At 68.4% G+C, this 57024-nt stretch carries 49 protein-coding genes and 1 tRNA gene (2 of these 50 running past the window's edge); 12 read left to right on the top strand and 38 right to left on the bottom strand.

The window, feature by feature from the left end; translation table 11 throughout:
- The 4 genes from ABD648_RS16310 to uxaC all read right to left on the bottom strand — a co-directional run.
- Positions 1-281, bottom strand: the 5' end (the start) of a protein-coding gene (locus ABD648_RS16310; RefSeq protein ID WP_282216012.1) for an ABC transporter permease. 661 nt of this gene lie to the left of the window's left edge; 281 of the gene's 942 nt are visible here — the first part of the coding sequence; it begins with the start codon at positions 279-281; its stop codon lies beyond the left edge, outside the window.
- Between the two features lie 55 nt (positions 282-336).
- Positions 337-1899, bottom strand: a complete 1563-nt coding sequence (locus ABD648_RS16305; protein ID WP_282216011.1) for an ABC transporter substrate-binding protein — start codon at positions 1897-1899, stop codon at positions 337-339.
- 131 nt (positions 1900-2030) lie between these two features.
- On the bottom strand, positions 2031-3341 hold the full coding sequence (locus ABD648_RS16300) for a mannitol dehydrogenase family protein (RefSeq protein WP_282216010.1): 1311 nt from the start codon (positions 3339-3341) through the stop codon (positions 2031-2033).
- Positions 3338-4735 (bottom strand): glucuronate isomerase, encoded by a 1398-nt coding sequence (uxaC, locus tag ABD648_RS16295; RefSeq protein ID WP_282216009.1) that lies wholly within the window; start codon positions 4733-4735, stop codon positions 3338-3340. The genes ABD648_RS16300 and uxaC overlap by 4 nt, the downstream gene beginning before the upstream one ends.
- A 140-nt stretch (positions 4736-4875) precedes the next feature.
- Between uxaC and ABD648_RS16290 the strand changes: the two genes are divergently transcribed.
- Entirely contained in the window at positions 4876-5910 is a 1035-nt protein-coding gene (locus tag ABD648_RS16290) for a LacI family DNA-binding transcriptional regulator (RefSeq protein WP_282216008.1), read from the top strand.
- A gap of 25 nt (positions 5911-5935) precedes the next feature.
- On the opposite strand, the gene ABD648_RS16285 is transcribed toward ABD648_RS16290, so the two are convergent.
- The 4 genes from ABD648_RS16285 to ABD648_RS16270 form a co-directional block, all read right to left on the bottom strand.
- Positions 5936-6829, bottom strand: a complete 894-nt coding sequence (locus ABD648_RS16285) for a carbohydrate ABC transporter permease (RefSeq protein ID WP_282216007.1) — start codon at positions 6827-6829, stop codon at positions 5936-5938.
- On the bottom strand, positions 6826-7761 hold the full coding sequence (locus tag ABD648_RS16280; RefSeq protein ID WP_282216006.1) for a carbohydrate ABC transporter permease: 936 nt from the start codon (positions 7759-7761) through the stop codon (positions 6826-6828). Before ABD648_RS16280 ends, ABD648_RS16285 begins: the two co-directional genes overlap by 4 nt.
- On the bottom strand, positions 7758-9068 hold the full coding sequence (locus ABD648_RS16275; protein WP_282216005.1) for an ABC transporter substrate-binding protein: 1311 nt from the start codon (positions 9066-9068) through the stop codon (positions 7758-7760). Before ABD648_RS16275 ends, ABD648_RS16280 begins: the two co-directional genes overlap by 4 nt.
- A gap of 148 nt (positions 9069-9216) precedes the next feature.
- Entirely contained in the window at positions 9217-11385 is a 2169-nt protein-coding gene (locus ABD648_RS16270) for a hypothetical protein (protein WP_282216004.1), read from the bottom strand.
- A gap of 102 nt (positions 11386-11487) precedes the next feature.
- On the opposite strand from ABD648_RS16270, the gene ABD648_RS16265 reads away from it, so the two are divergent.
- A complete protein-coding gene (locus ABD648_RS16265) occupies positions 11488-12075 on the top strand; it encodes a TetR/AcrR family transcriptional regulator (protein WP_282216003.1) in 588 nt (195 codons plus the stop codon).
- 25 nt (positions 12076-12100) lie between these two features.
- Here the strand turns inward: ABD648_RS16265 and ABD648_RS16260 are convergent, their stop codons facing one another.
- The 3 genes from ABD648_RS16260 to ABD648_RS16250 are packed head-to-tail and all read right to left on the bottom strand — an operon-like array spanning position 12101 to position 17408.
- A complete protein-coding gene (locus tag ABD648_RS16260; protein WP_282216002.1) occupies positions 12101-13321 on the bottom strand; it encodes a glycoside hydrolase family 1 protein in 1221 nt (406 codons plus the stop codon).
- A gap of 54 nt (positions 13322-13375) precedes the next feature.
- A complete protein-coding gene (locus ABD648_RS16255) occupies positions 13376-16054 on the bottom strand; it encodes a family 78 glycoside hydrolase catalytic domain (RefSeq protein WP_282216001.1) in 2679 nt (892 codons plus the stop codon).
- A 1-nt stretch (position 16055) separates the two neighbouring features.
- On the bottom strand, positions 16056-17408 hold the full coding sequence (locus ABD648_RS16250; RefSeq protein ID WP_282216000.1) for an MFS transporter: 1353 nt from the start codon (positions 17406-17408) through the stop codon (positions 16056-16058).
- A 147-nt stretch (positions 17409-17555) separates the two neighbouring features.
- Here ABD648_RS16250 and ABD648_RS16245 point away from each other — a divergent pair, with 147 nt between their 5' ends.
- A complete protein-coding gene (locus ABD648_RS16245; protein WP_282215999.1) occupies positions 17556-18182 on the top strand; it encodes a TetR/AcrR family transcriptional regulator in 627 nt (208 codons plus the stop codon).
- A gap of 19 nt (positions 18183-18201) precedes the next feature.
- On the opposite strand, the gene ABD648_RS16240 is transcribed toward ABD648_RS16245, so the two are convergent.
- On the bottom strand, positions 18202-19407 hold the full coding sequence (locus ABD648_RS16240; protein WP_282215998.1) for a trans-sulfuration enzyme family protein: 1206 nt from the start codon (positions 19405-19407) through the stop codon (positions 18202-18204).
- Positions 19408-19519: 112 nt separating this feature from the next.
- Between ABD648_RS16240 and ABD648_RS16235 the strand changes: the two genes are divergently transcribed.
- Entirely contained in the window at positions 19520-19963 is a 444-nt protein-coding gene (locus tag ABD648_RS16235) for an Lrp/AsnC family transcriptional regulator (RefSeq protein WP_282215997.1), read from the top strand.
- 55 nt (positions 19964-20018) lie between these two features.
- On the opposite strand, the gene ABD648_RS16230 is transcribed toward ABD648_RS16235, so the two are convergent.
- Positions 20019-21428 (bottom strand): aldehyde dehydrogenase family protein, encoded by a 1410-nt coding sequence (locus tag ABD648_RS16230; RefSeq protein ID WP_282215996.1) that lies wholly within the window; start codon positions 21426-21428, stop codon positions 20019-20021.
- The gene (locus ABD648_RS16225; RefSeq protein ID WP_282215995.1) at positions 21425-22480 is read right to left on the bottom strand and encodes a homoserine dehydrogenase; all 1056 of its coding nucleotides are present in this window, start codon (positions 22478-22480) and stop codon (positions 21425-21427) included. Before ABD648_RS16225 ends, ABD648_RS16230 begins: the two co-directional genes overlap by 4 nt.
- Before the next feature lie 289 nt (positions 22481-22769).
- On the opposite strand from ABD648_RS16225, the gene ABD648_RS16220 reads away from it, so the two are divergent.
- Complete coding sequence (locus ABD648_RS16220) at positions 22770-24218, top strand: amino acid permease (RefSeq protein WP_282215994.1); 1449 nt, start codon at positions 22770-22772, stop codon at positions 24216-24218.
- Positions 24219-24254: 36 nt separating this feature from the next.
- Positions 24255-25004: an IclR family transcriptional regulator gene (locus ABD648_RS16215; protein WP_282215993.1), complete on the top strand. Its 750-nt coding sequence runs from the start codon at positions 24255-24257 to the stop codon at positions 25002-25004.
- On the opposite strand, the gene ABD648_RS16210 is transcribed toward ABD648_RS16215, so the two are convergent.
- The 3 genes from ABD648_RS16210 to ABD648_RS16200 are packed head-to-tail and all read right to left on the bottom strand — an operon-like array spanning position 25001 to position 27895.
- The gene (locus tag ABD648_RS16210) at positions 25001-25798 is read right to left on the bottom strand and encodes an IclR family transcriptional regulator (protein WP_282215992.1); all 798 of its coding nucleotides are present in this window, start codon (positions 25796-25798) and stop codon (positions 25001-25003) included. The genes ABD648_RS16215 and ABD648_RS16210 overlap by 4 nt on opposite strands.
- A 46-nt stretch (positions 25799-25844) precedes the next feature.
- Positions 25845-26882, bottom strand: coding sequence for a methionine synthase (locus tag ABD648_RS16205; protein WP_282215991.1), 1038 nt, complete (start codon positions 26880-26882; stop codon positions 25845-25847).
- Positions 26883-26902: 20 nt separating this feature from the next.
- The gene (locus tag ABD648_RS16200; protein WP_282215990.1) at positions 26903-27895 is read right to left on the bottom strand and encodes a DUF1852 domain-containing protein; all 993 of its coding nucleotides are present in this window, start codon (positions 27893-27895) and stop codon (positions 26903-26905) included.
- A 124-nt stretch (positions 27896-28019) separates the two neighbouring features.
- On the opposite strand from ABD648_RS16200, the gene ABD648_RS16195 reads away from it, so the two are divergent.
- Positions 28020-28961 carry a LysR family transcriptional regulator gene (locus ABD648_RS16195; protein ID WP_282215989.1) on the top strand — a complete coding sequence of 314 codons (942 nt, stop codon included), beginning with the start codon at positions 28020-28022 and terminating at the stop codon, positions 28959-28961.
- 63 nt (positions 28962-29024) lie between these two features.
- Here ABD648_RS16195 and ABD648_RS16190 read toward each other — a convergent pair whose 3' ends face one another.
- The gene (locus tag ABD648_RS16190) at positions 29025-29537 is read right to left on the bottom strand and encodes a hypothetical protein (protein ID WP_282215988.1); all 513 of its coding nucleotides are present in this window, start codon (positions 29535-29537) and stop codon (positions 29025-29027) included.
- Positions 29538-29710: 173 nt separating this feature from the next.
- Here ABD648_RS16190 and ABD648_RS16185 point away from each other — a divergent pair, with 173 nt between their 5' ends.
- Positions 29711-29908 carry a hypothetical protein gene (locus ABD648_RS16185; RefSeq protein WP_282215987.1) on the top strand — a complete coding sequence of 66 codons (198 nt, stop codon included), beginning with the start codon at positions 29711-29713 and terminating at the stop codon, positions 29906-29908.
- An 82-nt stretch (positions 29909-29990) separates the two neighbouring features.
- Here the strand turns inward: ABD648_RS16185 and ABD648_RS16180 are convergent.
- Together ABD648_RS16180 and ABD648_RS16175 are read right to left on the bottom strand one after the other, a co-directional pair.
- Positions 29991-30081: transfer RNA gene (locus ABD648_RS16180), tRNA-Ser, on the bottom strand.
- Positions 30082-30138: 57 nt separating this feature from the next.
- Complete coding sequence (locus ABD648_RS16175) at positions 30139-31185, bottom strand: hypothetical protein (protein ID WP_282215986.1); 1047 nt, start codon at positions 31183-31185, stop codon at positions 30139-30141.
- 112 nt (positions 31186-31297) lie between these two features.
- Between ABD648_RS16175 and ABD648_RS16170 the strand changes: the two genes are divergently transcribed.
- Entirely contained in the window at positions 31298-32074 is a 777-nt protein-coding gene (locus ABD648_RS16170; RefSeq protein WP_282215985.1) for a hypothetical protein, read from the top strand.
- A 29-nt stretch (positions 32075-32103) separates the two neighbouring features.
- On the opposite strand, the gene cydC is transcribed toward ABD648_RS16170, so the two are convergent.
- From cydC to ABD648_RS16145, 5 genes are read right to left on the bottom strand one after another with little or no spacing between them, the layout of a single operon-like run.
- Positions 32104-33825 (bottom strand): thiol reductant ABC exporter subunit CydC, encoded by a 1722-nt coding sequence (gene cydC / locus ABD648_RS16165; RefSeq protein ID WP_282215984.1) that lies wholly within the window; start codon positions 33823-33825, stop codon positions 32104-32106.
- Positions 33822-35510 (bottom strand): thiol reductant ABC exporter subunit CydD, encoded by a 1689-nt coding sequence (gene cydD / locus ABD648_RS16160; protein WP_282215983.1) that lies wholly within the window; start codon positions 35508-35510, stop codon positions 33822-33824. The genes cydC and cydD overlap by 4 nt, the downstream gene beginning before the upstream one ends.
- Positions 35507-36535 carry a cytochrome d ubiquinol oxidase subunit II gene (gene cydB, locus ABD648_RS16155; RefSeq protein ID WP_282215982.1) on the bottom strand — a complete coding sequence of 343 codons (1029 nt, stop codon included), beginning with the start codon at positions 36533-36535 and terminating at the stop codon, positions 35507-35509. The genes cydD and cydB overlap by 4 nt, the downstream gene beginning before the upstream one ends.
- A 14-nt stretch (positions 36536-36549) precedes the next feature.
- Positions 36550-37965, bottom strand: a complete 1416-nt coding sequence (locus ABD648_RS16150) for a cytochrome ubiquinol oxidase subunit I (protein ID WP_282215981.1) — start codon at positions 37963-37965, stop codon at positions 36550-36552.
- On the bottom strand, positions 37952-38659 hold the full coding sequence (locus ABD648_RS16145; RefSeq protein WP_282215980.1) for a helix-turn-helix transcriptional regulator: 708 nt from the start codon (positions 38657-38659) through the stop codon (positions 37952-37954). The genes ABD648_RS16150 and ABD648_RS16145 overlap by 14 nt, the downstream gene beginning before the upstream one ends.
- A 100-nt stretch (positions 38660-38759) precedes the next feature.
- On the opposite strand from ABD648_RS16145, the gene radA reads away from it, so the two are divergent.
- Positions 38760-40124, top strand: a complete 1365-nt coding sequence (radA, locus tag ABD648_RS16140) for a DNA repair protein RadA (protein WP_282215979.1) — start codon at positions 38760-38762, stop codon at positions 40122-40124.
- A 20-nt stretch (positions 40125-40144) separates the two neighbouring features.
- Here radA and ABD648_RS16135 read toward each other — a convergent pair whose 3' ends face one another.
- Positions 40145-40555: a dehydrogenase gene (locus tag ABD648_RS16135; RefSeq protein ID WP_282215978.1), complete on the bottom strand. Its 411-nt coding sequence runs from the start codon at positions 40553-40555 to the stop codon at positions 40145-40147.
- A 443-nt stretch (positions 40556-40998) separates the two neighbouring features.
- On the opposite strand from ABD648_RS16135, the gene ABD648_RS16130 reads away from it, so the two are divergent.
- Entirely contained in the window at positions 40999-42864 is a 1866-nt protein-coding gene (locus ABD648_RS16130; protein ID WP_282217444.1) for a vWA domain-containing protein, read from the top strand.
- Positions 42865-42890: 26 nt separating this feature from the next.
- Here ABD648_RS16130 and ABD648_RS16125 read toward each other — a convergent pair whose 3' ends face one another.
- Positions 42891-43538: a hypothetical protein gene (locus ABD648_RS16125; RefSeq protein WP_282215977.1), complete on the bottom strand. Its 648-nt coding sequence runs from the start codon at positions 43536-43538 to the stop codon at positions 42891-42893.
- Between the two features lie 287 nt (positions 43539-43825).
- Between ABD648_RS16125 and ABD648_RS16120 the strand changes: the two genes are divergently transcribed.
- The gene (locus tag ABD648_RS16120; RefSeq protein WP_344709507.1) at positions 43826-44626 is read left to right on the top strand and encodes a helix-turn-helix domain-containing protein; all 801 of its coding nucleotides are present in this window, start codon (positions 43826-43828) and stop codon (positions 44624-44626) included.
- 23 nt (positions 44627-44649) lie between these two features.
- On the opposite strand, the gene ABD648_RS16115 is transcribed toward ABD648_RS16120, so the two are convergent.
- From ABD648_RS16115 to ABD648_RS16065, 11 genes are all read right to left on the bottom strand, one after another.
- Positions 44650-47622 carry a DUF5107 domain-containing protein gene (locus ABD648_RS16115; RefSeq protein WP_282215975.1) on the bottom strand — a complete coding sequence of 991 codons (2973 nt, stop codon included), beginning with the start codon at positions 47620-47622 and terminating at the stop codon, positions 44650-44652.
- 164 nt (positions 47623-47786) lie between these two features.
- Positions 47787-48287 (bottom strand): amino-acid N-acetyltransferase, encoded by a 501-nt coding sequence (locus tag ABD648_RS16110; RefSeq protein WP_282215974.1) that lies wholly within the window; start codon positions 48285-48287, stop codon positions 47787-47789.
- A 198-nt stretch (positions 48288-48485) separates the two neighbouring features.
- A complete protein-coding gene (locus tag ABD648_RS16105) occupies positions 48486-48875 on the bottom strand; it encodes a Rieske (2Fe-2S) protein (protein ID WP_282215973.1) in 390 nt (129 codons plus the stop codon).
- Positions 48872-49192, bottom strand: a complete 321-nt coding sequence (locus ABD648_RS16100) for a hypothetical protein (RefSeq protein WP_282215972.1) — start codon at positions 49190-49192, stop codon at positions 48872-48874. Before ABD648_RS16100 ends, ABD648_RS16105 begins: the two co-directional genes overlap by 4 nt.
- A 1-nt stretch (position 49193) precedes the next feature.
- Positions 49194-50459 carry an amidohydrolase family protein gene (locus ABD648_RS16095; protein WP_282215971.1) on the bottom strand — a complete coding sequence of 422 codons (1266 nt, stop codon included), beginning with the start codon at positions 50457-50459 and terminating at the stop codon, positions 49194-49196.
- Positions 50460-50493: 34 nt separating this feature from the next.
- Positions 50494-51663 carry an ABC transporter ATP-binding protein gene (locus ABD648_RS16090; RefSeq protein ID WP_282215970.1) on the bottom strand — a complete coding sequence of 390 codons (1170 nt, stop codon included), beginning with the start codon at positions 51661-51663 and terminating at the stop codon, positions 50494-50496.
- A gap of 44 nt (positions 51664-51707) precedes the next feature.
- The gene (locus tag ABD648_RS16085) at positions 51708-52826 is read right to left on the bottom strand and encodes an ABC transporter substrate-binding protein (protein ID WP_282215969.1); all 1119 of its coding nucleotides are present in this window, start codon (positions 52824-52826) and stop codon (positions 51708-51710) included.
- Positions 52827-52846: 20 nt separating this feature from the next.
- Positions 52847-54613 carry an ABC transporter permease gene (locus tag ABD648_RS16080; protein WP_282215968.1) on the bottom strand — a complete coding sequence of 589 codons (1767 nt, stop codon included), beginning with the start codon at positions 54611-54613 and terminating at the stop codon, positions 52847-52849.
- 169 nt (positions 54614-54782) lie between these two features.
- Positions 54783-55832, bottom strand: a complete 1050-nt coding sequence (locus ABD648_RS16075) for a pyridoxal phosphate-dependent aminotransferase (protein WP_282215967.1) — start codon at positions 55830-55832, stop codon at positions 54783-54785.
- A gap of 105 nt (positions 55833-55937) precedes the next feature.
- Positions 55938-56618, bottom strand: coding sequence for a FadR/GntR family transcriptional regulator (locus ABD648_RS16070; protein WP_282215966.1), 681 nt, complete (start codon positions 56616-56618; stop codon positions 55938-55940).
- Between the two features lie 141 nt (positions 56619-56759).
- Positions 56760-57024 carry the 3' end of a thiamine pyrophosphate-binding protein gene (locus tag ABD648_RS16065; RefSeq protein ID WP_282215965.1) on the bottom strand. It continues 1349 nt past the right edge of the window, so the window shows 265 of its 1614 coding nt (coding positions 1350-1614); the start codon falls outside the window, past its right edge; its stop codon occupies positions 56760-56762.

Genomic DNA, 57024 nt, shown 5'->3' with positions numbered 1-57024 from the left:
CGCTGGAGGACGGAAGGTCCGACCGGCAGCGAGGTGTACACCGAGACGCCGAAGTCGCCCTGCACGGCATGGAACAGCCAGTCGAAGTACTGGACGATCACCGGGCGATCCCAGCCCTTGGCGGCGATCAGGTCGGCGACGACCTCGGGTGTCGCCGAGGTGCCGAGGATCGACTGGGCGACGTCGTTGAACGAGGTGCTGAGAAGAAGGAAGGTGATGAGGGTCACCAGTATCGCGAGCACGACGCCGGCGCCGAGCCTGCGGAGGATGTAGCTGAGCATCAAGAGACTCCCGGTGTGAGGTGGGGATGCGGCGAACCGCACCCCCACCCGTCACTCACTCGGTGACGTCGAACAGTCGGATCGTGGAGAGGGTGTTGGCCTTGCCGACGTAGGTGATCCCGTCGGCCGTCGCCCAGGTGGCGCCGATGTAGGCGATGGGGGCGACGAGGGCCTGGTCCACCACGTACTCGTTCAGCTCCTTGTAGACCGGCAGCGCGTCGGCGAAGTCGACGGTGTTGTTGATCTCGTCGAAGTATCCGTCGAGGGTGGAATCGGTGTACCCGGTCGGGTTGCCGAAGCCGGCGGCGCCGATCGTCGTCGCGAGGTCCGCGGAGTCGGAGTTGAATCCGAGGATCTGGTAGTAGAGCCCATACTCGCCCGAACGCGCGGCGGCCTGCGCCTGCTGCGGCGGCACCGTCACCCACTCGAGCGTCAGGCCGATGTCGGCGAACGCCTGCGTCAGGACGGGCTCGATCGTGGTGCTGAGGAACGTGCTGGGGATCTGGAAGGTCTCACCGGCGTACCCGGCTTCCTCGACGAGCTTCTTGCCCTTCTCGGGGTCGTACTCGTACGTGTCGTTGAGCTTCTCGTCGTAGACCTCGCCGAACGGGCTGACCAGCTGGGTGGTCGCGATGCCCACACCGCTGAAGATCCCCTTGAGGACGCCCTCGCGGTCGATGGCCATGTTGATCGCCTGACGGACCTTCACGTCGCCGAGCGCCGGGAACTTCGCCCCGGCACGATCGAGGATGTTGAGGTAGCCCACGGCCACCGCATCGTTGACGGTGATGGTGAACTTGCTCGCGTCGAGCTGCGAGACGACCTGCGACTGCACCGTCGCCGCGTTGAGCTCGCCGGCCTGCAGCGCGTTGAGAGATGCTGTCGGGTCCTGGAGCACCTTCACCGTGAGCGTCTTGAACGGCACGTTCTCGGCATCCCAGTAGTCGTCGCGCTTGACCAGCACGTAGCTGCTGCCGGGAACGGTCTTCTCGACGTCGAGCGTGAACGGGCCGGATCCGACAGGGTCGGTGGCTGTGCGCTCCTCATCCATGGTCGCCGGATCGCCGATGGCACCAGGACCCTGGGCGAGGTTGTCGAGGAACTGCGGGTCGAACGCCGAGAAGCTGATGACGACGGTCTTGTCGTCCTTCGCCACGACATCCGCGACCGCGGCGAGACGGCTCTGCACTGCACCCGGTGTGGCCTTGGAACGCAGCAGCGTCGCGGCGACGGCGGCCGCATCCACGGGTTCGCCGGAGCTGAACGTCATTCCGTCGCGCAGCGTGAGCGTGAGTTCGGTGCCGTCCTCGTTGTACTCCCACTTCTCGGCTGCTCCTGGAAGCAGCTCCCCGGTCTCCGGGTCCTTGCGCAGCACGGTGTCGAGGATCGAGGACCAGACGAACATCTGCTGGCCGTCGACGATCTGCGCGGGGTCGAGCGAGTTGGGGGCGGACACCGCCGCGACGGCGAGATCCTTCTCCTCGACGGTCGCCGTCGTGTCGCCGTCGGTCTCAGGTGCGCTGGCGGCGCATCCGCTGACCGCGAGAGCGGCGATCAGCATCGCGGCGGGCAGCGCCGCGCGGCGCCCGACTCGGGTGTGCTTACGGGTGTTCCACATTGCTCATACTCCTTTGGATGAAACGACTTGGTGCGCAACCGCTTGTCAGCAGAGGTGAGGCGGACAAGGAAAGCGGCTTCTGGTGTCAGTAAAGCAGGGATCGAGAGTTTTGACAACCGATTGCCAACTTGTTACCGAAGCGTGAGATCTCCGACCTGTCGCCTGTTCCGGTGCACAGCTTCCACGAAGTCGGCGTCAGCCCCGAGCACGGCGCTGAGATCGGCGACGGCGAGGCGTACAGCGGGGAGATCCGAGCCCTGCCCCTCGACCGCCAGCCACGCGGCGACGACCGCCGCACAGGCAGCGGCGGATCGCCCTGCACGGCGTTCGCGCTCGGCGACCGGCGCGATGCGGACACGCATCTTGGTGTCGGCATCGAGCCCGATCTGCGCGAGCAGATGCCGGATCCGGGGGTTCCGGAACCGGTCGAGCAGCGCCGCGCGATACTCCGCCAGACCGAGTGCGACCGGAAGGTGCCGACAGGCCTCGTCCCAGTAAGCATCGACGGCGCGGAGGCACTCGGTGTCGACGATGGCCTCGGCCACAGTGAGGTGCCCTCGAAGCCGGCCGAGCGAGGCGAGCAGCGTATGGGCGCCGTTCAGCAACCAGAGCTTTCGCGCCTCCCAGGGGTCGAGATCGTCCGTGAACCGCGCACCAGCCGTCTCCCACTGCGGCCGGCCCGCGGGGAAGGCGCCGGCGATCACCCAGTCGGAGAAGGGCTCGGCGACGACCGGCGCGCGATCGCCGTAGCGATCCACGAGTTCAGCCGTCTCGTCGTCGGAGAGTCGAGGGGTGATCCGATCGACCGAGCTCGAGACGAACGACACGTGCTCCTCGACCCAGTCGCCGAGGCCGGGCACCGCGTCGGCGAGCGAGCCGACAGCGGCGCGCAGGACCCCTCCGTTGTCCGGGAGGTTGTCGCAGGAGACGAGAGCCAGAGAGCCGCCCCCGCCGCGTCGCCGACCCTCCAGCGCGACGACCAGGCGCCCGAGCGCGGTGCGCGGCTCTGCGTCCGTCGGCTCGACGCCCTCACCGAGAGAGCGCAGCACGGGAACATCGACGTCCGTCTCCGCGGAGGAGTAGGCGGCTTCGGTGATCGTGAGCGACACGATCGCCGTCGTCGGCGCCGCGACGTCGGCGAGGAACCGATCGAGCTCGGACCCGCCATGCGCGCGGACGATGCTGCCGATGCGCTCGGCCCGATCGTCGTCCGGCGACCGCACGACCAGTGTGTACAGGCCCTGCTGGGCGCTCAGCGCCTCGGCCAGTGCGGCCCTTCGTCCGCTGTAGGCGGCGATCCCCCACTGCTCGGCGTCCGCGGCGCGGGCGGTGTACCAGGCCTGATGCGATCGGTGGAAGGCGCCGAGCCCGAGGTGCACGATCCGGACCGGCGGTGCTGCCGCAGTCCGTTCCCCGAGAAGCGATGAGGAAGAGGTCGTCACAGCTTGAACACCCGCTTCGGCTGAGGACCGACGATGTCGTCGATCACGGCGCTCGCCGTCTCCTCGTCCACTCTGCCCTCGATGACGAGCCGGGCGAGGAAGGCGGCATCCGCGCGGCGCGACGTGTCGTGGCGCGCAGGAATCGACAGGAAGGCGCGGGTGTCGTCGATGAAACCGGAGCCGCGCGAGAACCCGGCGGTCTCGGTCACCGCCGAGCGGAATCGCGCCATGGCGTCGGGAGCGTCCAGGAACCACCACGGTGCGCCGATGTAGACGCTCGGATAGAACCCGGCGAGAGGCGCGATCTCCCGCGAGTACACCGTCTCGTCGACCGCGAAGAGCACCAGGTGGAGGTCGCGGTCGAGTCCAAACCGCTCGAGCAGGGGACGCAGTCCGCCGACGAAGTCGGTGCGGCGCGGGATGTCGTGACCGGTGTCCGCTCCGAACCGTCGGAACGTCGTCGAGCTGTGGTTGCGCACGACGCCGGCGTGGACGGTCATGACCAGACCGTCCTCCACGCTCATCCGCGCCATCTGCAGCAGCATGTGCGCCCGGAACGCCTGCCGGTCTGCGGCATCCGCATCGCCGGCGATCACCCGGGCGAAGAGCGCTTCGCCCGCCGCGGCATCGAGGTCGAGGGTTTCGGGGATCTCGACGCCGTGATCGGCCGAGACGGCTCCGTGATCGATGAAGTATCGCCTCCGCTGTTCGAGAGCGGCGAGGTATCCGGCGAACGTGCTCTGATTCTCCGTCGCGCTCAGAAGCTGCCGGACGCGGGGCGCGAACCCCACGGCATCCGGATCGAGGTACCGATCGGGTCGGAACGTCGGGAGCACCCGGCCGACCTTCCCCTCGGCGGCGAGCGCCGCGTGCCCGGCGAGGTCGTCGAGCGGGTCGTCGGTCGTGGCGAGGACCTCGATGCCGAACCGCTCGAACAGCGCCCGTGGCCGCAGGGCCGACGTGGCGAGCTGCGCTGCGATGAGGTCGTAGGTCTCAGCCGCCGTGGCTGCGGAGAGCGGCACCGTCACATCGAGGACGTTCTCCAGCGACTCGGCGATCCAGTACCCCGATGCGGTGCCGGCGAAGAGCGGCCAGCGCTCGGCGAATCGACGCCAGATGTCGCGCGGATCCGCTGCGCTTCCCCCCAGACCGAGCTCGTCGAGTGCGACTCCGGATGCATGGAGCAGCCGGGTGACGTAGTGGTCGTGCGTGATGAGCAGAGACGCGGGATCGGCGAAGGCGCGGTCGTCGACGAGCCACTCCACCGGAACATGCCCGTGCGGCGAGATGATCGGCGCGTCGGCGACCCTCTCGTACAGGGTGCGCGCGAGGGAGCGGGTGGAGGGATCGGCGGGGAACAGGCGGTCTCGGTCGCGTCGGAGCGGCTGGGGCATCCCCCCATTTGAGCGGTTCCGTTCCGAATTGTCAACCGGTTGCCATTCGGGTTCGGCACGCCCAACCTGCCTGAGGCGAGCCGCTGTCGTACGATCGGTGGAACCGGATGCCAGCAGCCGCGACAGAGGAAGACACGTCGATGTCGAAAGACGAACCCGAGACCACGGACTCAGCGGGAGCGCCCGAGGCGCGCGCCGGTCGACGCCCGACGATCTACGACATCGCCCAGAGGGTCGGCCTCAATCCGTCCACCGTGTCGCGAGCGCTCAACAAGCCCGGTCGCACCAACGCCGCCACCGAGGAGAAGATCCGTGCCGCCGCCGCGGAGCTCGGCTATCGGGCGAACCCCATGGCCAGAGCGCTGCCCACGGGGTTCTCCGGCACGTACGCGATCGTCCTTCCGGACATCACCAATCCCGTGCACTTCGAACTGATCCGCGGTGCCGAGCAGGTCGCGCGCGCCAACGGCTTCACCCTGATCATCTCGGAGACCGAGGGGTCGGCAGAGATCGAGCGGGAGACCATCGAGACTCTGCAACCCTCCGTGGACGGCCTCCTCGTGGTGGCCTCCCGGCTGGACGATGCCGAACTCGCCGCCCTGGCCACGGTCAAGCCGATCGTCGGCGCCAACCACTCCACTCCCTCGCTGCCGAGTGTCGCTCCGGATCTTCCGATGGGCCTCGTCGCCGCCCTCGACCATCTCGATGATCTCGGGCATCGATCGGTCGCGTACCTCGGTCTCGGCGGCGCCCAGATCAACAGGTCCCGCTGGGACCTCACCCTGGATCTCGCCGACGCCCGCGGCATCGCGGTGGTCGAGATCGCCGTCGACGCCCCCACCGTCGAGGGCGGCGCCGACGCACTGCGGCGGGTGCGAGCGAGCGGCGTCACCGCCGTCCTGGCCTACAACGACCTCGTCGCACACGGCCTCCTCCGCGCCGCCCGCAGCGCGGGCCTCTCGCTCCCCGAGGCCTTCAGCGTGATCGGCTTCGACGACATCTTCAGCGCCGAGCTCGCCGTGCCCGCGCTCACGACGCTGCGTTCACCGCTCCGCGAGATCGGCACGCGGGCGATGGAGACGCTCATCGATCCCGAGCACAACCGTGCGCCGTCGAAGGTCGTCCTGCCCCTCGAACTGATCGTCCGGGAGTCGACGGCAGCACCGACGAGGTGAGGAGCGGGTCGCGCTCCCACCCCGCCTACTTGATCGCGCCGGCGCCGATCCCCTTCACGATGTGCCGCTGCGCCATCAGGTAGAAGATCACCACGGGCACGATGGAGATCGTGGTCGCCGCCAGCAGGATCTGCTGCTGCGGGGTCTCCGCCGACGTGAACGCCGTGAGCCCTCGCTGGATCGGCATCAGAGCGTTGTCGTCGAACAGCACGAGGGCCATCAGGTACTCGTTCCAGGCGCCGAGTCCCTGGATCACCGCGACCGCTGCGAGCCCCGGCCGTGCGAGCGGGAGGATGACGCTCCAGAAGATCCGCAGCGGGCCCGCACCGTCGAGTGCCGCAGCCTCCTCCAGGTCGCGCGGCTGACTGACGAAGAAGCTGCGCATGATGAGCGTCGACATCGGGATGCCCGACGTGATCAGGATCAGGATGTAGCCCACCGGATTGTTGGTCAGTCCGAGCGAGATCAGAAGCTTGTACTGTGCGAGGAACATGGCCGGGGCCGGGATGATCATCACGGCGAGGATGATGAAGGTGAACACCCCCTTGCCCGCGAAATCGAGACGGGCGAGCGCGTAGCCCGCCAGGCTCGAGACGATCAGGATGCCGGCGACGGCGCATCCCGTGTATACGACGCTGTTGCGGAGATAGGTGCCGAGGTCGCCCTGGACCCAGGCTGTGACGTAGTTCTGCCACTGCGGCTCGGAGGGCAGGAAGGTGTCGTTCGACAGCAGCTCGGTCAGGCTCTGCAGCGAGCCGGAGAGCATCCAGAGGAGCGGCAGCAGTGCCGTGAGCGCCGCGATGACGAGGAGCCCGTAGAGCCCGACCTTGTCGGCACGGAAACGACGACGCGTCCGGGGCCGGAGGGGCTCGGTGGCGACAGGCGCCTCGTCGACGAGCGGCTGAGTGATGAGCGTCATGCGCGGGACCTCCGCCCGGTGATGGCGAGTTGCAGCACGGAGAGCAGCACGAGCGCACCGCCGAAGACGACGGACATCGCTGCGGCGGTGCCGTAGCGCCAGTTGACGAACGCCTCGTTGAAGATCGCGAGCGTCGGCACCATCGTGTGGTACCCCGGTCCGCCGTTCGTGAGCACCTGGACCGTGCCGAAGATCTGCAGCGCCGCCAGCAGAGTGAGCAGGCTCACGATGGACGTCACGGGCGCGAGGTGCGGCCACGTGATGTAGCGGAACTGGGTCCACGGACGCGCACCGTCGAGCTCGGCGGCCTCGTAGAGCTCCTTCGGGACATCCTGCAGACCGGCGAGGAACAGGAGGAAGCCGAAGCCCCAGTGGAACCAGACGAACACGGCGGCCACAGCGGGAAGCGCGACGGAGGGATCGCCGAGCCAGTTCTGCTGCAGGGCTCCCAGACCGACCAGCTCGAGCACGCGATTGAGCACACCCGACCCCGGGGCGAGGATGAACGAGAACAGCAGCCCGACGACGACGACCGAGAGCACGCCCGGCAGATAGAACACCGTGCGGAAGAACGTCTTGCCGCGGGTGACGCGGTTCACGGCGAGGGCCATGCCGAGCGCGACGCCGTTCCCCACGAAGAAGCCGACCACCCCGAAGAAGAGCACGTTCCTCATCGAGGCCCAGAAGATCGGATCGCTCGCGATGAACTCGTAGTTCGCGAGCCCCACCCACGGGGTGTCGGGGCTCACGCCGTCCCACGACTGGAAGCTGAGCAGGATGGCCTGTCCGAACGGCACGATCGTGAAGATCCCGATGAGCGCGATGGCAGGGACGAGGAAGAGCCAGCCCAACAGGTTGGCGCGGAGCGAGCGCTTCCTGCGCGGCGCCCGAACGGGGCGCCGCGCAGAGAGCTCGAGGGACGACGTCGTCATGACACTCGGTCTTGAGCGGCCTGGATGTTCGCCAGCGCCTCGTCGATGGTCGCCTCGCCGAGAACGACCCGCTGCGCCTCGGCCACGATGGCGGTGCGGACGTCGGTCGCGAACGTCGCGGACATGACCTGGACGGTCTCAACACCCGATGCGAACCCGGCGAGCTGGGTCGGCACGTCGCCGCTCGCGAGAAGCTCGGGGTTCGTCGGCAGGATGCGGCCGACCTCGGCGAACACCGCCTGCTGCTCGGGCTCCGTCAGCCACTTCACGAAGGCCAGGGCCTCCTCGGGGTGCTCGCCCTTGGGGTTGATGACGGCACCCTTTCCGGGGACGCCCGGGGAACGCGGGTCTTCCGTACCGCCGTCGACGGCCGGGATGCCCACCGAGAAGTAGTCCTCGAACTCGGGGTTCGTGCGGAGCCCCACGGAGACGCCGGGCGACGCGTCGAAGATCGAGCCCATCGCCTGCGTGAAGAACGACGTCTCGACGTTGGGGTTGTCATCCTGTCCGCCGACCAGCGCGCCGTTGGCGATCACACCCGCGTCCTTCATGTCGACCAGGACCTGGAAGGCATCGTGCCAGGCATCCTGCTCCCAGCTCTCCTCGCCGTTGAACGTCGCCGCGATCTCGTCGTCGGTCAGCCAGTTGGAGACGATGGCCTGCAGGAACTGCGGCGTCAGCGATGCCGCGACCGAGAAGCCGCCGGTGGCCTCGTCCGCGGAGGCAAGAGCGTCGATGAAGTCCTCGGTCGTCGCCGGAGCGTCGTCCAGGGTCATCCCGGTGAGCGTCGGGTTCACGAGGAAGCCGTACGTCTGGGTCTCCCAGTGAACGGTATAGATCCCCGCCGGGACGTCGAGGTTGTTGCCGTCTTCGAAGGTCGACATCTCGATGATCGCGGGGCTGAAGTCATCGCTCCAGTCGCCCTCGAGCTCGGACGTGAGATCCATCGCCCAACCGGCCTTGTAGAACGGCGCCATGTCGGTGGCCTGGAACGAGGAGTAGATGTCGGGCATCGAGTTCGACTGCGCTCGCGCCTGCAGCTTCGGCAGATAGTCGGCAGGTCCGGGCGAGTCGATCGTGACCGTGACTCCGGTCTCTTCGCCATACTGCTCGGCGAGCTGCGTGAGCGCCGCCTCCTGGCCGCGCGACTGATTCATGAACGTCAGCTCGACGTCGCCTGTCTCCGCAGCGGGTTCCTTCGGCTCGGGCGCAGAGCAGCCCGAGAGGGTGACCGCCGTCGCGACGACGAGCCCGCCGGCGACAGCCGCCAGACGTCGGGTGCCGCGGGCAGGGTGGGGGAAACGCATGGTCCTCATCATTGAAAATCCTTCGAACGACGAACCGCCTCGCGGTTCGATATCGGTTGCTGCTGTGTCGGTACAGGGGGTCGCGCTTCGCGCGTGTCAACCGGTTGCCTTTGACGGGTTCAGAATCCTCTCTCCTCGTTCCAGTGGGTCAGACGGCGGCGGAAGCCGCGCGATGCTCCGACACGGACGGCGCGGATGCACCGTCGTAGGTCACTCGCCATCCGTCCGGCAGCGCAGCGCCGTCCTCGATCGCCGTCACGATGTGCGCGATCGCGGCGAGAAGTCCCCCGTTGGCCGGGAGATACAGCGACAGGAAGCCCGGGATCTGCGGGTTGTGGCCGTTCGGGAGGAACTCGTTCTTCGGCGACGGCAGCAACAGTGCATCGAAGGCGAGTGAGAGGTCCCCGAGCCGAGCCGCGGTCATGGCCATCACCGGGTAGTCCCACCCCCAACTCGACTGCAGATCCCACCGAGCCCACACCGCGTCGAGCGTCGCCCGCATGGCATCCGCGTCGACGGTGTCGTTGGGGGGAAGCCAGCCGAGCGCCATGAGCATCGACGGGTGGTCCTTGCGGATCAGGTGCGGCGGGGTGCTCAGCGCCGCATAGGTCCCGTCATCGAGGACGGCGGGCTTCGCCATGTTGCGGGCGACCCGCTCCCACTCTTCGCGTACCTCGAGTCCGAGCAGCGACCGCCATTCGTTGGCGACATCGAGCGCCCACGACCAGTAGGCGAGCTCGAACGTCGGATTCGCGTTCGTCCTGCGGTCCGCGAGATAGCTCTCCTGGGCGGGGATGATCGGCGGCGGCAGGACGAAGGCGCCATCCTGCTCCTCTACGAAGTCCACCATGAACTCGGCGGTCTCCTGCACCAGCGGATAGTGCGCGCGCAGGAACTCCATGCCCCTGCCCTCCTGCCGGAGAAGCTCCAGCAGGTGGATGATGTGCGGCTGCTGCCACACCAGGAAAACGCCGATGTTGCTCGGCGACTCGGCGGCGGAGGGATCGGTCTGCTTCGGCCAGCGCACGCCACGGTACCCCTGCCAGGATGCCGTGGCTCGCGCCGCGTCGAGCGCACCGTGATACCAATCGAGACTTCGTTCGATCAGATGACCCCGACCCCACAGCGCGAAGTGCGCGGCATGCCACCAGTGCATCTCGAGGTGGAACTTGCCCGTCCAGGTGTTGTACGTCAGGCCGGTCTCCGCGGGCGGGGTCGATCCTGCGCTGTTGACGGCCGTCAGATACTGCGACAGCACGACGCGGCGCTCGAGCTCGCCCGCGCGCTCGTCATCGCTGCCCGCGAACGACACGGCGATTCCGTTCGACCAGTGATCCTCCCACCACGCCTCCGCCGCCCGCACGACCTGTCCATACGACGGCGGGAGATGCTCCGCACCCCGGTCTTCGGCATGCAGGCTGACGACGACTTCCAGCGACTCCGCCGCCGCCGTGGCGACGACGGAATGCTCTCCCTGACGACCCAGCTCACCGCTCGTGGAGATCTCGACGCCGTACGACATGGTCTCCACGCGTCGGCGAGCCGTCCATCGAGCCGGATCGAGACGGGTCCACGTCGTCGACTCCGCCAGCGGCAGCTCGAACGGGGCGAGGTCGTCGGGCTGGGTGTCGAAGGTCCACGCGATTCCCCACCCGCTCAGGAGCAGAGGCGATTCGAGCTTCACGGCGAAGGCGTCCTGCTCGGGGTGCGCGACCGTCGTCACGGTGACGGCCTCCCCGCCGATCGAGTACTCCGCACGCACCCGGCCCGACCAGAGGTCGAGTTCCGCCCTCGGGTCCGTCATCGCCGCGATGTCGATGAGCTGCGGCGCACCGGCCGGGGGCGTGAGCACCAAGCGCCCGAGGTGTGCGCGACGCGGGTTGTAGTGGAACCAGGCGCCGGCGGCGAACTCCTCGGCGATCTCGTCCCCCGCGCGCTGCAGGCCCATCCTGTCGTAGTAGGGGACCGGGCCTCGCGCCGTGTCGTACCGGGTGACGGTCTCATCGCGGTCGAACTCGCGCGTCGTCCTGGTGCGGTACCAAGCCCAGGACGACTGCGTGCGCAGCGGAATCTGGAAGTCGTCGACGTCGAAGACACGCACGCGCTGCTCGGGCAGGCCGTCGATGCCGGTGCCTGCGACGCGATGCGGATCGGGCTCGAGCTCGTGGAACGCGGGGAAGGTCTGCAGGCCCGTGATGTCGACCGTCAGCGCGACGTCGCCGTTGCCGACGGTGAGCACCCCGGTGGGATGCGCTGCCGTGAGCACAGGGTTGTGCCGTCGCACGAGGCGACGGCGATCGACAGTCGACGCAGGCATCTTCACCTTTCCCTCGACTCAATTCTGAGTCGACTATTACTTTGGCCGGATGAGCATAACATTGCCTGAGCGCCACACTCAAGAGCAATCGGAAGGACCCGGATGGCCCAGAAGAGAGGTCCGTACGCGAAGTCGGATCAGCGACGCCAGGCACTCAGCAAGGCCGCACTCGACCTCGTCCGCCGGCACGGCCACCGCAACGTGTCGGTGTCGGACATCGCCGAACTCGCCGAGACGAGCGAGGCGACAGTGTTCTACCACTTCCCGACCAAGGAGGCCCTGTTCATCGCCGCGCTCGCACAGCACGACGACGAGAACATCCGCGCGCGCGGCGCGGAAGCGGGGGCGATCGCCGACATGGGATCTCGCGCGGAGGCCGGCGTGCAGCGCACGAACTATGCACGCCTCTACAACGAGCTCGCCGGCGCTGCCGCCGACCCCGCCCACCCCGCGAACGACTTCTTCCAGGCGCGCTGGGCACGTTCGACGGAGGTCGTGGCGACCGACATCCGCCGCCTGCAGCAGGACGGGCGGGTCGACGCCTCGATCGACCCCGACTCCGCGGCCCATCTCCTCCTGGCCGCCTGGGAGGGCCTGCAGCTCCAATGGATGCAGGGCCCGCCGTTCGACATCCGTGCGCAGGTCGAGTGGCACATTCGCGCGCTGCTCGGGGCCGATGCCCTGAGCTGACGCGGCCGCCCTGCGGGAGTCGGCCTCACATCCCGTCGCCGCCCTCCCCACGCTGCGCACGGGCGACGTTCCCGAGCCACGCCAGGCTGGGCTTCGGGCGGCGCTCGAAAGTCTCCCGATCGACGGCCACGAGTCCGAACGTGGGCGACCAATGCCCCCACTCGTAGTTGTCGAGAAGGCTCCAGTGGATGTATCCGCGGACGTCGACCCCCTCAGCCATCGCCTCGGCGAGCGACCCCAGGGCGGCCTCCGTGTAGGCGATCCGTCGAGCGTCATCCGCCGTGGCGATGCCGTTCTCCGTGACGACCACCGGCACGCGCGGCAGCACCTCGGCGGTGTGACGGACGGCGATGCCGAGCGCATCCGGACGGTACGCCGTCCGCACCAGCGTGTTGTCGGGATGCACGGGGTGCGGTTCGATGCCGTCGAGCCCGACCCACTGCGCCGAGTACGCCTGCACGCCGATGTAGTCGTCATCCGCGGCGGCCTCGAGATACAGGTCCTCCCAGATGTACTCGAGCCGCCGTCGCACCTCCTCGGCACCCGGCCGGGTCTCGAACGCACGGTTCGCGACCGACCAGCCGACGCGCGCGTCGGTGCGCTCCCGAAGGATCTCGCGGGCTGCATGGTGCGCCTCGATCAGGCGTCGTCCGATCTCCTCGGACGGCGCCGGCTTGATCGGGCGGGGCGTGTCCGCCTCGAGCGTCGGGCTCAGCCACTCGACGTCGGAGTCCGGATCCAGAGCAGCCTCGGCCTCGCCGACCATTATCGCGAGCATGTTCGGCTCGTTGATCGTGCAGACCCACTCGACACCGTCGAGGATCGTCGTCGCGACCTCGACATAGGCGCGGAATCTGGCGATGGCCTGCGGCGAGCGCCATCCGCCCTCCTCGGCGAACCACCGGGGTGAGGTGAAGTGATGGAGGGTGACGAAGGGCGTCACCCCCGCCTCCAGCGCGGTGTCGATCATGCGCCGGTAGTGGGCGAGCTGCACGCGCGAGAACTGCCCGGGAGCCGGCTCGATGCGGGCCCATTCGATCCCGAACCGGTAGGTGTCCAGACCCGATTCCGCGATGAGGGCGATGTCCTCGGGGTAGCGGTTGTAGCTGTCGAGCGCGTCGCCGCTGCGATCGGCGCCCGTCATGTGGGGCTCCTGCATCCAGAAGTCGCTGTTGACGTTGTTGCCCTCCACCTGGTGCGGCGCACTGGCGGCGCCCCAGAGGAAGTCGGACGGGAACGCGGGCATCGGTGCTCCAATTCTGAGTCAACTAGTAGTTTCACTCAGACTACCGGATCGCCGTCAGCCCGCGGCGACCCGCCCCCGTCCGGAGAAGAAGCCGGGGATGGCGGTGCGCGTCGAACCGTCGGGGAACACCACCGTCGCGGTGGACCCGGCCGGGATATCGGCATCGAGGTGGAACTCGTCGCCCTCGGTCCGCCACTCCACGCGCACCCGGCCCTGCGGGGTGTCGAGATGGCCCTTCGCCCAGGTGAGTCCGCCGCCCGGGAGCGGCGCGATCGTGAACGACTCCCAGGCGACCGAGTCGGCGTCCTGACGGAGCCCCAGCGTGTGGGTGTGGAGGAAGCGGATCACCGCACCCTTGCTGTAGTGGTTCAGCGACTCGTGAGCCACACCCTCGTCGTCGATCCCCTCCCAGTCCTCCCAGATGGTCGTCGCTCCCCTGTCGATCATGTACATCCACGACGGCGCACTTCGCTGGAAGAGCAGCTCGTAGGCGAGGTCGGCGTGCCCGTTGTCGGCGAGCACCGGCAGCAGGTCTCCCGTCGAGAGGAAGCCGGTGCCGAGGTGCGTCCCGGCCTCGTGGACGAGCTCGACCAGCCGCTCCCCCGCCCCTGCACGCTGCGCCTCGGGGATGAGCCCGAACGAGAGCGCCCGGACGTACGCGGCCTGCGTGTCCTGCGCCGTCCGCCCGCCCTCGCGCAGGTACTCGGTGCGCCAGGCCTCGAGGATGCGATCGGCATCGTCGGCGTAGCGAGCGGCATCCTCGGGGCGACCCAGCACGACCGCTGCGTCCGCGAGGATGCGCGTCGAGCGGTGGAGGTAGGCCGTGCCGACCTCCCCCTTGTCGGCCATGAACCAGGCCATCGGGTTTGTCTTGATCGGATCGAGTCGTGAGCCGTCCTCCGCCTTCGGAACAGGTTCGGTCCACTCCCCCCAGTGGAACGTGCCGTCCCACAGGTACTCCTCGTGTGGCAGCGGTTCGGCAGAACGCTCGACCCGGGAGTGGTGCCGCGCGGTGCGCGCGGCACCCCGAGCCCAGTCGACCCAGCGCACCATGGCATCCCAGTTCTCGGCGAGCACTCCCGCGTCGCCGTACGCGGTGTACATCTCCCATGGCACGAACGTGATCGCGTCACCCCACCCCGACGACCCGGTCATCATGGCGAACTGATCGTCGAGATGGCGCTTGATCCGGCGCCCGTCCGGCGAGAAGTTCGCGATACGCCCGTCGTCCAGCTGATCGTCGCGGACGGACTGCAGCCACTTCCGGGTGAACCCGAGCACGTCGTACAGTCGCGCCGCGGTCGGGGCGAAGACCTGGTAATCCCCGGTCCAGGCCAGGCGCTCGCGTGTCGGGCAATCGGTGGGGACATCCACCGCGTTGCCGCGGAAGCTCCAGTCCGCGACCTCGTGGAGTCGGTTGAGTGCAGCATCGCTCGACTCGAACGCCGCCGTCCGACGGAGGTCCGTCTGCACGATGCGCATCTGCGCCGAGGACACGTCGAACGGAGCGCCTTCCCGACGCACCCGGGCGAATTGGAAGCCGTGCACCGTGTGGCGCGGCTCGAAGACCTCATCGCCGCCGGCGGAGACGACCTCGTCGTGCTGCACGAAGACGACGTCGGGCTCTCCGGGCTTTGTCGAATCCAGGTGCGAGGTGTCGAGGTCGCCGTCCGGGCCGACGTGCTCGCCGTAGTCGATCACGGTGCGGGTGCCGACCGGGCCGAGATCGGTCAGGCGGATCCATCCGGACGCGTTCTGTCCGAAGTCGAGCACCCAGACGTCATCCGCGATGCGGGCGGCGTTCACTGCGTCGCGCGTCTCGACGACGCGGACCGGCGGAGCGGGCGACCACGAGACGGGCGGTCCGTCGACCGCCCCGACGATCACCGGCTCGGGGGATCCGGTGTCGGCGAGGAAGTCCGTCGTCTGCCCGTCCATCAGATCGGCGCGGATGACGGTCGACGGTGCGCTGGTCCACGCGCCGTCGGTGCGGATGATGCTCCGCGTCCCATCGGACAGCACGAGGTGCAGCTCCGCCCGTGCCGCCGGCGTCGTCCCCCAGCCGGCCGGCAGGCGGAACGCGCCGACCTGACCGCGGTACCAGCCGTCCGAGAGCTCGAGTTCGAGCGTGTTCCCGCCGTCCCGGAGGAGCGCGGTCACATCAGCGGCCTGGGCATGGAGGGTGCGGTCGTACGACGTGGAGCCGGGCGAGAGCTCGGCGGTGCCGACCCGGTGCCCGTTGATCGTCGCCTGGTAGACCCCGAGCGCCGTCGAGTACAACCGGGCCGACACGATCTCCGATGCGTCGAACGACCGGGCGAGGGTGTGGGCGCCGCGGGCACCGTAGCCGGGGTCCTCGTGCTCGACGGGGCTGATCCATTCCGCCGACCAGTCCGCATCGAGCAGTCCGCACTCGAACCGCGCCCACTCCGACCAGGCCGAGCGCCCGTCTGCCGTCTGCACCCGGACACGCCACTGCACGCGCCGCCCGCTCGAGAGCGGGGTCCACGGCCACGCGAGGAAGAGGTGCTCTGCCGAATCCACCGTGGCGATGAGAGATTTCCCGTCGACGGTCGCCTCGAGCTCGACACCACTCCAGTCCCCTGCCTCGACGGGAACGACGAAGGACATCCGCGGGGCGGCTCCGGAGACGACGAAGCCGTCGCCGCCGCTGTCGATCCGCAGGTCGTAGGGAGCGGAGGCGAGCGACTCGAGGTTCCTTGCGATGGTCATGTCAGCGCACCGCCTTGACCTTGAACATGATGATGAGGCCGCCGACGAGGGCGAAGGCCGCACCGATCAGGTACAGCAGCGTGTAGTTCTTCTCGGCTCCGACAGCGCCGATCGTGATGATCAGCGGCGCGATCAGCGGGGCGATCGCACTCGGGATCTTCTGCGCGAAGGCGACGACGGCCATGTAGCGCCCGGACTCGGCGCGGTCGGGGATGATCGCGTAGACGATCGCCTGGTCGACCGTGGCGAAGACGGCGATCGCGAGCTGCATGAGGACGGCGCCGATGATGAGCTGCGGCAGCGACCAGGCGAAGGCCTCCGCGAACGCGCCGCCGATGAAGATGAACGCCGCGATGAGCACGAAGAGGCGCCGCCGCTTGAGCTTGTCCGAGAGGAACCCGCCGAGGAGCGCGCCGCCCGCGGCTGCCACGACGCCCAGCATCCCCACGGTCGCGACCACGCCGGCCACCTCGCGGACGGGCAGGTCGAGCCGCTGGGCGTAGAAGAACGTCCCGAAGGTGGTGTTGAAGTACAGACCGATGAAGAAGACCATGCGGCCCACCCAGTTCCAGGCGAAGTCGGGGTACTTGCGGGCGTTGAAGCCGTACCCCGCGACGACCTTCCTGAGGGTGACGGTCGAGTCGACGACGAGATCCTTCGAGCTCCCCTCCTTGTTGAAGGTCGGAAGCAGCACGAGGAGCACGACGCCGATGACAGCGGGGACGAAGAACACGAGGAAAGTGCTCGACGACACGGCGTAGGCGATGCCGATGCCGAGCACGGGGGCGATCTGGGTCATCAGACCGGTGAGCGCCGACACCTTGCCGCGCTGCTCCTCGGGGAGCTTGTCGGCCTGGAGGGTCTGGATCGCGGCTCCCGCCGTCGACCATCCGGTCATGGCGACGACCCAGCCGGCCCCGACGAGCAGAAGGCTCGGCGCGAACCCGATGATGACGGCACCGGTGATGCCGAGCGCAGCGCCGAGGAACAGGAATGGCGTGCGCCGCCCGAACCGCGAACGCGTGCGGTCGCTCCAGATGCCGATCATCGGGCTCAGGACGAGGAAGATGAGCTGCGCGGTTCCGGTGACGTAGCCGAGCACCTCCTCATGACCGGGGACGAGCTCGGTGATGCGCAGGGCCAGGCCGTAGGCGAGCGGGACCATCATCGCGATGGACGCTCCGAAGTTCGCGAGCATCAGCCAGAAGATGTAGCCGCCGCTGACCCTGGCGGTGGGCTCGGATACGGCTGCCGCCCCCTCGAGCGGGGTCTCATCCGGCGCGTTGCCGGCAACCGGCTGGGTCGCGACGATCGAATCGATCGTTTCGCCGCGATCGGACTCGTTGCTGGTCACCTGGACTCCTTCATCGTTCAGTGATCCGCGGCGCCCTCCACTGGGCGTACTCGCGTGATGCGATCGGAGTTCTTATGGCAACCGATTGCGATCCAGAGCGATAGTAACCACTTTGGTTACAGAAGGCAAAAGTGAGAGGGTGGGAGCATGACGTCGACGTTGCCCGCCGAGCCCTCCCCCCGCCGCCGAGGCCCGAGTGCGACCACGCCAGCGCGACGTGCGGAGATCGTCGAAGCCGCACTCGCCAGCTTCGCCGAGCACGGCTACGAGCGGGCCTCGCTCCGCGACATCGCCGCCCGAGCCGGGCTCACCCACGCCGCACTGCTGCGCCACTTCTCCGGCAAGGACGAGCTCCTGCCCGCGGCGCTCGCCCAGCGCGAGGCCCACGAGGAGGACCTCGCCTCCCGGATCATGACGGCCCATGTCCCGGGAGAGCAGATCCTCAGCGCCGTCCTGGCCGATGAGTTCGCCGAATCGGACTTCCAGCGCAACTGGCTGGCGCTCACGGTCGCCGCGACCAATCCCGAGCATCCGGCCCACGAGTTCTTCCTCGGACGCCGGGAGCGCATGCGGTCGCGATTCACGGACGGGCCTCTTCCCACGAAGGAGGACGAGCTCCTGACGGCGGACGAGAAGATCACCCTGGTGCTCGCGATGGTCGACGGCCTGCGGATTCAGGCGCTGCTCGACCCGTCCCGCGACGCTCTCGGCCTGCTCACCACCTTCATGAAGCTCATCGCCGCACAGCCCCCGGCAGCCGAGCCCGAGCACTGACACTCGATCGTGAGGACCGTCAGCTCCCGAAGGTGGCGTCCAGCGCCGCTCGCAGGTCGGCGAGAAGGTCGTCCGCGTCCTCGAGCCCGACGGACAGCCGCAGGTGCCCGAACTTCCGGAACGGCTCGGGGTACGTGGCGACGCGCCCCCCTTCGGTCCCCGTGTGGACGATCAGCGAGTCGTCGTGCCCGAGGGAGAATCCGGACGTGATCAGTCGCAGGTTCGCCACGAACTGATTCTGCACGTCAGGAGACCCCTTCACGGCGAACGCCATCATGCCGCCGAAGCCGCGCCCGCCGAACTGACGCAGGGCGAGGTCGTGGTCCGGATGGGATTCGAGGCCGGGGTAGGCCACGTACTCCACACGCGGGTCGCCGTCGAGCATCTCGGCGATGCGCATCGCCGAAGAGAAGTGCTGGCGCAGCCGAAGGGGCAGCGTCACCGTTCCGCGCTGTATCTGCCAGGCGTTGAACGGCGAGATGATCCCTCCGACATCGACCATCGCATCGGCCTTGATGGATTCGATGAGATCGTGGCGACCGGCCACCGATCCGCCCATCGCATCCCCGTGGCCGTTGAGGTACTTCGTCAGAGAGTGCACGACCAGATCCGCGCCGTCCTGGATCGGCCGGTAGAACGGCGGTGGCGAGAACGTGGAGTCGACCATCAGGATGGCGCCCGCGGCGTGCGCGATCTCGGCGACCGCGCTCACGTCGGCGACCTTCGTGGTCGGATTCGCGATGGCCTCGATGCAGACGAGTCTCGTCTCGGGCCGGATGGCGGCGCGCACCGCGTCGAGGTCGCCGATGTCGACGAAGGTGGCTTCCAGCCCGTAGCGCTGGGGCAGCAGCTCGGTCCACAGGCGCCAGGTGGCCTCGTACACCACATCGCTCACGATGACATGGTCGCCGACGCGCACGTGGGTGAAGAAGACGGCGTGCAGGGCGGCCACTCCGGAGGCAAGGGCGACCGCGTCCTCTGCGCCGTCGAGGGCGGCGAGCTTGTGTTCGAGTGCGGCCTGGTTGACGCCGGTGTTGCGGGTGTACAGCCCCGGCGCGGTCGCCGACCAGCTGATCTCGCTCGGGTCGTCGGGCAGCTGGTACGAGTTCGCCATGACGAGGGGCGTGCGCAGCGCCAGGGTCGAGTCGAGCTGGTTGCCCGCATGCACGGCCAGGCTGAGATCGGACAGCGTGTGCAGATCCTTGCGGTCGGGTCGAGCGCCCATCGTGTCTCCTTCGTTCCGCGCCGACGTCGACGCCACATCCACTCTAAGGTGCATAATAGACACACGCAATTGCGAATAATGCACAGTACGTGCACTGTCTCAGGAGGTCTCGATGGAGCGGCTTCATCTCGATCAGATCGATCGCCAGATCCTCGCGGCGCTCACCGAGGACGCCCGCGTCCCTCTGGTATCCCTCGCCTCCCAGGTGCATCTGTCGCGGAACGCCGTGAAACAGCGGATGGAGCGCATGGAGAGGCAGGGCGTGATCGGCGGCTACAGCGTCGTCCCCGGACGCGCAGGCGCTTCCCCCGTGTCCGCCATCGTGCTGGTCTACCGCAGCGATCGGATGCGCGGCGGCGGCGTGGTCACCGAGATCGCCCGGATTCCCGAGGTGCGCAGGTGCGACGTCCTCTCGGGCGACTTCGATCTGCTCGTGACGCTGGAGGCCGAGTCGATGGACCGGATCGGCGAGATCTGGGAGCTGCTCGCCGCCGTGCCCGGCGTCGCGAACACCGTGACGGCGGTTTCGCTGACGCGGGTGATCGACCGGGCATGACCTCACGGAGGGGCGGGGCATCCCCCACGGACCCCCGCCCCGCCGTGAGGAGACTTCATGTGGTGATGCAGGTGACCTTGGGCTGCGTCATCTCCTCGTAGGCGAAGCGCACTCCCTCGCGCCCCATGCTCCCGTACTTCGATCCGCCGAACGGCATGCTGTCGATGCGGTAGTCGGAGGAGTCGTTGATCATCACGCCGCCGGCGTCGAGCGCCTCGGCCACTCGCAGCGCACGGGTGATGTCCGATGTGAACGCTGCGGCGTGGAGGGCGTAGTCGATGCTGTTGGCCTCGGCCACCGCCTGCTCCTCGGTGTCGAACGGGCTCAGCACGACGACAGGCGCGAACGCCTCCTCGCTCCAGACCTCGCAGGTGAGCGCGACGTTCTCGAGAGCCGTCGGCCAGTACACCGCACCCTCTCGCCGATGCCCGGCGAGCACCCGCGCACCCGACTGCACCGCGTCGTCGACCACCCGCTCCGCCTGCGTCGCCGCCGCGACCGAGATCATCGGGCCGACATCGGTCGCCGGGTTGACGGGATCCCCGGCGCGAAGCGTGGAGGTGCGAGCCGCGAAGCGGTCGCGGAACTCGGCGTACACGGCGCGCTCGATGAGGATGCGCTGCGCACCGACGCAGTTCTGACCTGCCGCCCAGAAGGCACCGGACACGCACGCCTCCACCGCCGCGGCGATGTCGGCATCCGCGAAGACCAGCACCGGGGCGTTGCCTCCGAGCTCCATCGCGAGCTTCTTGAGGCCCGCCGTGCGGGCGATCGCCTCACCGGTCGCGAAACCTCCGGTGAACGACACCATGCGGATGTCGCGCACCGCCACGAGAGCCTGCGCGACGTGCCGATCCCCGTGGACGATCGTGATGATCTCATCGGGCAGGCCCGCCTCGAGCAGCACGTCGACGAGGAATCGCGCCGTGAGCGGAGTGAACTGCGACGGCTTGAGGATCACTCCGTTTCCCCCGGCGATCGCCGGGCCGAGCTTGTGCGCCACGAGGTTGAGCGCATCGTTGTACGGCGTGATCGCGAGGATCACTCCGAGCGGCTCCCGCGTGTACCAGCCACGTCGGTTCGCGGACCCTTCGTACGCGTCGAAGGGGATGACCTCGCCGTCGTACGCCCGCGCGGTCTCGGCCGACAGCGAGATCGTCGTCACCGCCCGCCGCACCTCCTTGCGCGCCTGGGTGATGGTCTTCCCCGCCTCGCGAACGATGAGTGTCGCAGCCTCTTCCGCTCGACCCTCGAGGATCCGAGCCGCGCGGTCCAGGATCCGGTGCCGCTCGAAACGGGACAGATCGCGGGAGAGCGTCGCGCCGAGCCGTGCGCGCGACATGATGGCGTCGACGTCGTCGACCGAGTGTTGTTCGAGGCGGGCGATGACCTCCCCGTTGTACGGGTCGAGCACATCGAGAAGGGATGCCGGCGCCACCGGGGCCTCCACAGCGGGCGCGCTCACCGGAGCGCCCCGGCGAGCGTCGCCTGGTGGTCGTCGATCGCGATGATGTCCGAGAGCAGTGCATAGGCGGTCTCGAGGCGTCCAGCACCGGGGCCCGACATCGTGACGGTGCCGAGCAGATCGGTCGTGAAGGCGATCGCGTTGGTCGCGCCGGAGATGCCCGCGAGCGGGTGATCGGCGGCCAGCGACAGCGGCTGGACGGATGCCGTCACCGCTCCGGCCTCGTCGCGTTCGACCGTGCCGATGAGCTTCCAGTGCTCGCCGGCCGCCGCTGCCGCGATCACGTCGGTGGCAGTGATCCCGCTGATGCCGACGCGGGACACGTCGGCGGTCGTGATCTCCGCGCCGAGCAGTTCGTTGGCGAGGATCACGACCTTCAGCTGCACGTCGGACCCCTCGATGTCGGCCGTGGGGTCGGCCTCGGCGTAGCCGAGTGCCTGCGCCTCGGCGACGGCCTCCTCGAGCGACTTGCCGGATTCCATCTGACCGAGGACGAAGTTGCTCGTGCCGTTGAGGATCCCCTGGATGCCGGTGATGCGGAGCCCCCGGAGAGTCTGCTGCGCGAGTCGCAGCACCGGAGTGCCGCTCATCACGGATCCCTCGTATTCGAACCGGGCTCCGTTCGCCGCGGCGAGGCGGTTGAGCTCGGCGCTCGCGAGTGCGACAGGTCCCTTGTTCGTGGTGGTGACGCTCTTGCCGCTCTCGAGGGCTGCGCGGACGTGCGAGATCGCGGGTTCGCCGTCGACCGGGTTCGTGAAAGTGGCCTCGACCACGACATCGGCGGTGGTGTGGCGGATGACGTACTCGTTGCGAGGCTGCGCATCGCCGCCGGGCATCCCGGCGAAGGTGTCCGCGCCGGTCATGGCGAGCACGGCGTCGAGGTCGATGCCGTCGCTCTGCATGAGCGATCCGAGTCGGAGGTCGGTGATCGCGACGACCCGCAGGCCGAAGCCGAGGTCGGCGGCGAGGTCATCGCCCCGATCGCGGATGATCTCGGCGAGGGCGCGATTGACGCCTCCGAAGCCGATGAGGGCGAGGTCGTGGTGAGTCACCGGGGTTCTCCTTCTTCCGTGGGCTGTCGCCGGCATCGCCGCGCTGACACCTGTCCATCCTCGGCACGGTCGGTGTCCGTGTGCGCCTGGCAGAACGGCAGCGAGAGCTGACGGATTGTCAGTGCCTCGGCCGGATCGTCCGCAGTCCGGACTGCGTGGCCTCTTCCGACGATGCCCTCTTGCGGTCCTGATCCCGGAGGGGATAGTGTCCCCGGCAGATCACTCCAGAATGCGTCATTGGCACATAGATGTGAATATGATGCACATACACACCCGATTGAGAGTTCCGATGACGCCTCTTCCCGGCGCGAAGCCCCTCCCCAACGTCCTGCCGAACACCACGGCCACCCAGGTGCCGCTGCGTCGACTCCAGCGCACCATGGACGCTCGCCACCTGATCATGATCGCGCTCGGCGGGGTGATCGGATCGGGCCTCTTCCTGAGCTCCGGGTACACGATCTCGCAGGCGGGTCCGCTCGGCGCGATCGTCGCGTACCTGATCGGCGCGTTCGTCGTCTACCTCGTCATGGCATGCCTGGGTGAGCTGGCCGTCGCCTACCCCGTCTCGGGGGCCTTCCACATCTATGCGTCGCGGTCGATCGGCCCCGCGACGGGCTTCACCACCGCCTGGCTCTACTGGCTCTGCTGGGTCGTCGCCCTGGGGTCGGAGTTCACGGCATCCGGCATCCTCATGCAGCGCTGGTTCCCCGGGGTGCCGGTGTGGGCCTGGTGCCTGATCTTCGCCTCGGTGCTGTTCATGCTCAACGCGATCTCGGCTCGCGTGTTCGGTGAGGCGGAGTTCTGGTTCTCGCTGGTCAAGGTCGTCGCGATCGTCGGGCTCATCGTGCTCGGCGGCGCGGCGATCTTCGGCTTCACGCCGCTGTCGGCCGAGCATCCGCCCGCCGTCCTGCTCTCCAACTTCGATACTCCCGGCGGCCTGTTCCCGAACGGCTTCAGCGGTGTGATCGTCACGGCTCTCGCCGTCTTCTACGCGTTCAGCGGGTCCGAGCTGATCGGCGTCGCCGCTGGCGAGACGAAGGACCCGGCGAAGAACATCCCGCGGGCTCTGCGCTCGACGGTGCTGCGTCTCGTCGTGCTCTTCGTCGGCGCGATCGCGGTCATCGCGGCGATCCTCCCGTACGAGAAGGCCAGCGTCACCAGCAGCCCGTTCGTGGATGTCTTCCAGTACGTGGGGGTGCCGTTCGCCGCCGACATCATGAACTTCGTGATCATCACCGCTCTCCTCTCGGCGGGCAACAGCGGACTCTTCTCGTGCGCGCGCATGCTGTTCTCTCTCGCCGAGGAAGGTCATGCACCGAAGGCGTTCACGCGCCTCACGCGCCGCGGTGTGCCGCTCATCGCCCTCAGCGTCAGCATCCTGATCGGACTCGTCTCACTGCTCACCAGCGTGATCGCCGCCGGCACCGTCTACCTGGTGCTCGTGTCGATCGCCGGATTCGCCGTGGTGGCCGTGTGGATGTCGATCGTCGCCTCGCAGTTCTTCCATCGCCGGAAGTTCCTCCGCGAAGGCGGTCGCGTGCAGGACCTCGCCTACCGGACGCCGCTCTACCCGGCGCTGCCGATCGTCGCGTTCTCGCTTCTGCTCATCTCGATCGTCGCGATCGCGTTCGACCCGAATCAGGTGGCCGCGCTCTACTTCGGCATCCCCTTCGTCGGAGCGTGCTACCTCTACTTCTGGTGGCGCCACGGACGCAAGGGCGTGCGGGCCGCCGGATAGGATGAGCGTGATCGCGTACCCAGGGGAGGTCGGCCGGTGGCGTCATCCTCGCTCGCACAGGGACTGAGCCTTCTCGACGCGGCGATCGAACAGGAACGCCGCGCACGACCCGGGCTGAACGCGTCTCGTCTCGCCGAGCACACCGACATCGAGCGCAGCAGGGTGTCCCGGCTCACCCAGGAACTGCGGGCGCGAGACTTCCTCCGCAGAGACGATGACGCCCGCTTCTCGGCCGGACCCGAGTTCTTCCACACGGCTGCCGCGCTCAACGTGGCATGGCTGCGCGCATCTCGGACCGCCCTGCGCGCCCTCGCCTCCCAGCTCGGGGTGAACGCGCTGGTCACGGTCGCCGACGGCCCACGAGGTGTCCTGCTGCGCTTCGAGCGGTCGGCCGACGGATCGGACAGATCGGTCCGCGAAGGACTGGTGACGCCGATCTGGTGCACCGGCGCGGGACGGGCGCTGCTCTGGGACCACAGCGCCGAACAGCTCGAGGCCCTTCTCGAGAACGTCCAGTTCATCGGCGTCGGCGGGCCGACAGCGGGGCGTTCGATCGAGGATGTGCGCGGGCTACTGGCACGCGATCGCGCCGACGGTCTGATCTCGGCATCCGAGGAGTATGACGAGGGCATCGACGAGTTCGCTCTGCCGATCCGGCGCGGAGGCGAGGTGATCGCGTCGCTCGCGGTGCGCGGTCGGCATCGCCCGAAGGGCGCGACGCGCGAGACCCGCGCTCTGCTCACGCACTTCGCTCGAGAGCTGACGACTGCCGCCGACGCCCTCTAACCCGAGATCGTCGGGGAAGCCGGAGCTCCGAGCTGTCGCGACAGGTCCGCTGCCGCGGCCGCACACGCGGCTCCGCACTCGGCGGTCCGCGGGTGGAGCGAATCGCGGGTTCCCACGACCTGCACGGCACCGACGACCTCGCCCCGGAAGTCCCACACGGGCGCGGCCACCGAGTAGAGGCCCGGCTCGGCTTCCTGATCCACGACGGCGAATCCTCGCCGCCTGTCCGCGTCGAGCCGGTCGAGGAAGTCGTCGACCGAGCTCGGCGTGTTCGGCCCCTGTCGGGAGAAGTCCGTCGCGGCGAAGATCGCACGCACCTCTTCCGCCGAGGCGTCCCACAGCGCGGCGCGTCCGGCGTCGCTGCAGTACGCCGGATACGCGCGGCCGATCCAGGAGCCGATCATGCGCGATCCGGAAGGCAGGCTCTCGAGCGTCGTGAGGGTCGCGTCCCCCTGGAGCACGCTGAGGAACGTCGCTTCGCCGAGAAGAGAGGAGAGATCCTCCAGCACGGCGAGACCGTGTGCGGCGATGCGCTTGGACACGAGATCCTGAGCCGCCGCGTACCACCCCCAGGCGAGCGTGAACGAGCGGTCCTCCGCTCTGACCACGAGCCCTGACGCTTCGTAGGCCGCGAGCGAGCGCGACACCTGGGAACGCTCGCGATCGAGCGATCGTGCGATCTCGACGACCGTTGCCTTGCGCCCCTCGCGAAGGCAGGTCGTGAGTGCGGCGAGCACGTCCAGACCGCGACCCATGCTGCTCGACTTCGCAGTCGGCAGCGGCGTCGGGGTCATAAGAGGAGGTTACCGCGGAGGTGTGCGGACGGTTCGCGAACGCAGGTCAGAGCTGCGCGGCGGCGAGCTCGTCGCGAAGCAGGGCGGCACCGGCGCTGAGCGCTCGCAGCTTCCCGCGCGCGACGTCGCGTGGCAACGGCGCCAAGCCGCAGTTCGTGCTCGGGATGAGCTTGTCGGCGTCGACGAAACGGAGCGCGTCCCGGAGGGTGTCGGCGACCTCCTCCGGGGTCTCGATCGTCTGGCTGGCCACGTCTATGGCCCCGAGCATCACCTTCTTGCCTCGGATGAGCTCGATGAGATCCAGGGGCACGTGCGAGTGGTGGCTCTCCAGCGAGATGGTGTCGATGCTCGAGCTCTGGAGCAGCGGGAAGGACTTCTCGTACTGGCGCCACTCCGCCCCGAGGGTCGCCTTCCAATCGGTGTTCGCCTTGATGCCGTAGCCGTAACAGATGTGCACCACGGTTTCCGCGCGCAGCCCTTCGGCAGCCCGCTCCAGCACCGCCACCCCCCAGTCCTGCACATCGTCGAAGAAGACGTTGAAGGCGGGTTCATCGAACTGGATGATGTCGACCCCGGCGGCCTCGAGCTCCTTCGCCTCCTGATTGAGGATCGTCGCGAACTCCCAGGCCAGCTTCTCGCGGCTCTTGTAGTGGCGGTCATAGAGCGTGTCGATCATCGTCATCGGACCGGGCAGCGCCCATTTGATGGGCTGATCGGTCTGCTGGCGGAGGAACTTCGCGTCTTCGACGAACACGGGCTTCTCGCGGCTCACGGCGCCGACGACCGTCGGCACGCTGGCGTCGTACCGGTCGCGGATCCGGACGGTCTCGCGCTGGTCGAAATCGACTCCGGAGAGATGCTCGATGAAGGTGGTGACGAAGTGCTGCCGCGACTGCTCGCCGTCGCTGATGATGTCGAGGCCCGCCTGACGCTGCTCCTCGACGGTGAGACGCAGCGCATCCTGGGTGCCCTCGACCAGGGCATCACCCTCCAGTTTCCACGGAGCCCAGAGGGTCTCGGGCGAAGCCAGCCAGGACGGTTTGGGCAGGCTGCCGACGATCGACGTGGGAAGAAGCGTGTTCATGATCGGTGATTCTCCGTTGGTCATCCGACAGGAACGAGGGAGCCGGCGGCCCACCGCTCGAGGAGGTCGCCGTGCGGCTTCATGAGGTGCTCGTCGGCATACTTCCCCTGCTCGGCCGCGAGCCGGCTGCGCTCGTCGCGGTCGTAAGCGATCTTCGTCACCGAGTAGTCCTGCTGGTCGAGGGTCGGCTGGTAGACGCTCGCGGCGGCCGAGTTCGCGTTGTAGATCTCCGGTCGGTAGATCTTCTGGAACGTCTCCATCGTGCTGATCGTGCCGATGAGCTGGAGGTTCGTGTAGTCGCCGAGCAGATCGCCGCGGAAGTAGAACGCCAGCGGCGCGACGCTGCCGCGCGGCATGAAGTAGCGAACCGAGAGCCCCATCTTCCCGAAGTACTCGTCGGTCAGCGAGGGATCCTTCTGCTCGTACTCGACACCGAGGATCGGGTGGTGATTCTCGGTGCGACGGTAGACCTTGCTCGTCGAGACGCTGATGCAGATCACCGGCGACACCGAGAAGCGCTCCTGGTAGGTGTCCGAGTCGAGGAAGTGCTGGAAGAGCTTGCCGTGCAGGTCGCCGAAGTCCGCGGGAACGGTGAACCCGCCCGCGGCTTCACTGGCTGCCGGCAGCCGGACGCTGAAATCGAAGTCGCGGACGTAGGACGAGAAGTTGTTCCCGACGATCCCCTGGCTGCGCTTTCCGGTGAGACGGTCGACGATGCGGATGTCCAGAACCTCGAGCAGAGGGAACTCCTGGTCCTCGCCCTCTGCGGCGAACTGCACCGCGACGGAGATGATCTCGAGTTCGAGGGTGTAGCGGTTCCGGTTCGGGTTGTCCCAGTCCGCCAGATCGTTGAACCGCCGGTCGATCATCGTCAGCGCGTTGCGGAGGTTCTCCTGACGATGCTCGCCCCGCGCCAGATTGGCGAAGTTCGTCGTGATCCGGGAACTGTCGGACGGCGAATAGTCCTCGTCGAAGCGGGTCGTCGTGATGCGGAAGAGGAAGTCGTGTGCCATGAGGTGCCAATCGGGGAGCTGATCGGCCGGGCTCGGCCTTGCGAAGTGGGTTCCCTCCATGGTGCGGCCTGAGTGCTCCTATCGAGAAATGTCCTGTGACTATGGCATGCCATAGTCTTCAGCTATGGCAAAGCGGTCCAGCGGCATCACCCTCCAGCAGCTCACCTACTACATCGAGGTCGCGGCGGAGGGTTCGATCAGTGCCGCCGCCGACCTGCTCTACGTCGCCCAGCCCACCATGTCCGCGGCGATGAAAGACCTCGAGAGCCGGGTGGGGCGCGTCCTCCTCCTCCGCTCCGCCCGAGGCGTGACCCTCACCACGGACGGCGTGGAGTTCCTCGGATACGCGAGGCAGGTCGTCGAGCAGGTCGCGCTCCTCGAACAGCGCTACCTCGACCGACCGCCGTCACGACGCCTGCTCGGGGTGTCGACGCAGCACTACTCGTTCGCTGTCGACGCACTGGTCCGGATGGTGAAGGCGAGCTCGGCGACCGAGTACGAGTTCTCCCTGCGCGAGACGCGCACGTGGGACATCATCGAAGACGTCCGCACTCTGCGCAGCGAGCTGGGGATCCTCTACCGCAACGACTTCAACCGGAACGTCATCGACAAGCTGCTCCGGGACTCCGGGCTCGCGTTCCGCCCACTCTTCGTCGCCGAGCCGCACATCTTCATCTCCCGCAAGAACCCCCTCGCCGCCCGAGACCGCGTGACCCTCGACGACCTCGCCGACGTGCCGCGACTCACCTTCGACCAGGGCGCGAACAACTCCTTCTACTTCGCCGAGGAGATCCTCTCCACCCTCTCCAGCCCGCAGGAGATCCGGGTCTCCGACCGCGCGACCATCTTCAACCTCATGATCGGGCTCGACGGCTACACCATCTCGACAGGCATCATCAGCGACGACCTCGACCCCGAGATCGTCGCGATCCCGCTCGACGTCGACGAACGCATCGAGATCGGCTGGATCGCCCACTCCGCGATACCGCTCACCGAGCAGGCGCAGCGCTATCTGTCCGAGCTGAGAGCGGTCGTCGCAGGATTCGGTGTGACGCTGCTCGGGTGAGAAGACGTGGCCCTCGCTGCCTGGGCGATCTCCGGTGCGTCGAGCAGGGGCAGGGATCGAGGATCAGGGCTGGACGACGCGCACCCATGCCCGGTCGGCGTCATCAGCATCCACGAGGTTCACCTGGACGACGCCTGCGTACGGCAAACGGTACGAGAACTGGCCGGTCGGCGGATCGTCGCAGCGGAAGCCACCGTCGACGAGTACCCGCTTCTCGGCATCGGCGGTGACCACTTCGAATCCGACGCGGTTCCCCTCGCACTGCCCCTCGACCGTGAACTGTCGATCCGCGACGAGCACAGCGGGCCCGCCGATGATCTCGCCCGACGGATCGCTGCCCTCTCCGTACTTGAGATGGATGGCGACCTGAGCGGGGTCTGCCGTATCGGGATAGGCGAATCCCCCCGCCGGAGAGGATGATGTCGCCGACGGCGTCGGTGCGGATGTCGACGGTGCGGATGTCGATTCCGATGCCACGGGTTCGGGCGCTTCGCTCGAAGCGCAGCCGGTGATCACGCAGGCGAGAACGACCAAGCCGGCAGGAACGACGGTGAGGGCGTGATGGCGTGTGTCCATCGATCCACACTATGAATTCCCGAATGGAGACCACAGGGCCTTGCGGACCGCTGCAGATCTGCTAGCCACAGCCCATCGTGATCTGCGCCTCCTCCGGAGCTCTCGTCGACGTCATCACAGAGATCCCTTCGGCGCCCGTGGTGCGCTGAGGAGCGGTCGTGCACACTGGGGGCATGAGCGAACCAGGGGCGGCTGATGCGGGCATGACGAAGTACATCGTGATCGGTGTGCTGGCCGGCATGTTCGTCGGGGTGGTGGTCGGGATGTTCGTCGAACCCATAGGGGTCGGCTTCGGCATCAGCGGCGGGCTGTTCCTCGGCATCCTCGTGGCGACGATCGCGTGGATGATCAGGCGGCGGGCGAAGGAGTGACCGGCCCGGGCTCGAAGACCCCGGATTCGCCGCGCCCGGAGCCCCGGCGCGGAAAAACCCCCTCACGAGGAGGGGGTTTCCATGGCGGTGACGGTGGGATTTGAACCCACGGTAGGGGGTTACCCTACACAACTTTTCGAGAGTTGCACCTTCGGCCGCTCGGACACGTCACCGCAGAACAGCTTACGCGAGACCGGCCCGGCGCGCGAATCCGCGCATGCGCGCGTGCATCACCAGGCCGCGGCGACCTCGGCATGGGTGCGGAGGATGCCCTCGGTCGACCCGGCCGGCGCCCGGCCGATGCCGCATTCGGTCGCGACGCCGAACTCCGGCGCGAACGGCGCAGCGGCGGCGATCCGTCGCGCTGCGCCCTCGGCTCCGTCCTCGCGGTGCACGAGTCCCAGATAAAGCTCTGAGACGGGCACGAGCGAAGTGAGCGGCGCGAAGTAGCCCTCGTCGTCACGCGCGATCGGCACCGGCAGGTGGAGCCATGTGAGCGGACGAGCGGATGCCGCGACCACGGCGTTCGCGTAGCGGACGAGGTTCGCGGCATCCGTGGGCTCGAAGAAGTGCTTCTCCCCCGCGTCGCCGTAGCAGAGGTGCACGCCGACCTCGACGTCCGCCGGCACGGCGTCGACGAGCGCGGCCAGCCGCGCGACGAGGCCGTCGAACGGGTCACCCGGCCACCAGGCCTCCATGACCGCCCCGTAGCCCGACGCGCGCTCGATGATGCCCATCTCGCTCGCCACGTCCCACTGCACCGCGAGGTCGCCGTGCGGAATCGCGACGAGGATGTCGTCGAGCTCCCGAAGGATGGCCGCGGTGTACACGGGCTCGATCGCCGCGCGGTCGTCGCCGCCGAAGAACGAGGAGATCACGGCGAGCGGCGTCGGCAGCGAGACCTGGAAGCGGATGCCGGCCGGCACGGCTCCTTCTTCGCGCAGACGGGTGAACACCGCGTACGACTCGATCGCCGCCGAGGCGTACCCGAGGGCCGGGAGCTCGATCGCGGCGGCATCCGCTCCTTCCGCGATGCGCAGGCCTCGCGCGTCGATGCCGGCCGGGAACGGGATGGGCTGGTCGCCGACGCGTTCGATCCCCTCGGCTTGGCCGAGGACGTCGGGCTGGAACATGATCCAGTGGAATCGCTTGCCGACCTCGCCGTCGGGGAGGCGCCGGAGGCGCGAGCCGAGCAGGTCTGCGGCCGTGCGCATCGTGGTCTCGGCATCGTCGTAGTTCACACTGCCCACGAGGAGGGCACCCTGCGGCTGAGTCATCCCTCCAGAATATCGGCGCGAGTCGAACGGTCTTTTCGACGGCGGCCCTCCGAGCGCCGGGAACCCGTGCGAGTTAGGATGGCCTAAGCACCCCGAGGGAAGGATGCGACCGATGGGCTTCATCACGTCCGAGGCGTTGGCCGAGAGCGGCTACGTCGTCCTCGACGATCACCCCGCCGAGATCGACCCCGCCGAATGGCTCGATCTCGAGTACGTGCGCTGGCGCTCCTCGGGCATCACGCGGTTCGCTCCGCTCACGAGCTACGCCGGCGACGTCGACTGCAACGGCTTCTGGAACCACACTCCTCCGCGTACCGACAAGGACGGTGTCTGGGTCTCGACCCAGGTCGCGACCGCGCCGACGCTGCAGCAGCGGGCGCTCGAACCGGGCGCGGGCATCGGGCGCTGCCGGGTCATCGAGCTGCAGCCGAACGAGTACGCCGACGCGATCTACAACCTGCACCAGGACGACAACAACCGCCTCAACGACGAGGGCACCGGCTGGGTCGTGCGAGGGTTCTTCAACCTCACCGACGACACGGAGTCGATGCTGATCCTCCGCTCCGACCGCTTCGATCCAGCGACCGAGGTGCGACTTCCGCTGCGCGCCGGGTCGCGGATCATCGTCGACACGCAGCGCTTCTGGCACGCGGTCTGGCATCGCGGCACGGCTCCGCGCTACGCGCTCATCGCCTCATGGACGAGCGGCCCCGAGCTCGACGCCTACATCGCAGCGCATCACGGAGACCCGCGCCCGACGACCGTCGACCTCGACGCGCAGTTCGTCGACGACGCGCAGGTCGAGCTGCACCGCCGCATCGAGGAGCGCCGCAAGGCGTTCGAGGCGCAGGGCATCGTCATGGAGCCGCCGACGCCGCTGTACAGCTGACGGCGCCGAGTCCGCCTGACCCGTCGGCCTCAGACGGTCCGCCCGTTCTCCAGCCGCACGACGCGATCGACCGTCCCCGCCGGCGGTGCGACATGCGAGATCAACAGCACGGACTGGTCACCGGCGGCGGCGAGCAGGTCGCGCAGCAGAGCGTCGGAGGCATCCGGATCGACGCCCGCAGTCGGCTCGTCGAGCACCAGCACCGGGAAGCCGCGCAGCAGCGCCCGGGCGAGGGCGATGCGCTGGGCCTGTCCGCCGGAGACGAGGGCGCCGCGGTCACCGACCCGGGCATCCAGACCGCCGCGCTCGCGCACCCACTCCCCCAGGCCGACGCGATCCAGCACCTCGCGCAGTTCCTCATCGGTCGCGGTGTCGCGCGCGAACAAGAGATTCTGACGGATGTCCTCGTCGAACAGCTGAGGACTCTGCTCGCACAGCCCGATCGTCCGTCGCAGCGCCGGACCCGACAGCGCAGCGGCCTCCCGCTCGCCGATCCGGTAGTCACCCTCGGCCCGGAGGAAGCCCACCAGCACCGCAGCGAGGGAGCTCTTGCCCGCACCGCTCGGCCCCGCGACGAGCACCCGCTCGCCCGGACGCAGATCGAGGTCGATGCCGGCGAGCGCGGCCGTCCCGCCCGGCCAGTTCGCCCGCACGCCGCGCAGCCGCAAGGCGGGGGTGCCCGCGATCTCGGCATCCTCGCCGTCATCCGTCCGCAACTCCGCCGGCATCCGATCGGGCAGCACGTCGACGATGCGCTCGGCGCTCGACCGCACGCTCCGCCAGGATGCCGCGGCGATCGGCACCGCCCCGAAGATCTCGAACACCACCATCGGCACGAGCACGGCCACCGCCAGCCACGGCCCATCGATCGCTCGGGTCGCGAGGCCCGGAGCCGCCGCGGCGAGCGCCCACACCGACGCGGCACCGGCGACCGCCGACACCACCCCGGCGGCTATCGCCTGGGCGAGCGAGGCGCGCGCGACCAGGCGCCGGAGCACGGCATCCGCCTCGCGCACGCGCTCTCGAGCCTGCTCCTCGGCGCCGTACGCCAGGAGCACGTCGAGGCTGCCGAAGTAGTCGACGAGGGCGGCGGAGAGATCAGCGCGCCGGGCGGAGACGAGTGCCTCGGCACGCGATCCGAACACCCACCCCAGACCGATGGATGCCGCGGCGGCGACGAGCAGGCACACGGCCAGCGTCAGCGCGGCCGGCGGAGAGACGAACGCGATGAACCCCACGGCGCCGAGCGCGACGACCCCCGCGACCGCGAGCGGCTGCACCACACGCAGCGGCAGGTTCTGCAGATTCTCGACGTCGTCGACGAGCGCGGCGAGCACCCGGCCGCGATCGGTCGAGCCGAGTCCCGCCGGAGACAGCGGGATGAGGCGGCGCACCATGTCGGCGCGGGTCGTCGCGAGCTGCCGCAAGGCCGCGTCGTGCCCACTCAGCCGCTCGAGGTACCGGGTCACCGCGCGCGACACCGCGAAGAACCGCACCCCGACGACCGCGATCGACAGCGGCACGAGCGAATCGACGATCGACGCGCTCACGATGAGCCAACCGCTGACGGCGAGCAGGCTGACCGCGGCAGTGGCCGAGAGCACGCCCCAGATCAGTCCGGGAAGGAACCGCGCGATCGGCGGCTGCGCGAGACGCAGGATGCCGCGGACCCGCGCTGCGCGGGATCCCAGGTCCTTTGCCGTGGGTCCCTGCGGCTCCCCCGTGGGTCCCTGAGCTTGTCGAAGGGTCATGCGCTCACCCCCAGCGCGATGACCTGATCGGCGATGTCCCGGGCCGACCGGCGATGCGAGACGAGCAGGATCGTCGCCCCGGCATCCGCGCGCTCCCGCAGGGACCGCCAGAGCCGCTCCTCGGTCTCAGGATCGAGCGCGCTCGAAGGTTCGTCGAGCGCCAGCACCCGCCCGGGAGCGGCAGCATGCCGGTACAGCGCGCGGGCGACCGCGACGCGCTGCGCCTGCCCGCCCGAGAGGCCGCTGCCCTGCACGCCGAGCATCCGCTCGGCATCGATCGCGTCCGCGCATGCGGTGTTCAGAGCAGAGCGGATACCGTCGGCATCGGGCGCCGGATCGCCCAGAGCGACGTTCGCACCGACTGTGCCGCGCAGCAGCCCTGGCCTCTGCCCGGCCCAGGCCAGCCATACGCTCGGCGGGAGGTCGCGCACATCGTGGCCGGCGAAGTCGGCGGTGCCGTCGAACTCCGCCGCACCTCGCAGGGCAGCCAGCAGGCTCGACTTCCCCGCACCGCTCGGCCCCTCGAGCAGCGTGATCGTGCCGGGTTCGGCTGTGAACGAGACGGGCGGAAGGTCACGCACCCGGAGGTCGGCGACGACGAGCGACCGGTCGTTGAGCGACCGGTCGTTGAGCGAGCGCAGCGAGACGAAACGCTCTCCGTCGCGGTTGCGCGTCGTTCCAGGCGTTTCGTCTCGGTCGCAAGCTCCCTCGCCCAACGATCGGGCGGACTCCGTTGCGGCCCCCGCCTGATCCAGCACGTCGAACACGTCCTCGGTCGCCGCGACCCCCTCGGCCGCGGCGTGGAACTGCACACCGACCTGCCGGATCGGCAGGAACGCCTCGGGGGCGAGCAGCAGCACGAACAGCCCGACCTCCAGCGAGAGGTCGCCGGACAGCAGCCGGAACCCGACGGCCACCGCGATCAGCGCCACCGCGAGCGAGGCGAGCAGCTCCATCGCGAAGCCCGACAGGAACGAGAACCGCAGCACCTTCATGGTCTCGCGGCGGTACTCGTCGGCGGTCTCCTCGATGCGGTCCGCGGCGCGCCGGTCGCGGCCGAACAGCCGCAGCGTCGAGAGTCCCTGCACCGTGTCGGCGAAGCGGGCGGCCAACCGCTGCAGTGTCTGCCACTGCCGTTGCTGCACGGTGCGCGTCGCGATGCCGATGAGGATCAGGAACAGCGGGATCAGCGGCAGCGTGATGATCGCGGTCAGTCCGCTCGGCCAGTCCTGCCACCACATCACGGCGACGATCACGGGCGTCGCGATCACCGTGAGCACGAGCTGCGGGATGTACCGCGCGAAGTACGCGTCGAGCGCCTCGAGCCCGTGCCCGGCGGTCACCGCGAGGGCGGTCTGGTTCCGCTGCGCCAGCCACCCCGGCCCCAGGCGACCGACGGCCGCGATGAGCGCCGACCGCAGCTGCATCCCGGTCTTCGCGGCGGCGCGCGTCCCCGCGGCATCCGACGCCGCGATCAGGATGCCGCGCAGCAGCGCGGCCGCCAGCAGCCAGAGCAGAGAGGACGAGACATCCCGTCCCGCGAGCGCGCCGGTCACGGCATCCGTCAGCAGCCAGGCGAACGCGACCGTCACGGCGGTCTGGACCACGCCGATCAGCGCGGATGCCGCGAGGAACCCCCTCGCGGCACCCGCGTACCGCAGCAGTCGCGGATCGACGGGTTTCATGCGTGTGCCGGCGCCGCCTCGATCGACGAGCGCGTGACGCGCTTGCGGAAGATCCAGTAGGTCCAGGTCTGGTACGCGATGACCAGCGGCAGGGCGATCAGCGCGGTCCAGCTCATGATCTGCAGCGTATACGGCGTGCTCGAGGCATTCGCGATGGTCAGGCTGTACGCGGGGTCGATCGTCGAGGGCATCACGAACGGGAACAGTGCGAAGAACAGCATGACCACGGCGAACAGCACGGTCGCGGCTCCCGCGGTGAAGGCCCGGCCGTCGCGTCCGCGGAGCGAGAAGAGCACCGCGGCGATCAGGCTGACGGCGGCGAGCACCCCCGCAGCGACGACCAGCCAGAGCAGCGGAGCCTCCCGGCCCGCGGCGATCCCGATGGTCCAGAGCACGGTGCCGGCTGCCACGAGGATCGTCGGCACGGCCGCGATCTTGGCGAGGCGCCGCGCATCCTCATGAACCTGCCCGTCGGTCTTCAGCGCCACGAACAGCACACCGTGCAGGAAGAACACCAGCAGCGTCGTGAGGCCGACCAGCAGCGAGTAGGGGTTGAGGAGGGCGAAGAATCCGCCCACGTAGATGTGGTCCGCATCGATCGCGACGCCCTGCACGATATTGCCGAAGGCGACGCCCCAGAGGAACGCGGGCACGGCCGAGCCGATCACGATCATCCGGTCGAAGCCGCGCTTCCACGCCGCACTCTCGCGCTGGTGCCGGTACTCGAACGAGACACCGCGCAGGATCAAGGCGAGCAGGATGAGCAGCAGCGGAAGGTAGAAGCCACTGAACAGTGTGGCGTACCACTCCGGGAACGACGCGAACAGGCAGGCACCGGCGACGATGACCCAGGTCTCGTTGAGGTCCCAGATCGGTCCGATCGTGTTGATGACCTGGCGGCGCGACACGTCGTTCCGGCCGAGGAACGGAAGCGACATCCCCACCCCGAAGTCGAACCCGTCGAGCACGAAGTAGCCGACGAAGAGGAAGGCGACGATGAAGAACCAGAGCGTTGCGAGATCCATGATGCTCCTTCCTCTCAGTAGACGACCGACGGCAGCTGGGCCGTCTCGTCGTGGGGTTGCTCTTCGGTGTCGGGCCCCTTCTGCGCAGCCCGGATGATGAGACGGATCTCGACCACGGCCAACGCCGCGTAGATCGCGGTGAAGGCGATGAGGGAGATCAGCACCTCGACCCCGGAGACACCGGGCGAGACGCCGTCCTGCGTGGTCATCAACCCGAACACGATCCAGGGCTGCCTGCCCATCTCGGTGAAGACCCAGCCCATGATGTTGGCGGCGAGAGCGAGCGGGAACGACCAGATCGCGAGCTTCCACATCCACTGCGTCGGGGGCTTCTTCGCGCTCTTGCGGGTGAGCCACAGGCCGATCACGGCGACGAGGCCGGCGGCCATGCCCAGGCCGATCATCCAGCGGAACGCCCAGTACGTGACCCACAGGATGGGGGCGAAGTCCGTCATGCCCGTGTCGGCATACGTCTGGCTGTACTCGGCGTTCAGGTCGTTGATGCCGTGCACGCACGCGTCGAGCGTGTGCGTCGACAGGAGGGACAGGAGGTACGGCACGCGGATGGAGAACAGCTCCGAGCTGCCGTCCGGCGTGCCGAGCGTGAAGAGGCTGAAGGAGGCGTCGGGTCCGCAGACCGTGTTGAAGGTCGCCTCGGCCGCCGCCATCTTCATCGGCTGCGCGGCGTACATCGCGAGACCCAGCTGGTCGCCCGTGAGCACGACGCCCGCGGTCGAGAAGATCATCGCCCACAGCCCGAACTTCAGCGAGATGCGCATGGTGTCGAAGTGCTGGCCGCGCGCGAGGTGCCAGGCCGAGACCGAGATCACGACACCCGCGGCGAACATGAGCGCGCCGAAGATCGTGTGCGGGAATGCGGCGAGCGCGACGGGGTTCGTGAGAAGCGCCCAGAAGTCGGTCAGCTCGGCGCGATTCGTCTCGGGGTTGAAGACGTAGCCCACCGGGTTCTGCATGAACGCGTTGGCGGCGATGATGAAGTACGCCGAGAGGATGCTGCCGATCGACACGCACCAGATCGTGGCGAGGTGCAGCTTCTGCGGGAGCTTGTCCCAGCCGAAGATCCAGAGCCCGATGAAGGTGGCCTCGAAGAAGAAGGCGAGCAGTCCCTCGAAGGCGAGCGGGGCGCCGAACACGTCGCCGACGAAGCGGGAGTAGTCCGACCAGTTCATGCCGAACTGGAACTCCTGCACGATGCCGGTGACGACGCCCATCGCGAAGTTGATGAGGAAGATCTTGCCGAAGAAGCGCGTCAGGTGCAGGTACTGCACCTTGGCGGTGCGCACCCATGCGGTCTGGAAGATCGCGGCGACCAGCGCCATGCCGATCGTCAGGGGCACGAACAGGTAGTGGTAGACGGTCGTCAGCCCGAACTGCCATCGGGAGAGGACGAGCGGATCAAGCCATTCCATGCGCGACTCCTGTCGTGTCGATCAGCTGCGCTCGATCGGTGAGCTGCACTCTGTCGATCAGCTGCACTCTGTCGATCAGTTGCACCGTGCAGTCGGTGGGACCCTCGGCCGCGCGCACGCAGTCGGCCACGAGCGGTCCGCCTGCTTCGTTGAGCACGCCCTGCATCAAGCCCAGGTGCACCTGGCACAGCATGGGGCGCGCCTCGGGGCGGCCGGCCGCGTGCGGGCACGGGCTGAGGTCGACGGTGAGCCGCACGTCGTCGACCACGGGCTCGAAGCCGCTCTCCTCCAGGTGCTCCACGAGCGCGTCGAGCTGGTAGGTGGCCTCCCGGCTCAGATCGGATGCCGCGGCTGGCAGCATCCGTCGCATCAGGTCGCCGCGGCGCGCGGCGGCCTTCGCCTTGTCGCGGGCGACCGGGCTGGACGCTCCCGGCGCTCCGGTCGCTGCCCGGTAGAGGGTCCGGGGACGACCGCGCACGGTGCGGTGCTCGATCGTCGGGATCACGTACCCGCCCTCGATGAGCCGCTGCAGGTGCTCGCGCACCGTGTTGGCGTGGAGGCCGGTGGCCTCGCACAGCTCGCCGATCGTGAGCTCGGCCCGATTCTGCCCGCGCCCGGCCTCGAAGAGCAGGTGCAGGAGCTGCACCCGCGAGTAGGTCGAGATCGGCCCGCAGACGGGCCCGCCGTTGCGCATGCCTCCATGGTCCCAGAGGCGAGCGTGCGGATCGAGCGGTTCGGCCGTGAATAATGTCCGGAGCGATAGGGATGTCGGATGCCGGCGATAGCCTGGCTGCATGGCCACCCGAAAACCCGCTCCCCCGGCGTACGTCTGCACGGAATGCGGGTGGACGACGGCGAAGTGGGTCGGTCGCTGCGGCGAGTGCCAGCAGTGGGGAACCGTGCAGGAGCAGGCCGCGCCGACCGGCATCCTGCGCCGGGTCACCGCCCTCGCTCCGACGGCCGAGCGCACGGCGCGGCCGATCACGCAGATCACCACGCAGGATGCGCCGCGTCGCACGAGCGGCGTCGGCGAGTTCGACCGCGTGCTCGGCGGCGGCATCGTCCCGGGCGCCGCGATCCTGCTCAGCGGAGAGCCGGGCGTCGGCAAGTCCACGCTGCTGCTCGAGGTGGCGGCACAGGCCGCGCGCTCCGGACGCCGCGTGCTCTACGCCAGCGCCGAGGAGTCTCCGGGCCAGGTGCGCCTGCGCGCCGAGCGCACGCGCGCTCTGCATGACGAGCTCTACCTCGCGAGCGAGACCGACCTGGCGACGATCCTCGGCCATATCGACGAGGTGAAGCCTCAGCTCGTCATCGTCGACTCGGTGCAGACTGTCTCCTCCTCGCTGACCGACGGCGCAGCGGGCCAGCCGAGCCAGGTGCGCGAGGTCGCCTCCACGCTCATCCGGGTGGCGAAGGATCGCGATCTCCCGATCATCATCGTGGGCCACGTGACGAAAGACGGCCAGGTCGCGGGTCCCCGGGTGCTCGAGCACCTGGTCGACGTCGTCTGCCATTTCGAGGGCGACCGGCAGACCGCGCTCCGCTTCATCCGGGCGCTCAAGAACCGCTTCGGCCCGACCGACGAGGTGGGCTGCTTCGAGATGACCGGTGCCGGCATCTCCGAGGTGCCCGACCCGTCCGGGCTGTTCCTGTCGCAGTCGACGGCAGAGGGCACCTGCGTCGCCATCTCGCTCGAGGGCCGGCGCGCGCTCCCCGTCGAGGTGCAGGCGCTCACCGTGCCGTCGCACGCGCCGAACCCGCGGCGCATCGTGCATGGCGTCGACTCCTCACGCGTGGCGATGGTGCTCGCGATCCTCGAACGACGGGCCAACATCAAGACGAGCGACCTCGACGTGTACGTGTCGACCGTCGGCGGAGTGCGCTTCACCGAGCCCGCCGCCGACCTCGCGATCGCGATCGCCGTCGCCGGATCCGTGCAGCGCACGTCGGTGCCGCGAACGGTCGCGGCCGTGGGCGAACTCAGCCTGGCCGGCGAGATCCGTCCGGTCACGCAGGCCGCCCAGCGCCGATCCGAGGCGTCACGACTCGGCTACGAGCAGGTCGTCGACGACCGCTCGAAGACGCTCGTCGGGGCGCTGAAAGACATCAAGGCGCGCGACCGCTCGCCCCGGGATCAGCGCGATATCCCGCCGTTCTGACCGCCCCCGGGGTCTTGGGCCTAAGCGTCGAGCGCCTTGAGGAGCTCGACCGGGTCGGCCTGCATGGGGTGGGGGCCGGCGATGTCCAGGAACACCGTGGTGATCGGGTGCGCGGCGAGGAACTTGCGCAGCCAGTCGGCGGTGTAGATGCCCACTCCCGGCGGCAGGTTGGCCGGCTTGTTCTTGGCATCGCTGAACAGCAGCAGAGCCAGGTCCCCGGTCTTCGCATCGCGGTAGGTCCACACCTCGCCGGTGTCGAGCGGGTTGTCCCTCGCGCCCGGCGCTACCAGTGGGACGACGGTCGTTCCGTGGCGGAGGGCCAGGGCGACCGCGGCGACGTCCTGCTTCTCGAGGGCCTGGGCCAGCGCATCGGAGCGGAAGTCCTCCGGTGCGGGCTTTTTCTTCGAGGCCTTCGCCTTCTTCGCTGCCATGCACCCAGCCTATTCGTGGCGGCGGCGCCGGGCGCGGCATCCGACGAGGTCGAGACCGGCCGGGGAAAAGATTGGGGCCCTCTCGAGTCCCACATTGGGGACTGGGGTACTCGAGAGGGCCCTCGGACTCTCGAACGGCGATGTCGAAGCGCTGGGGACGCTGTAGTTCGACGCCACTGGGGATGGCATGTGCCGCTAGTGCGGAGAGTCACCCAATGGTATCCCAGACAGGCGCTCGTGTCTGCACTCCGTGCAGAAAACCTCTGACGTCGAGGTATTCCGAATCAACGGCACAGCTCGGCGACGCTTTCCGAAGTGCGCAGGTCGGATCCCCTTCGAAGTACGCAGCAGAATATTGCTTCTGGGACGGGGCCTCGCTATGGTTCGTGAGCACGAAAGATCTGGGGAGATCTGCACGGAACTGGGGGACGCGCGTGTCGAACATGCCTGGCGAGAAGACGATGCGGTCGGGTCGCCACCCCGCAGTCTGGGCTCTGAGCGGTGCCATAGCCGTCCTGTCGATCGCCCTCGGCTCCCTCGGATTCGCCATCGCGTCGAAGGCCGGCAACCCGGAAGCCACGTCGGCACCGACCGAGACGCCCGTGGTCGAGGTGCCGTTCCCTGCGGACGAACCCGCCACTGTCGCCGGTGCCGCCCCCTGCATCTCCGTCCCCGTGCTCGCATCGTTCGAGAACTCCGAGATGGTGGCGAACCTGGCTGCCGGATACAACGCGCAGCCGCGAGACGTCGGTGGTTCGTGCGTCGAGGTGACGGCATCGAAGGACAAGTCGGGCGTCGCTGCGACCCGCGCGGCGACGGGGTTCGCCGACGTGCCGCCCGAGGCGCGGCCCCTCGTGTGGCTCCCGGATGCGTCGTCCTGGCTGTCCGTCGCCCGGTCGGAGGGGGCGGATGCCCTCGGGTCCGAGTCCACGACAGTCGGATCGTCGAACATCATCCTGGCGATGCCCGTTCCGCTCGCGGAAGCGATCGGGTGGGATGCGAAGGCGCCCAGTTGGAGCGAGGTGTTCGAAGCCGCCGGCGACGAAGATCTCTGGGCGGATCTCGATCATCCGGAGTGGGGCGCGTTCAAACTGGGGAAGACCAGCCCGTTGGTCGCCAGCTCCGGCGAGGCGGCGATGCTCGCATCATTCGGCGTCTCCGGAGACGGAGTGGGCACCACCGAAGTCGCCGACTTCAGGGACGAGAAGATCACCGAGCAGGTGAAGGAGCACGAACTCGCGACCAGCCACTACATGGCGACACCCGAGCACTTCCTCTGGCATGCGCGCCAGGCGGAGGAGTCGGGCTCCGCCGCGGACTTCCTCTCGGCCGTGATCGTCGATGAGAAGTCGGTCTGGGACTACAACCGCGGCATCACGAGCCGTGACGGCGTCACGAGGTCTCAGGGGACGCCGCCGAAAGAGCTCCTCGTCCCGATCTACCCCTCGGACGGGTTCTACGTCGCCGACAACCCCGCCACGGTTCTCGAGGGAGATTGGGTCGATGAGGCGGAGGCCGCCGCTGCTGCCGATTTCGTCCGTTTCACGGGCACGGTCGAGGGCCAGCGGATCGTTCGGGAGGCGGGTTACCGCGATCTCCATGACGACCTGGATCAGCAGGTACAGGACGTCGGACAGCTGCAGGGATCGCCGGAGAAGGCCGTGCTCTTCCCCTCGGGAGAGACCATGGCGGCGCTGAACACGTCTTTCCCGGAGGTTCGAAAGCGGGCATCCGTTCTCTTCCTGCTCGACGTCTCCGGGTCCATGTCCGACGTGATCCCGAGCGGGCAGACGAAGCTCGATGCGGCCAAGTCTGCGATCATCGCCGCCCTCGACCACTTCTCCGAGGGCGACGACGTCGGCATCGCCGCATTCTCATCCGCCGGCGATGCGACCATCCAACCCGGGCTCATCGCCCCCGTGGCCGACTACCCGGACAACCGGGACAGCCTCGTCGCCGCCATCGGCGCGCTGACCCCGCAGACCTTCACGCCGCTGTACGCGGCGGTCGATCAGTACACGCAGCAGCAGGCGGCCACCTACGACCCGGACCGCATCACCGCGATCGTGCTGCTCAGCGACGGCGCGAACGAGACCGCCGTTCCGACGGTCGACCAGCCGACGCTGCTCGCGAATCTGGGCGGCCTGCACCATCACTCGCCCGTGCTGGTGTTCACGCTCGCCTACGGCGCGGACGCCGACGTGACGACGTTGCAGAGCATCTCCTCGGCGACGGGCGCGCACTTCTACGACGCCACCGATCCCACGAAGGTCAGTGCGGTCCTCGGGGACCTCGTCACGAGCTTCTGACGGGGCGCCGATTCCCGTTCCTCGATTCAGTACAGCAGGATCTGCGTGCTGCTCGCGCTCGTGAACCCGCCGATCGACACCTCGACGTGGTACGACGAGCCCCCGCCCGGCGCACGCTGTCGGTTCTCGTCGGCGCACGTCTCGACGCTCGAGCGCGTGCGGTCCCAGACCACCGGATCCTTGCTGGTCACGGTCGTCCCCGCCGCGAGCGTGGCGATCATGCTGCTCGGGTTCTCCTGGCAGTCGGTCGAGCGCCACCAGACGTCGGCGCCGCTCGAGACCGTGAACACCTGGGTGGTGGAGCCCACGTCGATCGTGCAGTCCGTCGAGCCCTTGTTGGTGAGCGAGATGGAGAGCTGCGGCGTGACGCCGGCCTCGTAGGAGTCCGAGTCGGTGACCGCGGTCACCTCCACATCCTTCGCCGCGCACGCGACGATCGCCGGCGTCTGCTCGGCCGACGGCGACGGCTCGGGCGACCCGGTGCCGGGGGGAGGCGTCGTCGTCGAGGGAGTCGTCGTCCCGGAGCTGGTCGGAGCGGGACCGGCGGCGGCGTTCGCCCAGGGGCGCGCGATCAGCAGCCATGTCGAGACGCCGATCACGGCGACCGCGAGGATCATCCCGATCAGGAGCACCAGGCGCCGGCGGCGGTACACGGCGGCGGAGTGGCGGGGCATGTCTCCAGGCTAAGCGATCGACCCGGGGATCGACCGTGCGACCGACCGGCGGATCAGCCCGAAATTCCCGCGCGTGACTCGCTGTGCTGTGATTGAAATGGACTTTTATCCGGCCGGATAAATCGATCAATGACTAGCCTGGCAGGATCGAACTCCCAGCATTGCCGCGTAGCCCCTCATTCAGCCCGGAAGGCTTCATGGACGAGACGCCGATTCCACTGAAACCCCACTATCGCGTGGAGGGGTTCGAGCATCAGCGGCTTTGCGTACTGCCGCGACCGCAGGCGGTGACCGCTCTCGGCGTCGCGGGCACGCGGCGGCTCCTGGTGACCGACGCCGGGTACTTCCCGGTGGCACGAGGCCACCGCCGTGTCCGTCCGCGCGGTTGCGCGGAGACCGTGGTGCTGCTCTGCGTCGCCGGACGCGGGTCAGTGACGATCGCGGGAGAGGTGCACCACCTCAGTTCCGCGACCGCGATCGCGATCACCGCAGGAGCTCCGCACTCCTACCAGGCCTCGGAAGACGATCCGTGGACCATCTGGTGGCTGCACGTGCGCGGCACGGATGCCGAGGAGCTCGCGGTGCAGACGCTCGGGCGGCAGAGCCCGGTGACGAGGCTGCGGTCCCTGGACCGCGTCGTTGCGCTCTTCGACGAGCTCGTGACGTCGCTGGAACGGCGGCTCTCGCCGCCTCAGTTGCTCCTGGCGTCCGGCATCGCCTGGAATCTGCTGACTCGGATCGCAGCGGACAGCATCGTCCCCAGTGAGGGATCGCCCCTCGAACGGGCGATGCGCTATCTCGAGACGCGGGTCGACGGGAACATCCAGGTCAGCGAACTCGCCGCGCTCGTCGGCATGTCGCCGTCGCATCTGAGCGCCCTGTTCCGGCAGGCGACGGGAAGTGGTCCTGCTGCGTTCCACACCTCGCTGCGCATGTCGCACGCCCGGAACCTGCTCGACACGACATCTCTCCCGGTGCGGGAGATCGCCGCCGCCGTCGGCTATGCGGACCCTCTGTACTTCTCCCGGCACTTCCGGCGGCTGCACGGTCTCAACCCCACGGCCTACCGCTCACTCCACAAGGGCTGATCCCGACCGGAGCACCGGCATCCTCAGTCATCCTCGCCATCCTGGGTGAAGAGCAGCATCTCCGGCAGGCTCGTCGCGAAGTAGTCGGTGACGCCGTCATCACGCACGGCGACGGGCGCGACATACGCCGCTCTGGCCTCACCCAGCGAAGCGGGCGGGTCGGTCAGTGGCAGTCCGAGAGCGTCGAGCGCGAGGTCCCACGTGGCGATGGCCTGCCCCTCGCCTCCCTCCCACGGATGGAACGGACGCGTGAGGAGGATGCGGTGTGCTTCGGCGGCCGCGCCCTCGGCGACGAGGAGTCGCGCGTACTCGATCGCGAAGTCGTCGCGCGTGAGGACCAGATGCTCCACCGGTCGCAGGGCGTCCAGGCGCTGGGCGGTCGTGTGCCCGAGGCGGGCTGCCAGCTGATCCTGCTCGTACCGGATGCGCGCATCGGTCGGAGCACTGTCCACAGCTCGCCCGTACAGCTGCCAGGCCTTCTGCTCGTCGTGCTCGACGTTGTAGGCGGCCAGCGCCGCGTTGCGGAACAGGACCGGGTCCTGTTGCCCGGTCTCGATCGCACGATTCCATGCCGTGGTCGCGTCGCGGCGGCGCCCGGCGGCGTAGAGCAGCATCCCGAGCAGTGCGAGAGCGGTCGCGTCGCCGGGTTCCGCCTCCACGGCGAGCTCGAGCGCGCGCAGTGCGTCGAGTCCGGCCGGGAAGGCCCAGTCCTGCTCAGCCTCTCGCGCACGCGATCGATCACGCGCGGCGGCATCCTCCTCGCCGCGAATCGCGCGGATCTCGGCGGCGAGGTAGTGCGCGAGAGGGCGCACGTTGCCGGAGCGACGAACGGGCGCCGCGATGGCCGCCTCGATCATCCGAAGCGCGTCATCGAGGGCGCCGGCGAGCTTCAGATCGAGAGCAACGTCGAGCAGCAGCCCGGCATCGGCCTCGATCTCCTCACCGGCGAGCACCCGGAGCGTCGCGTCGAGCGGGTCGGCGACCAGCGCTGCCCGTGCGATGGCGGTGCTCCCCACCTCGTCTCCGCATGCCCGCAGGACGAGGGCGCGCAGCGCGATCCGGCGCGTGTCATGCCCGACGACGCCGTCCAGCGTGTCGAGCACGCGCAGAGCGGAACGCCGCTGACCGGTGCGCAGCAAAGACCGGACGAGCTCGACACCGGATGCCGCGGCCCAGGCCCCGTCCCACCCGGCCTTGCCGAACATCTGCTGCGCCTCGGCCTCGCGGCCGAGACGGGCGAGGACGAGTCCCGCGAGGTAATAGGCCTCCGTGTCGGTCGGGTTCGCGTTGCGACGCGTCAGACGGGTGATCGCGGTCTGCGCATGCTCCAGCGCGACGTCGAGACGACCGGAACGGTACGCGCGATCAGCGAGCGCGAGGTTCGTGCGCGCATCTCCGGCGTCGCGCGCCAGCGCCGCGCGCCAGTACGGCAGCGGTGAACGCGTGGGGTGGCGGTTCTGCTGCAGGTGGAGACCCGTGAGGTACAGCTCCTCGACGCTGTCGATCTCTTCCGGCAGCGGCGGCTCGTCGGCGACCCAGGGCTCTTCGTCCGCGGCATCCGTCGGGGTCCATCGCACGAGAAGACCGCCGTCGTCGGCGAGGAGTTCGGCGGTGATCGCATCCGACGGCGCGACGTCCGAGTCGAGCGTCATCGGAACGCCGGGCACCAGGTCGGCCGTCGCGCTCGCGACGACGACGCCGCCGTCGAGGATCCGCAGGGTCGCGCCCTCACGGCGGCTCGTGACCGCGAAGCGCGCCGAGACCCGCCCCCCGCGCTCGACGTGCACAGCGGCATCCGTCGTCGCCTGGTGGGCCGCGCCGATCGCGGGGATCGGGTACCAGTACTGGCTGAACACCTTGGTCTCTCCCGGCAACAGCCACGAGAAGTCGGGCTGGTTGTCGGTGTAGACGCCGGCCATCAGCTCGACGTACGGACCATCGGCGTCGGTGAGCTGGTCGTCCCAGGCGTGCCCGAAGGGCGCATCGCCCCACGTCCACTGCTTCTTACCCGGGGCGAGACGCCGCTCAGCCCAGTGCACGAACCCTGCGCCGGCGGCGTGGTCGTAGCCGCCGAAGAAGCCCTGTTGGGAGTCGACGATCATGTACGACGTCGGCACCGGGATGTTCCGGTAGAAGTCGATGCGGTCGGCGCCCTCGTGCTCCGCCGCAAGTGCCGGGTAGTCGACGCCGTAGTACGGGCGGTCGGCCTCGGGGAAGGCGGTCAGCGCGCGGCGCGCATGGTCGGCGACGTAGTGCACGTCCTGCGGGAAGAACGACTGGTAGTCGTCGTGCACGCGCGCCGCGACGTTCGCCCACCACAGGAACGACTGCCGTTCGCTGGTGCGGTTGTGCAGGCGCACCACGAGCTCGACGACGGAACTGCCCGCACGAAGACGGATGCCGTGCTGCGCCGACATCCGGGTGAACGGATCGTGGTCGTGGCACCACACCGTGACCGAACCGTCATCGCCGTTCTCGATCGACGTCTCCACCGGCAGATACGTGCCGGGACGGTGGTGCTGCGGCCAGTTGAACTCGACCCCGCCGCTGATCCAGGGGCCTGCGAGACCGACGAGAGCCGGCTTGATGACGTTGTTGCGGTAGAAGAAGTCATAGCCGGTGGTCTTGTCGTACCCGATGTGGATGCGCCCGCCGAGCTCCGGGAGGACCACGAGCCGCACGTACTCGTTCTCGAGGTGAACCGCCTGCCACTCGCGCATCGCGCCCTCGTCGGCGATCTGCTCGGTGAACGGGATCGGATAGACCTTGCCGCTCGAGCCCTGATAGACGCGGTGATCGAGGTACATCGGATGGATGCTCGGCTCGGCCGCGTCGTAGGTGAGGATGTTGAGCGGCTCGCTCCAGGCGATCGCCGCGCCGCGATCGAGGTCGGCACGCAGTGCTCCGGGAGCTTCGAGGAGGATGATCCGGTCGCCGTGGCCGTACTCTTCGTCGGCCGCCATGGTCGATCCGACGTCGCGGCGATCGTTGTTCATCCGTTGAACCTCCGTGCAGGTGCGTGCCGTCGGCGCGCTGCAGCCGACGACAGGACGCGAAGTCCTGCGACGAAGCTATCGCCGCAGCCGGCGGAGCCCCATGGGGTGAACGGGGAAGAACATGGACGATTCGATGGAACGTCCGCGCACGGATGCCGGGGACGTCAGAGCACCTTGAGCATGCGGGTGTTGCCGAGCGTGTTCGGCTTCACGTGCGCGAGGTCGAGGAACTCCTCGACACCCGCGTCACCGCTGCGCAGGAGCTGCGAGTACACGTCCGGGTCGACGACCTGCTCCCCGATCGGCGTGTAACCTCGCCGCCCGAAGAACGAGACCTCGAACGTGAGGCAGAACAGCCGCGAGAGCCCGAGCATGCGGGCGGTCTCCTCGAGCCGGTCGACGATCCCGCGTCCGACGCCGTGGTGCAGCCAGTCCTCGCGCACGAGGAGCGTGCGGACCTCACCGAGGTCCTCCCAGATCACGTGCAGCGCGCCGCATCCGATCAGCTCGCCGTCGGCTTCCGCGACGACGAACTCCTGCACGGCGCCGTAGAGCACCGCCAGGTCCTTCCCGAGCAGGATGCGCTGCTCCACGAGCGGCTGCAGCAGGTTCCGGATGCCGACGATGTCGGCGCTGCGCGCCGGTCGGACGATGTACTCGCTCACCCGTCCAGCCTAGAACCCGTGGGTTGCGCAGTCTGTGAACTGCTCCGTGCGTGCACAGCTTCGGATCCGGGAGGAGCCGCGCCGCTCGCAGCGGCCTCCCCACCGCGTTTCGCCGCTGACCTCCGAAGTTGTGCGCGTGGGCGGATGCCGCCGGGCACAGCAAAGGAGCGGATGCCGCAGCATCCGCCCCTCTCCGGATCAGATCGTCACGACGATGTCGTCGCCGTCGACGCGGACCGGAACCGGGCGCAGGCCGACGCTGTGGTCGGCCGGGTGCTTGCCGGTGAGGACATCGAACTCGAAGCCGTGCCAGGGGCACACGATGTTGCGATCCGTCGGGTGGAAGCCGGGGCCACCGCTCTTCAGACCGCCCTCTCCCCGCACGAGCTGCACGGTGCGGGGCATCATCTTCCCCTGGCAGACGGGCCCGCCCTGGTGCGGGCACACGTTGTACCAGGCGCGCACCTCGTCGGCGTAGAAGTAGACGCCGAGCTCCGTGCCCTCCACGTCGACGACGATGCGCTCGCGTTCCCTCAGGTCGTCGAGGCGCGCCACGACGACATCCCGGCGGACGACCCGGGCGCTCATTCGGCCCTCCGATACCAGATGGCCATGTCGAACAGGTTCACGTCGGCGGCGTCGAGCAGGGCGGTCACGAGGACCACCGTCTCGGTCGCGTTCAGGGCATCGGCGCGGATCGGCCAGGCGACCTTGCCGACGCGATCCGTCTTGGCGGAGAACAGCCGCGCCGAGGCGTAGAGCACATCCGCGATCTGCTCGTCGGAGACCTCGGCACCGAGCTTCTCCTCGGCGACCAGCGCCGTGACCTCCTCCAGACGGGTGATGAGAGCCGCGAGCTCTTCGATGGCGGGTGTGGTGGTGGTGGTGGTGATGTCAGCAGTCATGTCACGAGATCCCTGGTCGGTCCTGGAGCACCTGCTCCGCTGGAGGCTTCTGTCGGTCGGTCGGGAGGTTGAACACCCGCGCGGCGTTCAACCCGAGGATGTTGCGCTTCGCCTGCTCCGAGAGGAACGGCAGACGCGTGATCGTGGACGGGGCATCCCAGTCCCAGTGCGGCCAGTCCGAGGAGTAGAGGAGCTGCGTCTCGGCGTTGAAGGACTTCATCGTCGCCTCCAGGAGCTCCATGTTGGTGCGCTCCATCGGCTGCGTCGTGTACCACATCTCCTTCATGTACTCGCTCGGCAGGCGCTTCAGCCCCGGCGCCTCGCTGGGCCGCATCAGCACCTCGTGGTCGAGTCGCTGCATGAGGAAGGGGATCCAGGCCAGCCCGCTCTCGACCCAGACCATCTTGATCTTCGGGAAGCGCTCGGGCATCGCGTTGATGATCCAGTTGGTCACGTGGATCTGGTTGTAGTGCGTGAACGAGAGCGCGTGCATCGACAGGAAGCGATTCAGCTGCGCGAACGACGGGTCGCCCCAGTGATAGCCGGAGTGGAACGCGAGCGGCTTGCCGCTGTCCTCGATCAGCTTGTAGAGACGCGTGTAGACATCCGAGTGCACCGGGTTGTTGCGGGTCGAGCACACCGTGTAGCCGATGATGCCGTCGTTGTCGGCGTACTTCTCGACGAGCTCCTCGCACACCTCCGGCGTGTTGTACGGAAGGTAGAGCATGCCCTTCAGCCGGGGGTTCGGCGGCAGGATCACCTCGGTCAGCCAGCGGTTGAACGCCCGGCCGAGCACGACCTCCACCTCATCCTGCGGGTGCATGCCGAGCAGGAGCATCGCGCTCGGGAACACCACCTGGTAGTCGAGCCCCATGGCATCCATGCCGCGGCGTGCGGCCGTGACGAACGGATGCCCCTCCTCCCCCGCCATCGGCTCCTTGCGACCCTGATGGCCGATGCGTCCGCCGACGCTCTGGTGCGACATGCCTGGCTGGATGTTCAGCAGCGCGTTGTTTCCCGCGAACTTCCCGAACTGGTCCATGCCGATCTGACGCCAGACGTCGTTGTCGATCAGGTCGAGCACCTCACCCCAGAAGTGGTCCTCCGAGACGTGGGCGTCGATGTCCACGATGAAGTAGTCGTCGTAGTCGTCCCGCGCCTGCTTCGTCGCATGAGCGAGGACGTCCCTCGTGTCGGAGCGCCCGCCGATCTCGGCGAGCTCGCGGATGTGCGGGGCGTCGGAACGCGGGGTGAACAGATCAGTCATGGTGGGGGTGTTCCTCTCTGGAATCGGGGCGGCGTCAGCGCGGGGAGACGATCGCGTTCGTCTCGACGGTGAGGTAGTCGTCTTCGGACTCCTCCCTGGTGATCACCACGGCGCGCGCCGGGTTCACGCTGAACTCGAGCTGCTCACCGGCCTTCGGCACGGCGTCGATGCTCAGGTCGGAGGTCTCGACGCGCACTCGCAGGGGAAGCCCGTCCGCGCGGACGAGGAGGTTCACCGCGCTGCCGAGGTAGGTCGTGCGCTCGACGGTCGCCGAGAAGCGACCGGCTCCCGAGGAGCGATCGGCTCCCGAGGCGACGACGTCGGTCCGCACGTGGGCGGCTCGGAAGGCGATGTCGGCGCGCTGTCCGACGGCGACGTCGGTCGTCGCGGTTCCGGCGATGACGAGCGAGGTGCCGTCGACCCGGATGTCCGCGCGGCCGCCGTCCACGGCGACGACGGTTCCGGGGAGGATGTTCTGGAAGCCCATGAAGTCGGCCACGTACGCCGACTGCGGGCGGTCGTAGAGGTCAGCGGGAGCACCCTCCTGCACGATCTCTCCCTCGCTCATCACGATGATCCGGTCGGAGAGCGTGATGGCCTCCTCCTGGTCGTGCGTGACGTACACCGAGGTCGTCTCGAACTCGTTGTGGAGCGCGCGAACCTGCTGTCCCATCTGGTAGCGCAGCTTCGAGTCGAGGTTGGAGAGTGGTTCGTCGTAGAAGATGATGCCCGGTCGGGCGGCCAGGGCGCGCGCCAGAGCGACGCGCTGCTGCTGGCCGCCCGACAGGGCGGTGACGGGACGCTTCTCGAAGTCGGCGAGACCGACGGCGGCGAGCATCTCGCTCACCCGGGTGCGACGCGCCTTGGCGCCGACCCGAGCGACCGTGAGCGGATACGCCACGTTCTCGGCGACGCTCAGGTGCGGCCAGAGCGCGTAGCTCTGGAACACCATGCCGACCTGGCGCTTGTCGGCCGGCACGAACATGCGCCGGTCGGTGTCGACGACGACGCGATCACCCATGGTGATCCGTCCGGTGGTCGGACGCTCGAGCCCGGCAAGGCAGCGCAGAGTGGTCGTCTTGCCGCAGCCCGAGGGCCCCAGCAGGGTGACGAACTCGCCCGAGTCGATCGTCAGATCGAGGCCGTGCAGAGCCGACTTGCTGCCGTACCGCTTGCTGAGTCCGGACACCTGGACCTGAGTCATGCTGATCTACGCCTTCTGTGAGAGCTTCGAGAGGACCGCGAACGCTACTTCTTGAACTGCTCGCTGATGAAGTCGAAGTAGGGCTGGTTGAACTCCGGGTCGGAGTTCGCGAACGGCACGCGCTTCAGCTCGTCGAGCGGCGGCGTGCCCTCGGGACCGGGCGCCTCAGGCGTCCAGCCGTACGAGCGGTTCTTCTCGGCGAGCGCCTGCTGCCCCTCGGGCGAGTACAGCCAGTTGATGTAGAGCTGCGCGGCATCCGGGTGCGGGCTGTCCTCGATGATGCACATGCCGGTGCGCGACATGAAGTTGCCGCCGTCGTCGAGCGGGAAGACCGCGGCGATCGGTCCGCCCTTGGCCTTCACGTCCTCGTAGAAGCCCTGGTACACCGCGATGCCGATCGGGAACCGACCGCTCGCCACATCCGCGGGAACGTTGGGCTCGGACTGCGCGAACTGCACGTCCTGCGCAGCCAGCTTCTCGATGTAGTCCTCACCCCACGTGCTCTCGCTCTCGGGAACCATCAGCGAGGTCAGGATGTAGCGGATCCCGCCGGGCACCGTCGGGTCGCCCATGCTGATCTTGCCCTTCCATTTCGGATCGAGCAGGTCGTCCCAGTTCTTCGGGACCTCGCTCTCCTTCACCATGTCGGTGTTGTAGACGAGCACGAAGTAGCGCATCGCGTAGTAGGTGAGGCGCCCGTCGAATTCGCCGGGGATCTCGAATCCCTCGGGGGCGGTGCGCACATCGGCCGCGGTGCAGATTCCGGGTTCGGCGGCCACCTGCGGAGATTCGCCGCCGTCGTAGATGTCGGCGATCTTGCTGCCGCTCTGCGCCTCGGCCTCGATCTTCGTGATGCTCTGAGCATCCGGCTGATCCTGCTGGACCATCTTGATCCCGGGGAACCGGTCGGTGAACACGTCGAACAGCGACTTCTGCGCCGAGACGCTGGGGCCGTAGAGCACGATGTCGGTCTTGCCCTCCTCCACGGCCTTGTCGTAGAGCTCGTTCATGTAGTCGTTGGCCTCTGCGGAGGCCCCGGGGACCTCGACCGGCTTATCGGGCTTCGACGCGGCTCCGCTCGAGGAGCAAGCGGTCAGGGCGGTGAGAGCACCGGCGGCGAGCAGAGCCGTGGTGATCCTCAGAGTCGTGCGGGAGAACGTCATTATTCTGCCTCTCGGGTGTGTCAGGGAGTGATGCGGGTGAGGGGGGCGTGGGGGGCTGCGGCGCCGTTCCGGAGTCGGGCGCCGAGCTTCATCGAGAGTCCGGCGATGGCGAGCACGACCATCGCGGCGATCAGGATGATCATGAACAGTGCCGCGCCCTGGGACATGTTGCCCAGCAGGAACTCCTGATACGCGGTCAGCGACACGGGCTGGAGTCCGGGGGGTGCGAGCAGCATCGGCACGGCGAGGTTGCCGGAGATGAACAGGGCGGACAGGAACCATCCCGACAGGAAGCTCGGGATGATCAGGCGCAGCACGATGGTGAGCAGCACCCGCCAGGAGCCCGCGCCGGACGTGCGTCCCGCTTCCTCGAGCTCCGGGGAGAGCTGCGCGAGGGCGCCCTCCGCGATGCGGCTGGACACGGGGATCGTGGCCACGATGAGCACGAGAGTCATCAGGAACGCGGAGCCGTAGAGCCCGCGGAACGCCGGGACGTACAGGACCGCGAACATGTAGGCGAGCGCCAGGACGATTCCCGGAAGCGCCCAGGGGATCCAGACGGCGAAGGACGTGTAGGAGCGGATGAACCCGCGGCGTCGGGCGGTCACGTAGGTCGTGAGCAGGGCGATCGCGATCGAGCCGAAACCGCCGATCACGGCCAGCCACGCGGTCAGGGACAGACTCGAGCTGAAGACCGGGTCGGTCAGCATCTCCGCGTAGTTGTCGAGTGTCAGCCCCGTGCTCATCACGCCGAAGATCGGCTGCAGGCTGCCGAGGATCATGGCGAAGAGCGGGAGCACCAGGTTCAGCAGCAGGAAGACGACCACCAGGGCGGTGAACACCCAGCGAACGGGGCCCAGCTCCTGCGGTTCGCGTCGAGAGGTCTTGCCGGTGAGGGTCGTGAAGCTCCGGCCGCGCAGCAGCCACCGCTGGGCGACGAAGAGCGCCAGCACGAGGACGATGAGCACGAGGGACAGCGCGAAGGCCTTGGTGTAGTTCGCCGGCGCCTGGTCCCGCACGTAGCGGTAGATCTGCGTCGAGAAGACGAAGATGTTGGCCTGCCGTCCGATCAGTTGAGGGCTGTCGAAGGCCTGGAACACGAGCACGGCGATGAGGATGGCAGCGCCGGTGATCGCGGGACCGACCGACGGCAGCGTGATCGTGAAGAACGTGCGCACCGCGCCGGCGCCGCTGATGGCCGCGGCCTCGTCCAGCGACTGGTCGCGGTTCTTGAAGGCGCCGAGCATCAGCAGGTAGGCGAAGGGCATGTAGCCCAGCGACATCAGCAGGATGAGCCCGCCCCAGGTCTGGATGTCCAGTACGGGTCCCGTCGCGCCCAGCATCCGCCCGAACTGATTCAGCAGTCCGTTCTGGGGATTGCCGAGCATGATCCAGCCGAGCGTGTGGAAGAGAGGGGGCACGAACAGGTTTACGGCCATGAGGGGCGTGATGAGCCTGCGTCCTGGCACGTTGGTGTTCGCTGCGATCCAGGCGAACAGGCCGCCGCCGGCGACCGCGATGGTGCCGCACACGACGACGAGGATCACCGAGTTCCCCATCGTGGTCCAGGTCTCCGGGTCCTGGAACGCCTCGACCAGTCCGTTGATCGAGAAGGGCACATCGTCGGTGGGGAGTCCGTCGCGGAAGGCTCCGATCACGATCATCGCGACCGGGAAGACGAAGATCAGCGTGAGCGCGGCGATGAACACGGCCCACAGCCCCGCGCCCGTGAACGCGCGGCGCTGAGATGCTCGCCGGTCGCGCTCGAAGTCCATCGTCGAAGTCACTGCCATTCCCTTCGCGCAAGCTGTGCGGGTGTTCCGCCGCGGTCCGGTTCGGGTACGAACCGCGGCGTTCGTGTTGTGTGTCAGCGTACGAACCGACGGGTGGACGGTTCATCGGTGACGGCTCTGAAGTCCGTCCTGGCGGCTCCGACACGGTGTCGGAGCACGGTGCTCATCGGAGTGCGGCCAGCGCGGCGTCGTTCTCCGCGGGCAGTCCGACCGTCACGCGCACGCCCCCGGCGTGCGGGAACGGGCGTGCGAGCACGCCCTGCGCCTCGAAGCGCGCGAGCAGGTCTGCGGCGTCTCCCTGGAGGAAGAGGAAGTTCGACTGACTGGGCAGGAAGGAGACGCCGGCGGCACGGAGGGCGTCCTCCATACGCGCACGCTCGCTCACGATCGTCGCGACGCGCTCAGCGGCGACCCGCTGTCCTTCGGGGCTGAAGGCGGCGATCACCGCCGCCTCGGCGATGCTGTTGAGCGCGAATCCGACAGAGGTGCGCCGCAGCGCCTCGGCGGTGCGCGGCGTCGTCACGGCATAGCCGGCGCGAACGCCGGCGAGGCCGTGCGACTTCGAGAGCGTGCGCAGGATGACGAGGTTGCGGAACTCCTCGAGCAGTGCGGTCGTCGCCTCGAAGGGTTCGGACGTGACGAACTCGCGGTAGGCCTCGTCGAGGACCACCAAGACATGCGAGGGGATCTCGCGGAGGAACGCGCGGATGCCGTCGACGCCGACGAGTCCGCCCGTGGGATTGTTCGGATTGCACAGGTAGACGATGCGCGTATCGGTGCGGAGCGCCGACGCCATCGCCGAGAGATCCATCGCACCGTCCTCGGCAAGCGCGACGGGCGTGCTCTCGGCGCCGGCGAGCGCGAGCGCCGCGGGGTACGCCTCGAAGGACGGCCAACAGTACACGCCGTGCACCCCGGGCTCACAGACGAGGCGGGCGAGGCCGTGCAGCAGCGAGCCGGAGCCGTTGTCGATCGCGATCCGTTCGACGTCGAGTCCCATCGCCGCAGCGATCGCGGTGCGCGCCGCCGTGCGGTGGTAGTCGGGGTAGCGGTGCGTCGCACGAGCCGCCTTCTCCATCGCCTCGACGATCACACCGGTGGGCTCCCAGGGCATCTCGTTCTGGGAGAGGCGGATCGGTGGCGGGGTCGATCTCGCCGGCCGGTTCGGGGTGGCGAGCATCTGGTCGATCACGCTGCGGAACTCGAGCGTCATGGTGTTCCCCCTCGGGGCGAAAGGTATTGTCAATATTGAATATGAACAATATTCATCGAGAGCACGCCTGTCAACCTGGGACACCCAGGAAACGGTCGCCAGGGCTCAGGATCGAGCGGCAGCCAGGGACGACCCGCGGTGCCGGTCGACGGCCGAGGACGCGAGTGCGTGATCGCGGCGGATCACGGCATCGGCGAAGTCGAGATGGGTCTGCAGACGCTCGGGCGTCGTCGGCGCGGTGGCGCCTTCGAGCTCCTCGACGATGATGTATTCGACGAGGTTGGTGTACAGGCTCCGCAGCAGCTCGTTGGGCGTGATCCGAGCGATGCGCGCGTGCAGCCCCCACATGGCACCGGAGCCCTCCGGCGTGCCCCACGACGCCTCGAGCAGCTCGGCCGCACGGCGGACCTCCGCGATGTCGGCATCGTTCGCGAACTCGACCGCGTCGTGGAGGACCGTCCCGTCGAGCGCATCGAGCACGCGCAGGCAGTTGGTGACCGTCGCCGTCCCCTCCCGCAGGCTCAGCAGCTGATCGCTCAGCTGCGTGAACGGCGAGCGGTCGGCGACGAAGATCCCTCCGCCCGGCCCCGGCTTCGCGTCCACGATCCCCCGCGAACGGAGCAGCTGGATCGCCTCACCGAGGGTGGCGGGCGCGACGGAGAATCGGGCGGCGAGCTCCTGCCGCCGCCCGACGAAGTGCCCGGGCTTCCACCCCTCGGCCGTGATCTCCTGCTCCAGCGCTCGAGCAACCTGTACGGCGACGGCGGCGTTCGCGATCTGAGCCATGGCACTCCCCTTCGATTCCGGACGACGACGGCTGTGACGCCGCACGGGCGGCGGGCGCGACTCACACAAGAGACAGAGATGATCGTCGCGATCGCCGATAGGGATTGATTATATTGATCTACGCGGTTCTCCCGGCCCCGTTCAGCGCTTCGGCTCGTGGATAAACGGCCAGGGCGAGGGGAAGACATCCACCGGCACCTTGATGACGGCCGGCCGACGGGCCGTGATCGCCTCGGAGATCCGCCGCTGCACGGCATCCGCATCCTCCGCCAGCGCGAAGTCGATGCCGAACGCCTTGACGAGCAGCTCGAAGTCCGGATTCGTGAGATCGGATCCGATGAAGCGCCCGCCGTAGGTGTCGCGCTGGATGCGCCAGACGTTTCCGAACCTGTTGTCCTCGAACAGC

This window comes from Microbacterium luteolum (assembly GCF_039533965.1).
GTDB lineage: Bacteria > Actinomycetota > Actinomycetes > Actinomycetales > Microbacteriaceae > Microbacterium > Microbacterium luteolum.
This window is presented reverse-complemented; position numbering and strand designations above follow the sequence as displayed.

Bases quoted from the DNA above. Each gene is read 5' to 3' on its own strand.
- ABD648_RS16305 (WP_282216011.1), bottom strand. From the start codon at position 1,899: ATGTGGAACACCCGTAAGCACACCCGAGTCGGGCGCCGCGCGGCGCTG.
- uxaC (WP_282216009.1), bottom strand. From the start codon at position 4,735: ATGCCCCAGCCGCTCCGACGCGACCGAGACCGCCTGTTCCCCGCCGAT.
- ABD648_RS16290 (WP_282216008.1), top strand. From the start codon at position 4,876: ATGTCGAAAGACGAACCCGAGACCACGGACTCAGCGGGAGCGCCCGAG.
- ABD648_RS16285 (WP_282216007.1), bottom strand. From the start codon at position 6,829: ATGACGCTCATCACTCAGCCGCTCGTCGACGAGGCGCCTGTCGCCACC.
- ABD648_RS16280 (WP_282216006.1), bottom strand. From the start codon at position 7,761: ATGACGACGTCGTCCCTCGAGCTCTCTGCGCGGCGCCCCGTTCGGGCG.
- ABD648_RS16275 (WP_282216005.1), bottom strand. From the start codon at position 9,068: ATGCGTTTCCCCCACCCTGCCCGCGGCACCCGACGTCTGGCGGCTGTC.
- ABD648_RS16270 (WP_282216004.1), bottom strand. From the start codon at position 11,385: ATGCCTGCGTCGACTGTCGATCGCCGTCGCCTCGTGCGACGGCACAAC.
- ABD648_RS16265 (WP_282216003.1), top strand. From the start codon at position 11,488: ATGGCCCAGAAGAGAGGTCCGTACGCGAAGTCGGATCAGCGACGCCAG.
- ABD648_RS16260 (WP_282216002.1), bottom strand. From the start codon at position 13,321: ATGCCCGCGTTCCCGTCCGACTTCCTCTGGGGCGCCGCCAGTGCGCCG.
- ABD648_RS16255 (WP_282216001.1), bottom strand. From the start codon at position 16,054: ATGACCATCGCAAGGAACCTCGAGTCGCTCGCCTCCGCTCCCTACGAC.
- ABD648_RS16245 (WP_282215999.1), top strand. From the start codon at position 17,556: ATGACGTCGACGTTGCCCGCCGAGCCCTCCCCCCGCCGCCGAGGCCCG.
- ABD648_RS16240 (WP_282215998.1), bottom strand. From the start codon at position 19,407: ATGGGCGCTCGACCCGACCGCAAGGATCTGCACACGCTGTCCGATCTC.
- ABD648_RS16235 (WP_282215997.1), top strand. From the start codon at position 19,520: ATGGAGCGGCTTCATCTCGATCAGATCGATCGCCAGATCCTCGCGGCG.
- ABD648_RS16220 (WP_282215994.1), top strand. From the start codon at position 22,770: ATGACGCCTCTTCCCGGCGCGAAGCCCCTCCCCAACGTCCTGCCGAAC.
- ABD648_RS16210 (WP_282215992.1), bottom strand. From the start codon at position 25,798: ATGACCCCGACGCCGCTGCCGACTGCGAAGTCGAGCAGCATGGGTCGC.
- ABD648_RS16205 (WP_282215991.1), bottom strand. From the start codon at position 26,882: ATGAACACGCTTCTTCCCACGTCGATCGTCGGCAGCCTGCCCAAACCG.
- ABD648_RS16200 (WP_282215990.1), bottom strand. From the start codon at position 27,895: ATGGCACACGACTTCCTCTTCCGCATCACGACGACCCGCTTCGACGAG.
- ABD648_RS16195 (WP_282215989.1), top strand. From the start codon at position 28,020: ATGGCAAAGCGGTCCAGCGGCATCACCCTCCAGCAGCTCACCTACTAC.
- ABD648_RS16190 (WP_282215988.1), bottom strand. From the start codon at position 29,537: ATGGACACACGCCATCACGCCCTCACCGTCGTTCCTGCCGGCTTGGTC.
- ABD648_RS16185 (WP_282215987.1), top strand. From the start codon at position 29,711: ATGAGCGAACCAGGGGCGGCTGATGCGGGCATGACGAAGTACATCGTG.
- ABD648_RS16175 (WP_282215986.1), bottom strand. From the start codon at position 31,185: ATGACTCAGCCGCAGGGTGCCCTCCTCGTGGGCAGTGTGAACTACGAC.
- ABD648_RS16170 (WP_282215985.1), top strand. From the start codon at position 31,298: ATGGGCTTCATCACGTCCGAGGCGTTGGCCGAGAGCGGCTACGTCGTC.
- cydC (WP_282215984.1), bottom strand. From the start codon at position 33,825: ATGACCCTTCGACAAGCTCAGGGACCCACGGGGGAGCCGCAGGGACCC.
- cydD (WP_282215983.1), bottom strand. From the start codon at position 35,510: ATGAAACCCGTCGATCCGCGACTGCTGCGGTACGCGGGTGCCGCGAGG.
- cydB (WP_282215982.1), bottom strand. From the start codon at position 36,535: ATGGATCTCGCAACGCTCTGGTTCTTCATCGTCGCCTTCCTCTTCGTC.
- ABD648_RS16150 (WP_282215981.1), bottom strand. From the start codon at position 37,965: ATGGAATGGCTTGATCCGCTCGTCCTCTCCCGATGGCAGTTCGGGCTG.
- ABD648_RS16145 (WP_282215980.1), bottom strand. From the start codon at position 38,659: ATGCGCAACGGCGGGCCCGTCTGCGGGCCGATCTCGACCTACTCGCGG.
- radA (WP_282215979.1), top strand. From the start codon at position 38,760: ATGGCCACCCGAAAACCCGCTCCCCCGGCGTACGTCTGCACGGAATGC.
- ABD648_RS16135 (WP_282215978.1), bottom strand. From the start codon at position 40,555: ATGGCAGCGAAGAAGGCGAAGGCCTCGAAGAAAAAGCCCGCACCGGAG.
- ABD648_RS16130 (WP_282217444.1), top strand. From the start codon at position 40,999: ATGCCTGGCGAGAAGACGATGCGGTCGGGTCGCCACCCCGCAGTCTGG.
- ABD648_RS16125 (WP_282215977.1), bottom strand. From the start codon at position 43,538: ATGCCCCGCCACTCCGCCGCCGTGTACCGCCGCCGGCGCCTGGTGCTC.
- ABD648_RS16115 (WP_282215975.1), bottom strand. From the start codon at position 47,622: ATGAACAACGATCGCCGCGACGTCGGATCGACCATGGCGGCCGACGAA.
- ABD648_RS16105 (WP_282215973.1), bottom strand. From the start codon at position 48,875: ATGAGCGCCCGGGTCGTCCGCCGGGATGTCGTCGTGGCGCGCCTCGAC.
- ABD648_RS16100 (WP_282215972.1), bottom strand. From the start codon at position 49,192: ATGACTGCTGACATCACCACCACCACCACCACACCCGCCATCGAAGAG.
- ABD648_RS16095 (WP_282215971.1), bottom strand. From the start codon at position 50,459: ATGACTGATCTGTTCACCCCGCGTTCCGACGCCCCGCACATCCGCGAG.
- ABD648_RS16090 (WP_282215970.1), bottom strand. From the start codon at position 51,663: ATGACTCAGGTCCAGGTGTCCGGACTCAGCAAGCGGTACGGCAGCAAG.
- ABD648_RS16085 (WP_282215969.1), bottom strand. From the start codon at position 52,826: ATGACGTTCTCCCGCACGACTCTGAGGATCACCACGGCTCTGCTCGCC.
- ABD648_RS16075 (WP_282215967.1), bottom strand. From the start codon at position 55,832: ATGACGCTCGAGTTCCGCAGCGTGATCGACCAGATGCTCGCCACCCCG.
- ABD648_RS16070 (WP_282215966.1), bottom strand. From the start codon at position 56,618: ATGGCTCAGATCGCGAACGCCGCCGTCGCCGTACAGGTTGCTCGAGCG.